At 34.2% G+C, this 56482-nt stretch carries 57 protein-coding genes, 2 tRNA genes and 1 pseudogene; 35 read left to right on the forward strand and 25 right to left on the reverse strand.

All coding sequences use genetic code 11. The annotated features are described in order from the left end of the window. Positions 1-104 (forward strand): annotated as a pseudogene (locus tag PHR76_RS07905) (IS1595 family transposase); the annotation flags it as partial. On the opposite strand, the gene PHR76_RS07910 reads toward PHR76_RS07905, so the two are convergent. Further along, positions 91-663 carry a DUF1543 domain-containing protein gene (locus PHR76_RS07910; protein ID WP_300060659.1) on the reverse strand — a complete coding sequence of 191 codons (573 nt, stop codon included), beginning with the start codon at positions 661-663 and terminating at the stop codon, positions 91-93. The pseudogene PHR76_RS07905 and the gene PHR76_RS07910 sit on opposite strands and share 14 nt — an antisense overlap. 129 nt (positions 664-792) lie before the next feature. Between PHR76_RS07910 and PHR76_RS07915 the strand changes: the two genes are divergently transcribed. The 3 genes from PHR76_RS07915 to PHR76_RS07925 all read left to right on the forward strand — a co-directional run bounded on the left by PHR76_RS07915 (position 793) and on the right by PHR76_RS07925 (position 4678). Continuing rightward, positions 793-1290: a hypothetical protein gene (locus PHR76_RS07915; RefSeq protein WP_300060662.1), complete on the forward strand. Its 498-nt coding sequence runs from the start codon at positions 793-795 to the stop codon at positions 1288-1290. A gap of 87 nt (positions 1291-1377) precedes the next feature. Further along, positions 1378-2313: a calcium/sodium antiporter gene (locus PHR76_RS07920; RefSeq protein ID WP_300060665.1), complete on the forward strand. Its 936-nt coding sequence runs from the start codon at positions 1378-1380 to the stop codon at positions 2311-2313. 175 nt (positions 2314-2488) lie between these two features. Next, complete coding sequence (locus PHR76_RS07925; RefSeq protein ID WP_300060668.1) at positions 2489-4678, forward strand: glutamine synthetase III; 2190 nt, start codon at positions 2489-2491, stop codon at positions 4676-4678. A gap of 108 nt (positions 4679-4786) precedes the next feature. On the opposite strand, the gene PHR76_RS07930 is transcribed toward PHR76_RS07925, so the two are convergent. Continuing rightward, positions 4787-5833 (reverse strand): hypothetical protein, encoded by a 1047-nt coding sequence (locus PHR76_RS07930; RefSeq protein WP_300060671.1) that lies wholly within the window; start codon positions 5831-5833, stop codon positions 4787-4789. A 13-nt stretch (positions 5834-5846) separates the two neighbouring features. Next, entirely contained in the window at positions 5847-6299 is a 453-nt protein-coding gene (locus tag PHR76_RS07935; RefSeq protein ID WP_300060674.1) for a T9SS type A sorting domain-containing protein, read from the reverse strand. Between the two features lie 541 nt (positions 6300-6840). On the opposite strand from PHR76_RS07935, the gene PHR76_RS07940 reads away from it, so the two are divergent. From PHR76_RS07940 to PHR76_RS07955, 4 genes are all read left to right on the forward strand, one after another. Then, a complete protein-coding gene (locus PHR76_RS07940) occupies positions 6841-7728 on the forward strand; it encodes an OmpA family protein (RefSeq protein ID WP_300060677.1) in 888 nt (295 codons plus the stop codon). Continuing rightward, the gene (locus PHR76_RS07945; protein ID WP_300060681.1) at positions 7725-8477 is read left to right on the forward strand and encodes an OmpA family protein; all 753 of its coding nucleotides are present in this window, start codon (positions 7725-7727) and stop codon (positions 8475-8477) included. Before PHR76_RS07940 ends, PHR76_RS07945 begins: the two co-directional genes overlap by 4 nt. 105 nt (positions 8478-8582) lie before the next feature. Next, the gene (locus tag PHR76_RS07950; protein WP_300060841.1) at positions 8583-9764 is read left to right on the forward strand and encodes an AIR synthase related protein; all 1182 of its coding nucleotides are present in this window, start codon (positions 8583-8585) and stop codon (positions 9762-9764) included. Between the two features lie 35 nt (positions 9765-9799). Continuing rightward, positions 9800-10027, forward strand: coding sequence for a hypothetical protein (locus PHR76_RS07955; RefSeq protein ID WP_300060684.1), 228 nt, complete (start codon positions 9800-9802; stop codon positions 10025-10027). A 123-nt stretch (positions 10028-10150) separates the two neighbouring features. On the opposite strand, the gene PHR76_RS07960 is transcribed toward PHR76_RS07955, so the two are convergent. The 4 genes from PHR76_RS07960 to meaB form a co-directional block, all read right to left on the reverse strand. After that, positions 10151-11176 carry a HipA domain-containing protein gene (locus PHR76_RS07960; RefSeq protein ID WP_300060687.1) on the reverse strand — a complete coding sequence of 342 codons (1026 nt, stop codon included), beginning with the start codon at positions 11174-11176 and terminating at the stop codon, positions 10151-10153. Beyond that, the gene (locus tag PHR76_RS07965) at positions 11163-11489 is read right to left on the reverse strand and encodes a HipA N-terminal domain-containing protein (protein ID WP_300060690.1); all 327 of its coding nucleotides are present in this window, start codon (positions 11487-11489) and stop codon (positions 11163-11165) included. Before PHR76_RS07965 ends, PHR76_RS07960 begins: the two co-directional genes overlap by 14 nt. Further along, complete coding sequence (locus PHR76_RS07970) at positions 11482-11715, reverse strand: helix-turn-helix transcriptional regulator (protein WP_300060693.1); 234 nt, start codon at positions 11713-11715, stop codon at positions 11482-11484. The genes PHR76_RS07965 and PHR76_RS07970 overlap by 8 nt, the downstream gene beginning before the upstream one ends. A gap of 151 nt (positions 11716-11866) precedes the next feature. Then, complete coding sequence (gene meaB / locus PHR76_RS07975) at positions 11867-12952, reverse strand: methylmalonyl Co-A mutase-associated GTPase MeaB (protein ID WP_300060696.1); 1086 nt, start codon at positions 12950-12952, stop codon at positions 11867-11869. Between the two features lie 105 nt (positions 12953-13057). On the opposite strand from meaB, the gene PHR76_RS07980 reads away from it, so the two are divergent. From PHR76_RS07980 to PHR76_RS07990, 3 genes are all read left to right on the forward strand, one after another. Continuing rightward, positions 13058-13969, forward strand: a complete 912-nt coding sequence (locus tag PHR76_RS07980) for an AEC family transporter (protein ID WP_300060699.1) — start codon at positions 13058-13060, stop codon at positions 13967-13969. Between the two features lies 1 nt (position 13970). Then, positions 13971-15179 (forward strand): MFS transporter, encoded by a 1209-nt coding sequence (locus PHR76_RS07985; RefSeq protein ID WP_300060702.1) that lies wholly within the window; start codon positions 13971-13973, stop codon positions 15177-15179. A gap of 263 nt (positions 15180-15442) precedes the next feature. Further along, positions 15443-16846 (forward strand): FAD-linked oxidase C-terminal domain-containing protein, encoded by a 1404-nt coding sequence (locus PHR76_RS07990; protein ID WP_300060705.1) that lies wholly within the window; start codon positions 15443-15445, stop codon positions 16844-16846. Between the two features lie 246 nt (positions 16847-17092). On the opposite strand, the gene PHR76_RS07995 is transcribed toward PHR76_RS07990, so the two are convergent. From PHR76_RS07995 to PHR76_RS08035, 9 genes are all read right to left on the reverse strand, one after another. Continuing rightward, positions 17093-17671, reverse strand: a complete 579-nt coding sequence (locus tag PHR76_RS07995; protein ID WP_300060708.1) for a hypothetical protein — start codon at positions 17669-17671, stop codon at positions 17093-17095. 10 nt (positions 17672-17681) lie between these two features. Further along, a complete protein-coding gene (locus PHR76_RS08000; RefSeq protein ID WP_300060710.1) occupies positions 17682-18308 on the reverse strand; it encodes a hypothetical protein in 627 nt (208 codons plus the stop codon). A 103-nt stretch (positions 18309-18411) separates the two neighbouring features. Then, entirely contained in the window at positions 18412-21762 is a 3351-nt protein-coding gene (gene secA / locus PHR76_RS08005; RefSeq protein ID WP_300060713.1) for a preprotein translocase subunit SecA, read from the reverse strand. Positions 21763-21842: 80 nt separating this feature from the next. Continuing rightward, the gene (locus PHR76_RS08010) at positions 21843-22064 is read right to left on the reverse strand and encodes a DUF2795 domain-containing protein (protein WP_002986941.1); all 222 of its coding nucleotides are present in this window, start codon (positions 22062-22064) and stop codon (positions 21843-21845) included. Positions 22065-22250: 186 nt separating this feature from the next. Beyond that, positions 22251-22820 carry a cob(I)yrinic acid a,c-diamide adenosyltransferase gene (locus PHR76_RS08015; RefSeq protein WP_300060717.1) on the reverse strand — a complete coding sequence of 190 codons (570 nt, stop codon included), beginning with the start codon at positions 22818-22820 and terminating at the stop codon, positions 22251-22253. 91 nt (positions 22821-22911) lie between these two features. Further along, positions 22912-23769: a hypothetical protein gene (locus PHR76_RS08020; RefSeq protein WP_300060720.1), complete on the reverse strand. Its 858-nt coding sequence runs from the start codon at positions 23767-23769 to the stop codon at positions 22912-22914. Positions 23770-23941: 172 nt separating this feature from the next. Beyond that, positions 23942-24631 (reverse strand): ABC transporter ATP-binding protein, encoded by a 690-nt coding sequence (locus PHR76_RS08025; RefSeq protein ID WP_300060723.1) that lies wholly within the window; start codon positions 24629-24631, stop codon positions 23942-23944. Between the two features lie 94 nt (positions 24632-24725). Next, a complete protein-coding gene (locus tag PHR76_RS08030; RefSeq protein ID WP_300060727.1) occupies positions 24726-25505 on the reverse strand; it encodes a class I SAM-dependent methyltransferase in 780 nt (259 codons plus the stop codon). 60 nt (positions 25506-25565) lie between these two features. Continuing rightward, positions 25566-27425 (reverse strand): ABC-F family ATP-binding cassette domain-containing protein, encoded by a 1860-nt coding sequence (locus PHR76_RS08035; RefSeq protein ID WP_300060730.1) that lies wholly within the window; start codon positions 27423-27425, stop codon positions 25566-25568. Between the two features lie 265 nt (positions 27426-27690). On the opposite strand from PHR76_RS08035, the gene PHR76_RS08040 reads away from it, so the two are divergent. The 13 genes from PHR76_RS08040 (at position 27691) to PHR76_RS08100 (ending at position 36301) form a co-directional block, all read left to right on the forward strand. After that, entirely contained in the window at positions 27691-27912 is a 222-nt protein-coding gene (locus PHR76_RS08040; RefSeq protein ID WP_300060733.1) for a hypothetical protein, read from the forward strand. Continuing rightward, a complete protein-coding gene (locus tag PHR76_RS08045; protein WP_300060736.1) occupies positions 27909-28061 on the forward strand; it encodes a hypothetical protein in 153 nt (50 codons plus the stop codon). Before PHR76_RS08040 ends, PHR76_RS08045 begins: the two co-directional genes overlap by 4 nt. Positions 28062-28219: 158 nt before the next feature. Next, a complete protein-coding gene (locus PHR76_RS08050; RefSeq protein ID WP_300060739.1) occupies positions 28220-29362 on the forward strand; it encodes a glycosyltransferase family 2 protein in 1143 nt (380 codons plus the stop codon). A 120-nt stretch (positions 29363-29482) separates the two neighbouring features. Further along, positions 29483-30862 (forward strand): dihydrolipoamide acetyltransferase family protein, encoded by a 1380-nt coding sequence (locus PHR76_RS08055; RefSeq protein WP_300060742.1) that lies wholly within the window; start codon positions 29483-29485, stop codon positions 30860-30862. A 163-nt stretch (positions 30863-31025) separates the two neighbouring features. Further along, positions 31026-31796: a 3'-5' exonuclease gene (locus tag PHR76_RS08060; RefSeq protein ID WP_300060745.1), complete on the forward strand. Its 771-nt coding sequence runs from the start codon at positions 31026-31028 to the stop codon at positions 31794-31796. Positions 31797-31886: 90 nt separating this feature from the next. Beyond that, complete coding sequence (locus tag PHR76_RS08065) at positions 31887-32498, forward strand: fumarylacetoacetate hydrolase family protein (RefSeq protein WP_300060747.1); 612 nt, start codon at positions 31887-31889, stop codon at positions 32496-32498. Positions 32499-32502: 4 nt separating this feature from the next. Continuing rightward, complete coding sequence (locus PHR76_RS08070; RefSeq protein ID WP_300060751.1) at positions 32503-32847, forward strand: histidine kinase; 345 nt, start codon at positions 32503-32505, stop codon at positions 32845-32847. Between the two features lie 180 nt (positions 32848-33027). Further along, complete coding sequence (locus tag PHR76_RS08075) at positions 33028-34275, forward strand: CinA family nicotinamide mononucleotide deamidase-related protein (RefSeq protein ID WP_300060754.1); 1248 nt, start codon at positions 33028-33030, stop codon at positions 34273-34275. Positions 34276-34349: 74 nt separating this feature from the next. After that, positions 34350-34586, forward strand: coding sequence for a 50S ribosomal protein L28 (gene rpmB / locus PHR76_RS08080; RefSeq protein WP_300060757.1), 237 nt, complete (start codon positions 34350-34352; stop codon positions 34584-34586). A 25-nt stretch (positions 34587-34611) separates the two neighbouring features. After that, positions 34612-34794, forward strand: a complete 183-nt coding sequence (gene rpmG, locus PHR76_RS08085) for a 50S ribosomal protein L33 (protein ID WP_035654704.1) — start codon at positions 34612-34614, stop codon at positions 34792-34794. A gap of 8 nt (positions 34795-34802) precedes the next feature. Next, complete coding sequence (locus tag PHR76_RS08090) at positions 34803-34955, forward strand: DUF4295 domain-containing protein (protein ID WP_300060763.1); 153 nt, start codon at positions 34803-34805, stop codon at positions 34953-34955. 96 nt (positions 34956-35051) lie between these two features. After that, positions 35052-36005: a signal recognition particle-docking protein FtsY gene (gene ftsY, locus PHR76_RS08095; RefSeq protein WP_300060766.1), complete on the forward strand. Its 954-nt coding sequence runs from the start codon at positions 35052-35054 to the stop codon at positions 36003-36005. Then, the gene (locus PHR76_RS08100) at positions 36005-36301 is read left to right on the forward strand and encodes a hypothetical protein (RefSeq protein ID WP_300060769.1); all 297 of its coding nucleotides are present in this window, start codon (positions 36005-36007) and stop codon (positions 36299-36301) included. The genes ftsY and PHR76_RS08100 overlap by 1 nt, the downstream gene beginning before the upstream one ends. Here PHR76_RS08100 and PHR76_RS08105 read toward each other — a convergent pair. Beyond that, a complete protein-coding gene (locus PHR76_RS08105; protein WP_300060772.1) occupies positions 36298-37365 on the reverse strand; it encodes a serine hydrolase in 1068 nt (355 codons plus the stop codon). The two genes, PHR76_RS08100 and PHR76_RS08105, sit on opposite strands and share 4 nt — an antisense overlap. 104 nt (positions 37366-37469) lie before the next feature. Here PHR76_RS08105 and PHR76_RS08110 point away from each other — a divergent pair, with 104 nt between their 5' ends. Continuing rightward, positions 37470-37889 (forward strand): hypothetical protein, encoded by a 420-nt coding sequence (locus tag PHR76_RS08110; protein WP_300060775.1) that lies wholly within the window; start codon positions 37470-37472, stop codon positions 37887-37889. Positions 37890-37912: 23 nt separating this feature from the next. Then, entirely contained in the window at positions 37913-38209 is a 297-nt protein-coding gene (locus PHR76_RS08115; protein ID WP_300060778.1) for a DUF721 domain-containing protein, read from the forward strand. A gap of 73 nt (positions 38210-38282) precedes the next feature. On the opposite strand, the gene PHR76_RS08120 is transcribed toward PHR76_RS08115, so the two are convergent. Then, entirely contained in the window at positions 38283-38702 is a 420-nt protein-coding gene (locus PHR76_RS08120) for a nucleoside-diphosphate kinase (RefSeq protein ID WP_300060781.1), read from the reverse strand. Between the two features lie 78 nt (positions 38703-38780). Next, positions 38781-40379: a bacillithiol biosynthesis cysteine-adding enzyme BshC gene (gene bshC / locus PHR76_RS08125; protein WP_300060784.1), complete on the reverse strand. Its 1599-nt coding sequence runs from the start codon at positions 40377-40379 to the stop codon at positions 38781-38783. Between the two features lie 114 nt (positions 40380-40493). On the opposite strand from bshC, the gene PHR76_RS08130 reads away from it, so the two are divergent. From PHR76_RS08130 to PHR76_RS08150, 5 genes are all read left to right on the forward strand, one after another. Next, positions 40494-42710 (forward strand): radical SAM protein, encoded by a 2217-nt coding sequence (locus PHR76_RS08130; protein ID WP_300060787.1) that lies wholly within the window; start codon positions 40494-40496, stop codon positions 42708-42710. Positions 42711-42798: 88 nt separating this feature from the next. After that, on the forward strand, positions 42799-43284 hold the full coding sequence (locus PHR76_RS08135; protein WP_300060790.1) for a biotin/lipoyl-containing protein: 486 nt from the start codon (positions 42799-42801) through the stop codon (positions 43282-43284). A gap of 105 nt (positions 43285-43389) precedes the next feature. Continuing rightward, positions 43390-44829, forward strand: a complete 1440-nt coding sequence (gene accC, locus PHR76_RS08140) for an acetyl-CoA carboxylase biotin carboxylase subunit (RefSeq protein ID WP_300060844.1) — start codon at positions 43390-43392, stop codon at positions 44827-44829. Positions 44830-44905: 76 nt separating this feature from the next. Beyond that, positions 44906-46447 carry an acyl-CoA carboxylase subunit beta gene (locus tag PHR76_RS08145; RefSeq protein ID WP_300060793.1) on the forward strand — a complete coding sequence of 514 codons (1542 nt, stop codon included), beginning with the start codon at positions 44906-44908 and terminating at the stop codon, positions 46445-46447. Between the two features lie 79 nt (positions 46448-46526). Continuing rightward, positions 46527-47606: a LysM peptidoglycan-binding domain-containing protein gene (locus PHR76_RS08150; RefSeq protein ID WP_300060796.1), complete on the forward strand. Its 1080-nt coding sequence runs from the start codon at positions 46527-46529 to the stop codon at positions 47604-47606. A gap of 80 nt (positions 47607-47686) precedes the next feature. Here PHR76_RS08150 and PHR76_RS08155 read toward each other — a convergent pair whose 3' ends face one another. From PHR76_RS08155 to PHR76_RS08170, 4 genes are all read right to left on the reverse strand, one after another. Continuing rightward, complete coding sequence (locus tag PHR76_RS08155; RefSeq protein ID WP_300060799.1) at positions 47687-47923, reverse strand: DUF465 domain-containing protein; 237 nt, start codon at positions 47921-47923, stop codon at positions 47687-47689. Between the two features lie 155 nt (positions 47924-48078). Continuing rightward, positions 48079-49380, reverse strand: coding sequence for a 30S ribosomal protein S12 methylthiotransferase RimO (rimO, locus tag PHR76_RS08160; protein WP_300060802.1), 1302 nt, complete (start codon positions 49378-49380; stop codon positions 48079-48081). 106 nt (positions 49381-49486) lie between these two features. Next, positions 49487-50968: a transporter gene (locus PHR76_RS08165; RefSeq protein WP_300060805.1), complete on the reverse strand. Its 1482-nt coding sequence runs from the start codon at positions 50966-50968 to the stop codon at positions 49487-49489. A gap of 37 nt (positions 50969-51005) precedes the next feature. Continuing rightward, positions 51006-52022, reverse strand: a complete 1017-nt coding sequence (locus PHR76_RS08170) for a hypothetical protein (RefSeq protein ID WP_300060807.1) — start codon at positions 52020-52022, stop codon at positions 51006-51008. 100 nt (positions 52023-52122) lie between these two features. On the opposite strand from PHR76_RS08170, the gene proS reads away from it, so the two are divergent. From proS to rpsT, 4 genes are all read left to right on the forward strand, one after another. After that, the gene (proS, locus tag PHR76_RS08175; RefSeq protein ID WP_300060809.1) at positions 52123-53601 is read left to right on the forward strand and encodes a proline--tRNA ligase; all 1479 of its coding nucleotides are present in this window, start codon (positions 52123-52125) and stop codon (positions 53599-53601) included. A gap of 77 nt (positions 53602-53678) precedes the next feature. Then, positions 53679-53750: transfer RNA gene (locus tag PHR76_RS08180), tRNA-Glu, on the forward strand. 46 nt (positions 53751-53796) lie between these two features. Beyond that, positions 53797-53868, forward strand: a tRNA-Glu gene (locus tag PHR76_RS08185). A 34-nt stretch (positions 53869-53902) separates the two neighbouring features. Continuing rightward, positions 53903-54154 carry a 30S ribosomal protein S20 gene (rpsT, locus tag PHR76_RS08190; RefSeq protein WP_300060812.1) on the forward strand — a complete coding sequence of 84 codons (252 nt, stop codon included), beginning with the start codon at positions 53903-53905 and terminating at the stop codon, positions 54152-54154. 51 nt (positions 54155-54205) lie between these two features. On the opposite strand, the gene PHR76_RS08195 is transcribed toward rpsT, so the two are convergent. Next, a complete protein-coding gene (locus PHR76_RS08195) occupies positions 54206-54616 on the reverse strand; it encodes a response regulator (RefSeq protein WP_300060815.1) in 411 nt (136 codons plus the stop codon). Continuing rightward, a complete protein-coding gene (locus PHR76_RS08200; RefSeq protein ID WP_300060818.1) occupies positions 54616-56334 on the reverse strand; it encodes a PAS domain S-box protein in 1719 nt (572 codons plus the stop codon). The genes PHR76_RS08195 and PHR76_RS08200 overlap by 1 nt, the downstream gene beginning before the upstream one ends. Positions 56335-56482: the final 148 nt, after the last annotated feature.

Here is a 56482-nt window from a genome sequence, read left to right on the forward strand (position 1 = left end):
ATCTTCAATTATATCTAAATGAGTTTGTTTACAAGTTAAATAGAAGATATTTTGAAGAAAAACTATTCGATAGATTAGTAATTGCTGGCATTACAGGATTATGACAAAAAACGGACAATCAATATTAAGTTTGTCTATTTTTAAATAACCAATTTCCAATACATCTTCAACTACCGATTTGGTTTCTGTTATCTTTAAACTGAATTTATCTTTGAATACGGAAGCCAAAATATCTTTAATCCTAAAAATATCGTCAACATCAACACCAAATTTATCATCAATGTGCGAGGCTCCAGCAACGCCAAAACCACAATGTTTAAAGAAAGTTGTTTTTTTACTTTTTTTAATGGCTTCAGATTTCGATTTTGCGATGGTTAGAACTTTATAATGGTATTCTTCAAAATCATTCTCTTTATATCCGCCAAGGTTAATGAAAAATAAATGGTTATCTTTAGTTAACTCTTCAGTGCGAGAACTAATTTCAATTGAAAAACCATCAACTTGCGTTATTTTTCGCCAGGCATCAATATGAATTTTACCTTTTGCTTCTGGCCAAAATTGTTTCATACTCGGAACTAAGTGGCGTAAACTTGGTGCAATTCCGAAGAAAACATCGTGCTGTTCAGTCAAACGTCCTTTGGGTCGGCATCCCAAAAGCACCATAAATAAATAATTTTTTTCTTCCATCCTCAAAAGTAATAAAAATAAAATTAGGGCAAATAAAGCAAAAAAGATAACTTTGGCACAAGTATTGGTTTATTTAAAATAATAGGAATCAATAAAAAAATAATTATGAAAAAAATTACCTTAATTTTAGTGCTAATCGGGATGATTACACTGCAAGGATGTACCATCGAAGAAAATAGCGGTTACGATAATGATACGTTTAGTAAAGTATTTGAAGTAACAAGAAGCTTCTCGCCTCAAAATGATTTTAGTAGTTTGATTACTTTTAATCCGCCAATTTTTTCTTCAGACGTGGTTTTAGTTTATATTTTATGGGATGTTCAAAATGATGGGACTCCAGTTTGGCGTTTAATGCCTCAAACCGTGCAATTGTTTGAAGGCGATTTGCAATATAATTATGATTTTACACGATTTGATGTCAATTTATTTATCAGTTCTTTAGATTTTGATGTTGCTTTTATAGACCCTGTTTGGACACAAAATCAAACCTTCAGAATTGTATTGGTTCCGGCTTCGTTTGGTGGAAAAATGGACTATACTAATTACGAAAACGTAATGCAAAAATTAAAGCTATCCGAGAAAGACGTCAAGTCAATAAAGTAAACTAAAAAATATTTTAAAAAGGTCTGTTAAAAGACCTTTTTTTTTGTCTTCTTATTTATAATTTCGCATCCTATATAAAATAGTATTATGGATTTTCTTTTTATCGTTGTCGGATTAGTGTTTTTGGTTTTAGGTGGAGATTGGTTATTAAAATCAGCAGTAGGAATGTCCTTACGATTAAATATTTCTAAAATTATCATTGGGATGACGGTTGTTTCCTTTGCGACATCTGCACCAGAATTGATTGTTAGTGTTAAATCTGCTATGGCTGGATTTCCTGATATTGCTATTGGGAATGTGGTGGGTTCTAATATTGCCAATATTGGGTTGATTTTAGGAGTCGTGATGATTATTAGTAGCATGCGGGTTGATGTTTCTTTTTTTAAAACCGATTGGCCAGCGGTAATGGCTTCTTCCTTATTATTATATGGAATGCTTTTATATGATGGTGAAATTAGCCGAATCGATGGCGTTATCTTATTTTTATTATTAATTGTCTTTGTAGTTTATTTGATTAAATCACAAAAAAGCAGTGTTCCTGAAATAGAGATTCCGTTAGAAGATACTATGAAAATGTATAAAATCATTTGGTTTTTAGTCATTGGTGGAATTGCGTTATATGCGGGTTCTGAGTTATTAATTAAAGGAGCAGTGAATGTAGCGAGTACTTTTGGTGTTTCAGACCGAGTAATTGCTGTTACCGTAGTGGCAATTGGAACCAGTATTCCCGAATTATCGGCTTCTTTAATTGCGGCTATTAAAAAGGAAAGTGCTATTTCTATCGGTAATGTGCTAGGTTCTAATATCTTTAATATTCTTTCAGTTATTGGGCTTTCTGCTATTATTCACCCAATTAAATTTATGGATAGCCGATTACTTTCATTTGATATGCTTTGGATGTTAGGTTTTGCTCTAATTCTTGTTCCTCTTGTTTTAATGCCCAAAAAAGGATTTCTAGATCGCAAAGCAGGTATCATTTTAGTGGCTGGATATGTTCTGTTTGTATTTATGACTTTTAGTTAGGCCTTATTTTTAAGGGGGTTAATTTTATTTTTGTCTGAAAAGTAAGGTATTTTGTCGATTAAATATGTTTTTTACGGGTTAACCCCCTAAAAAAATAGGGATAAATAATTTTTACTTTAATATTTATTTATATTTGCACTGAAAAAAAGTGTAAAATTTAACTAAATAATAGCGTATGTCAACTTTGCGATTCCAAGCTTTAAAAGATGCCTCTAGACGAAAACCATCAAAATTTGTAGAATCCGGAAGAAAGTCGGATCTTTTTGCTTCTAATGTATTTAATGATAAATCAATGAGGCAATTTCTAACTCCTGATGCTTATCAAGGGGTGAAAGATGCGATGCAACACGGCACAAAAATAGATCGGAAACTTGCCGATTACATTGCCATGGGCATGAAAGAATGGTCTTTGTCAAAAGGAGTCACGCATTATACGCATTGGTTTCAACCCTTAACGGGTTCAACTGCAGAAAAGCACGATGCCTTTTTTGAAACTTCTCCTGATGGTTCTGACCCAGTAGAAAAATTTGGTGGCGGACAACTAGTTCAGCAAGAGCCAGATGCTTCTTCATTTCCAAATGGAGGAATTAGAAACACATTTGAAGCTCGTGGTTATACCGCTTGGGATCCTACTTCTCCTGCTTTTATTTTTGGTACCACTTTATGTATTCCTACCGTTTTTATTTCGTACACGGGAGAAGCATTAGATTATAAAACCCCATTATTAAAAGCGTTAAACGCGGTGGATGAAGCTGCAACTGAAGTGTGTAAATACTTTGATAAAAATGTAAAAAAAGTAACTGCCACTTTAGGTTGGGAACAAGAATATTTTTTAATTGATATTTCGTTGGCTAATTCTCGTCCTGATTTAATGTTAACAGGTCGAACTTTATTAGGTCATACTTCCGCAAAAGGGCAACAATTAGACGACCATTATTTTGGCTCAATTCCTTCTCGTGCTTTAAATTATATGAGAGAATTAGAAGAAGAATGTATGTTGCTCGGAATTCCGGTAAAAACACGTCACAATGAAGTGGCTCCAAACCAATTTGAATTAGCTCCCATTTTTGAAGAAACTAATTTAGCAGTTGACCACAACTCCTTATTAATGGATGTAATGTCAAAAGTAGCTGAACGTCATGATTTTAAAGTGCTTTTTCATGAAAAACCATTCAAAGGCGTAAATGGTTCTGGTAAACATAACAATTGGTCATTGGCAACTGATACGGGCGTCAACCTCTTGAGTCCAGGCAAAACACCAATGAGTAATTTACAGTATTTGTCTTTTTTTATTAATACGATTAAAGCGGTTCACGATTATGAAGAATTAATCAGAGCATGTATCGCAACAGCGAGTAACGACCATAGATTGGGTGCTAACGAAGCTCCTCCGGCAATAATTTCGGTATTTATTGGTGAACAATTAACCAAAGTTTTAGCAGAATTAGAAGGTGTTTCTAAAGGAAAACTTTCTCCTGAAGAAAAAACTGATTTAAAATTAAACGTTGTTGGCAAATTACCAGATGTCATGTTAGACAATACGGATAGAAATAGAACGTCACCGTTTGCTTTTACAGGAAATAAATTTGAATTTAGAGCAGTGGGTTCAACCGCTAATTGTGCCAATGCAATGACCACTTTAAATTCTATCGTTGCCAAACAATTAAAAGATTTCAAAAATGAAGTCGATACTTTGATTGATTTGAAAGGTTTGAAAAAAGATGAAGCGATTTTTAATGTGTTGAGAGAATACATCAAATCGACTAAAAATATTCTTTTTGAAGGCGATGGCTATAGTGAAGCATGGGAAAAAGAAGCAGAAAAAAGAGGGTTGAGCAATCATAAATCGACACCTGCTGCTTTAAAAGCAAAAATTTCTAAAAAAGCATTTGATTTGTTTGAAAGTGTTAAAGTGATGAATCATATAGAAGTTGAATCTCGCTATGAAATTGAATTGGAAGAGTATACCAAAAGAATTCAAATAGAAGGGCGTGTTTTAGGAGATATTGCTCGTAACCATATCATTCCAACAGCAATTCGTTATCAAAATACGTTAATCGAAAATGTCCGAGGTTTAAAAGAAATTTTTGGAAAAGATTTTGAAAAAATTGCCAAAGAACAAATTGTACTAATTAAAGAAATTTCAGCACACATCGAAGGAATCAATTCTAATGTTGAAGCCATGATTGAAATGCGTAAGAAAGCCAACGCGTTAACCGATGCTCAATTAATGGCCGAAATGTATTGTGATAAAGTAAAACCCTATTTTGAAATCATCAGAAGTCATTGTGATAAATTAGAATTACTAGTAGATGATGAGGTTTGGCCAATGACAAAATACCGAGAATTGTTGTTTACACGATAATTTTCAATAAACATATATAAAAAAGCCTCTTTCAATTAGTTGAAAGAGGCTTTTGAATTAGTAGTAATTTTAAGCTAAGAAAGCAATCTGTTTTTTCAAAAAAAGTGACTATTGCTGAATTTTTGTATAATTTCCAGAGCCATTAAAATTCAAAAATAAACGATATTGATAGTTTGTTCCTTGATTGCTGATAATTGTTGCTCCATCATATTCAATTGTTCCGTCTGCTAAATTATCGCCATAGTCCAATCCAGCTACTTTAAATTTTATTTCGCCATAATTAGATGTTGCAAAAAAATAATTTTGGGCAGTGTTGTATTGCATCGTTGTGTTAACGGTGTAGTTTTGGTTTAATTCTACATTAATTGAATTAATTTCAAAGTAATTACTTTGGTTTAAAGTTATTTTATAAAAACCAGTTGATGGGATAGTATAAGCGGGACCATTAAGTACTAATTGTCCAAAATTACTATTACTACTTACTCCATAAACAACACTTTCATTTTGAGCTCCTAAAAATTTGAATTGTGTTCCTGCTGTAAAGTATTTATAGCCTAAGAATTCACTAAAAAAATTGCCAAATTGGATGGCAGTTGCAGCATTGTAATTATTAAAAGTACCATACAAATACAGTTGTGTTGGTGTAGTACTTGGATTGTTTGAAGTTGGTAATGATAATTCTCCGTTATTATTTACTGCTACCTGAAAAGGTGTTCCATTTGGAGAAACCAACGTAATTCCTTGCCCAGGCAAAGTAACCAATTGGCTAGCTGTAAATGCGTAAGGCACTGTTAACAATTGTGTCGTACCTACTAAGGCATAGTTGCTTCCACCGTTAATATCAAGTTCCACTTTTAAAAACTTTGCACTATTGCCCCAATTGATTGTATTAAAAACACCGGATACAACTGATCCTTGACCAATAACTAAGTTGTAAAGCCCTTGTGCGTTTGTTGTTTTTGAATGTGTTTCGGCATATAAAACAGCACCTGTAGCCGTCAGGTTTAAAACAGATAAACGGGTTGTAACTGTTGCATTTGCCACTGGATTACCTGAACTATTTAACGCTATGGCTTGATATGAAATTCCTTGTGGAACTTGCGAAAACAAAATGCTTGATAACAGTAGTAAGGTTAGTGTAAAAATATTTTTCATAAAAGGGTATTGTTTAGTTTTTTATAATTTTAAATGAGTTGTAATTCTTGTTTTCAAATTGAAGCAGGTAAGTTCCAACTGTAAGTGTTGATAAATCAATTGAATTGTTTGATTCAATCGTTTGTTGACGAATCATCTTTCCAGACATATCAAAAATTGCGACTTTTTCTCCAAATAAATCGGCCTTGGTAGAAAAATGTAATGTAGAAACAGTTGGATTTGGAAATACGGTAATGCCCTCTGAAACTGCATAGGAATCAACAGTTAGATTTTGATTGACTTGTGAAACAATTGCAAGTATTCCAGTTCCGTTTGCTACTTGATTTTGTGAGGGAATAAAAATTTCGCCAACAGAAATCATACCATTTCCTGCAACAACGCTTCCAGCGTTAATGGTCTTAACGGTACTTTGTCCAAATGAAAAAGAAAAGATGGATAAGGATAATAAAGAGATAATTTTTCTCATATATTTTTAAATTTCTGCAAAAATATTCTTTTTTTGGGATTAACTCATTATATTCTAGAGATTTCACAAAAATGCAAGTTATTATTTTGAATTTACTATGTTAGGTATCCATTGAAATAAGGTTTGCAAATCTTTTAGAATTTAAAAATAGGGTTTACGAGGTTATTTCTACAGTTTGATTTATAGTCCAAAACGCACTTCGTTATAAATTGCAAATAAAATTTAAAATGTTAAAAATTTGTATTCAAAAATTATTTTTATATATTCGTCGTGCTTTAAGACTGTTTTCAATGCCTTTTAGCTTACAATGCCCCCGCATTAAAAAATCTAAAATATAAAACCGTGGAAGTATAGTGGTATTTTACAGTGAGTTTTCTGTGTTCAAAAATACTACATCAAAATCTTTTGATTTTGATCACAAAAAAACTAAGTTTCCAACAAATTAACACTAAAGCGAGTGGGATGACGAAAGTTATCCCACTTTGTTTTTATACAATTGAAATTATTTTGTTGTATTTTCGTTAGTAGTAAAAATGAGTTCATGCAATCAGTTCTAAAAATACTTTTTTTTCTTTTTTTTCTTCAACCGCTTTTGGCCCAAGAAGAAGTGATTTTTTATTTTGATTCTAACAAATCAGAACTCCAAAAAAGCGAATTACAGAAATTAAATGAATGGATGACTACTTTTCCTTCTGTCAAAATTGTTGCCATTAATGGATTTACAGATGAAGATGGAACTTCCGGATTCAATGATACGTTAGCTCAAAAAAGAGTAGATTTTATTTATCGATTAGTAGAAGGAAGAATTAAAATTAGAGAAGATTTTAAAACCCGAAGTTTTGGAGAACTACATCAACATAAAGTCAATAAAGCAGAAAATAGAAAAGTGTCGATTTTTTATATTTTTCCAAAAGATTTAGTTCGTGAAGACGAGATTTTAGGAATTAAAAAAGAAATTCCAATTGAAAAACCTAAACCGGCCCGAATTTTTCCAGAGGTAATTGAAATCCAGAATCCAAACGGAACAAAGTCCGTATTTGAATTGGACACTAACTTTATGAAACAAATTGACGAAGCAAAACCAGGCGAAAAACTCAAGTTGGATAACTTAAATTTTCAAATTAATACCTTTGCGATTGTCAATGAAAGTCGTGGAAAACTGTATGAATTACTCATCGTTTTACAACAAAATCCCGAATTGTCAATTGATATTCAAGGCCATTTGTGTTGTATGGCTGTCGATCGAACTAACCTTTCGAACCAAAGGGCAAAAGCAATTAGCAACTTTCTTCGAATGAACGGAATTGAAAATGCTCGTGTCTCCTACCAAGGCTTTGGAAGTACGAAACCTCTTTATCCCTTGCCAGAAAAAAATGAAGAAGAGCGAGCTGCAAATCGTCGGGTTGAAATTGAAATTATCAAAAATTGAAAATAATCCTATGTTTCCTCCTTTTTTGCACCTCACTTTTTGCTCAAGAAAAGGTGGAACTCTTTTTTGATTTTAATCACAATGAACCAAATTCGCAATCTAAAAGTATAATAAAGCAGTGGATGAAAGAAAATCCAACTGCTGAGGTATATCAAATAGAAGGCTATTGCGATACGGTGGATACTCAAAGCTACAATTTGAAATTAGCCGAACGACGAATTAAAGCTGTTGAATCTATTCTCAATCAAAACAAAATCAAAATTAGCGATTCAATTCGAATCATTCCTTTTGGTGAAGTATTTGATTTTTCATCCAACCAAGCTGAAAATCGAAAAGTTGTTTTTTTCTATCATATCAATTTGAATGAGGTTTCTTTTTCAGATAAAATGAAAAAAGCTACAGTAGGCGAATTACTCAATTTAAAAGGAATGAATTTTTATAATATGAGTGAAGTGATGCTTCCCGAATCATTACCTATTTTAGAGGAATTGCTTCAAATTATGCGTGCAAACCCACAATTAAAGATTGAAATTCAAGGACATATTTGCTGTAATCCGTTAGAAGTGCAAGATATTTCTACCAAAAGAGCCAAAACTGTTTATGATTTCTTAGTCGCAAACGGAATTGACACAGAACGAATGAAGTATAAAGGATTTGCCTCTTCGCGACCCATTTATCCACTTCCGGAAAAAAATGAAGCCGAGCGAATTGCCAATCGACGCGTTGAATTGCGTATTCTTGAAAAATAAATAAGTATGCGGCTATTTAAAATTGCTACATTTTCACATTAATCCTATCTTTGCCACACAACCATTGGCAACTGAATCATGTTCAGTTCAAACAACAACACAACTATGAGTTCTGATACGAGTAAACGCTATGCTCTTCGAGGAGTTTCGGCCGAAAAAGAAGAGGTGCATCAAGCCATTAAAAATATCGATAAAGGTCTTTTTCCCAAAGCATTTTGCAAAATTGTACCCGATTATTTAACGGGAGATGAAGATTATTGTTTGCTTATGCATGCCGATGGAGCTGGAACAAAATCTTCTTTAGCCTATTTGTATTGGAAAGAAACCGGTGATATTTCAGTTTGGAAAGGCATCGCACAAGATGCATTAATCATGAATATTGACGATTTACTTTGTGTTGGTGCAACCGATAATATCATGCTTTCCTCAACCATTGGTCGAAATAAAAACCGCATACCAGGCGAAGTTCTTTCGGCCATCATCAACGGAACAGAAGAATTAATACAAGAATTAAAATCATTTGGTGTCACAATTCATTCTACAGGTGGCGAAACGGCTGATGTAGGCGATTTAGTGCGAACCATTATTGTCGATTCTACGGTAACTGCTCGAATGAAACGAAGTGAGGTAATTGATAATGCCAACATTAAAGCAGGTGATGTGATTGTGGGATTAGCTTCTTTTGGACAAGCCTCGTATGAGAATGAATACAATGGCGGAATGGGAAGCAACGGCTTAACGTCTGCCCGTCACGATGTTTTTGGCAAGTATTTAGCCAATAAATATCCTGAAAGTTTTGATGCGGCTGTTCCTGCTGATTTAGTTTATTCCGGTCAAGTAAAATTAACCGATAAAGTAAAAAACAGTCCGATTGATGCTGGGAAATTAGTGCTTTCGCCCACAAGAACCTATGCTCCAATTATCAAAAAAATACTAGAAAAATTTTCACCTAAAGAAATTCACGGCATGGTACACTGCAGTGGCGGAGCACAAACTAAGATTTTACATTTTATAGATAATTTACATATTATCAAAGATAATTTATTTCCAATTCCGCCCTTATTTCAATTGATTCAAGAGCAATCTAAAACCGATTGGAAAGAAATGTATCAAGTTTTCAATTGTGGTCACCGAATGGAATTATATGTTCCAGCCGCAATTGCTTCGGAAATTATTGAAATTTCAAAATCATTTCATGTTGATGCCCAAATTGTCGGTCGAGTAGAGGCTTCCGAACATAAAAAATTAACCATAACCAGTGAATTTGGTACATTTGAATACAAATAAAAAACGCACAACTCATAACTCATAACTTTTCCCACATGGATTTACCAAAATTTGTTTTAGCCGATAATACCGATTTCCCAGAAGATATTTTTATCATTCATTTAGACTATCCGCGTTTTTTAATTAATTTAAAAGATGACGAAGTTGAATTTTTAGAAGAAATTGAGGAAGAAGATGAAAAAGACCTCGAAACCGAAATGGAAAAATTAATTGAATTGGCAGGAATTTTTTACGACAGAGAAATGGAACGCTATGAGGAGTAAATTATGATATGGTTAAATGTTTTCTAATAGAAAATCAAACGAAAGAATTTAGAATTGTAAAAGAATAAATTTTATAATTGTTTTTTACTAAAAAAGCCGACTCATTTTATTTTGAATCGGCTTTTACATTAAGTTTAATCGTTGATACCGTTGATGGAGTAAGGTTAGGTATTTTTGTTTATACTCATCACTAACAAAACTTTTTTCTAAAACAGTTTCCATTTCGGGTTTACAATAATAAAATAGTTCCAAAGTATTATCCAAAACCTTCTTACTTAAACCACCATTTTCATAGGCCGCTAAAAAGTCTGCATAGTTGAGTCTTCTTTTTTTCGCATTTAAAGTAAGTGCTAATTCTTCGGTGTCTGTTGGATTAACTAAAGTGGTTGGAACCAAATCATAAGCCGGGCATAAACTTAAACCTTGTCCTTCTTTTTCCAAAAGAGAAAAATTCTTTAAATGCATATCCGAGTTTCCGCTGAAAAAACTAAACAACACTTGCTCATAAAAATTACTTACATCCAAAAGTGGCGTACTTGAATATTTCAAGATTAGCTTGGCAACTTGCTCGTGACTTCCTTTGTATTTGTCTTCGGTAAGTCGCTCACTGAGTTGGCACATGTCTTCCATACGAAGTTTGCTTTTTCGGGTTCTGTCAACACGTTTTGTGATGTAGCAAAGTGTTCCATCTTGTAACTTTACTAAACTATGTGGCACGACATTTATTCCGCAAACATATGCCATGTGCATCGTAGCACTTTCCAATTCCGGTAACTGCTCATAATGCTCCGATGGCGGTTTTAATATATAATCACCATAAAGTCCAACGATAGTGAGTTTTTTGGTTAAATTTTTCTCTTCTTTTCTGTATAAACTTAACGAAACTTTTGCCTGAACTCCTGTAACCGCCACCTGACTTTGGATTATTTTTGAAGCTAACTCCTGCAAGTTTCCCAAATTATAATTCAGTAGTGGTGTCTTTAATTGTCCAAAAAAACGTTTGTTACATGCTTCGTGAAAATCGGAACTACTATCGTGAAGAGGTTCATAGCAATACAAACAGCGTCTAGCATAAGAAGTTCTTGGTTCTTGAGCTTCCGCAGTAGATTGTTGCAGTCTTTCTAAGTATTTTTTTTTATAATTCTTCATTTTTTTGAACGCTTACGGCTCCTATACAATCTTTGCAACACGTGAGAAGCAAACCCATTCGGTCTTTATAGTTTATTTTCCAATTTTTTTCTGCGATATCCAATAACCAACCTTCTGGAATTAATCCATCAAAAAAGGCAAAAAGAGTTTTGCTTTCATACGCTTTTTCGCGTAATGGTAGCGTTATGCTTACTGCCTGGGCAGTTTCATTTTTTAAATACGCATTGGTATAGGTAAATTGGTAGCCATTATCAGTTTCACTGACAACGCCACAAAACATATTTTTCATAAATACATTTCCACTTCTATTCATCGTTTAGTAATTTTTCTCTGTCTAATGCTACGGGACCCAGCTCCTCTCCAAAAAGTTTTAAAACATCATTTACTTTATCCATTCGCAAGGTTTTTTTTCCTTGCTCTAAATCACGTACAAATCGCAATCCTACGCCTGCTTTTAAAGCTAGTTCTGGTTGTGTAAGTTGGTTTTGCTTCCTTTTTAATTTAATGTGATAACTTAAATCAGTTTGATTTTCTCGCATAGTTATACCCTTTAAGCTTCAAATATACAAAAATATCGATAATTTATATCAAAAAAGGTACATTTTTAGATATTTTTTATTTTTAATACCCTTTATGGTATAAAAAAACATTTTTTTATTAAATTATATTTGATAGGGTATAAGATTTTATTTATTTGAAGTAAGTCGAGAGCAATTTTAAAGCCGCTACAAAAGGTGAAATTTCATTGTTGTGTATTTCTTTTTTCTTTTGTTCTAATAAAGAAATAATTTCAGGATGTGTATAAAAGTGACTTTTCAATTGTTCATTGATGGTTTCTAGCATCCAATACTGATTCTGGTCTTTTCGTTTTTCTTCAAAAAAACCATTTTCTTTGGTCAATTCCAAATAGTTTGAAATGGTATTCCACACGGCTTCAATTCCTTCTTTTGTATACGAACTACACGTTGAAACAGTGGGCTGCCAACCTGATTGTTTGGCAGGAAATAGATGTAAAGCTCGATTAAATTCGGCCCTGGCAAATTGAGCTTTTTTGATGTTATCGCCATCGGCTTTGTTTATTACGATGGCATCTGCCATTTCCATAATACCGCGTTTAATTCCTTGTAATTCATCTCCCGCTCCTGAAATTTTTAATAACAAAAAAAAGTCAACCATACTATGTACAGCTGTTTCACTTTGGCCGACGCCAACGGTTTCGATAATAATGGTATCAAAACCAGCGGCTTCACATAAAATAATAGTTTCTCTGGTTTTTCGGGCAACGCCGCCCAAAGTATCGCCTGAAGCACTGGGTCGAATATAGGCATTTTCATCTTTTACTAATTCTTCCATTCTTGTTTTATCGCCTAAAATACTTCCACTAGAAATGGTGCTACTTGGGTCAACTGCTAAAACAGCTACTTTTTTTCCTAAATTGGTTAAATGTTTACCAAATGCTTCAATAAATGTGCTTTTCCCAACGCCCGGAACTCCTGTTATACCGATGCGTATGGATTTATTGGCATGTGGTAAGCAATGTTGAATGACTTCATTGGCTTTGTCTAAATGAGACGCATTGGTGCTTTCCACTAATGTTATAGCACGACTCAATGCGGTAATGTTTCCTTTTAAGATTTCGCGAACTAATTCCGCTGCAGTTTGCGTTTTTCTCCTGAATTGTTGAATGACTTTCACCGAATGTAAATTCAGAATATCAGGCGGCGTAATTCCTTCTTTTTCCTGTAAAGCGGATGGTTTTGAATTGGGTTTGGTCACGATGTAAAATTTAAAAAGTAAAGTTACAAAAAAGAAAAAAGCTTCTCTTGCTTTCCTCTATAATTATCAATAGAAAATTGTAATTTTGAGCCCTTATTTCCCTTTATGGATAATCTGTTTTTAGTTTTTCTTTGTCTTGTTTTAGGATTTGGATTGCAATTTTTAAAATCCTTTCCTCAAAATGGATACGTTGCCCTCAATCATTTTGTAATTTATATTTCATTGCCTGCTTTGGCTTTATATTATATTCCGAAAATTGAAGTGAGTTCGGCTTTGTTGTATCCGTTGGGTGTGGCTTGGCTCGGTTTTGCACTATCTTTTATTTTCTTTTATAGTATAGGAAAATGGCTAGGCTGGTCAAAAAAGTTAATAGGATGTTTGATTCTTACTACCGGATTAGGAAACACGTCTTTTGTTGGCTTCCCAATTATTGAGGCTTTGTATGGACAAGAGGGATTGCAAACCGCAATTATCGTAGATCAACCGGGGTCTTTTGTAGTGATGGCTACCTTAGGTATTACAGTGGCTTCTTTTTTTTCAAAAGGAGAAGTGCAAGCTAAAATGATTATCAAAAAAATAGTGTTTTTTCCTCCTTTTATCGCTTTTGTTGTAGCTTGTATTTTGAATTTTACTGCTGTTGATTTTCCTTTGTTTCTACAATCGGTGTTTCAAAAAGTAGGAGGAACGGTTACCACTATCGCTCTAGTCTCTGTTGGTTTACAACTCAAAATTGATAAATACAGCAAACACTGGAATTTTTTAGCCTTTGGTTTATTTTTTAAACTAATGCTCACTCCTTTATTTTTTATTATTTTGTATAAGTTTATTTTAAATGGCGAAGGGCTCGTAGTGGATGTTTCTATTATGGAATCAGCCATGGCTCCCATGATTACAGGAGCAATTTTAGCATCAACTTATGGTTTAAAACCCAAATTAAGTAGTATGATGATTGGTATCGGCATTCCGTTGTCCTTTATAACTCTTGCTTTTTGGTATTGGATTTTACAAATTTTATAAGATGAGTCAAACGACAATAATTAAAAATGAATCGCTCAAAACAGTTTACCCCATCCTGTTTTCTATAGCTTTTGCTCATTTGCTTAATGATTTATTGCAAGCAATTATTCCAGCTTCTTATCCCATTTTAAAAGAGAATTACAACCTTTCGTTTACACAAATCGGACTAATCACTTTTTCTTATCAACTGGCTGCTTCTTTGTTGCAACCGTTGGTGGGATTTTATACTGATAAGCGGCCAAAACCTTATTCTCAATTGGTTGGCATGTCTTTTTCTCTAATCGGAATGGTGGCCTTGGCGTTCGCCAATTCTTTTCCGTTACTAATTCTGTCTGTTGTTTTTGTTGGCATTGGTTCCTCTATTTTTCATCCCGAGGCTTCACGAATTGCTTTCTTGGCTTCTGGCGGAAAAAGAGGTTTAGCTCAGTCTATTTTTCAATTGGGTGGAAATGCCGGAACGGCTATTGGTCCTTTGTTAGTAGCTATGATAGTAGTGCCCAACTCGCAACGCTACATTGTTTGGTTTGTCTTAGTAGCCGTGGTCGCTCTTGTGGTTTTATCCAAAATTGCAAAGTGGTATAAAAATCATCTGATTTTAAGAACGACTAAGAATACGCAAATTAGTTTACCTGATTTATCCAAACGAAAAACCTATCTTTCGGTAGCGGTTTTATTAGTTATCATATTTTCTAAGTTCTTTTATTCGGCTAGTATTTCGAGTTATTTCACGTTTTTCTTGATGGATAAATTCCAACTCTCCATTCGCGATGCCCAATTTCATTTGTTTTTATATTTGGCTGCTTGTGCGGTGGGAACTCTAATCGGCGGCCCGCTAGGTGATAAATTTGGACGAAAATATGTCATTTGGTTTTCCATTTTGGGTGCTGCTCCATTTACCTTACTTTTACCGTTTGTCGATTTATTTTGGACCGGCGTGCTCTCTGTCGTTATCGGAATGATAATGTCCTCTGCTTTTCCAGCTATTTTAGTTTATGCTCAAGAGTTATTGCCTAAAAATCTCGGAATGGTTTCTGGACTTTTTTATGGTTTTGCGTTCGGAATGGGCGGTTTGGGCTCGGCTCTCTTAGGAAATTTAGCTGATCACACGAGCATCGAATATGTTTATCAACTTTGTGCTTTCCTTCCGTTAATTGGTATGATTGCGGTGTTTTTACCCAATTTAAAAAAGAAGAAAAGTAGGGTGGTCTAGAAGCTATTTCCTGCTATCCGTTACAATCTTTTTGGTAAAATGCTTTTTTTACTAAGTCAAAAAAGAGCTTCCTTCGGTCGCTTTTTTTAACTTGTAAAAAATAGCCTTTTCCTAAAAAAGAATTTTCACTACTATCAGGGCTAGTGAAGTTGGTTTTTATAAGGAGTATAGGTTCATAATACTATATTTCTTTTCAATTTAAAACCAAATAATTACTATTTTTGAAATACTATTTTTTACTATATAGCAATTCCTTTTTACAAATGAAAAACGATTCTCTTTCTCCAATTATTATAGCCCAACTCGAACAAATTGTCGGACAAGCTTTTGTGTTTACTGATCAAGATACACGAAAAGAATATGGTCACGATGAAACCGAAGATTATAATTTTCCGCCACATGTGGTTGTTAAACCTAGAACAGCTGCAGAAATTAGTGAAATTTTAAAAATAGCCAATAAACATAAAATCCCTGTTGTTCCAATTGGTGCAAGAACGGGATTAAGCGGCGGAGCTCTTTCTGTACAAGGTGGAATCGGATTAGCAATGGAACGGTTCAATCAAATTTTAGTGCTTGATGAGCAAAATTTACAGGTAATCACTGAGCCAGGCGTTATCACGCAGGTATTACGCCAAACAGTTGCCGAAAAAGGCTTATGTTATCCCGTTGATCCAAGTAGCATGGGAAGTTGTTTCATTGGAGGAAATGTAGCTGAGAATGCGGGGGGAGCGAGAGCTGTAAAATATGGTGTTACGAAAGATTACGTGCTCAATTTAGAAGTCGTTTTGCCAACGGGTGAAATTATTTGGACAGGAGCAAATACTTTAAAAAATTCCACAGGTTATAACTTAACTCAGTTCATGGTGGGAAGCGAAGGGACTTTGGGAATCATTACTAAAATTGTCTTGAAATTAATTCCACAACAAAAACATAATGTGCTCATGCTTGTTCCTTTTTATGAAGCGGATCAAGCCTGTGAAGCGGTTTCTGCTATTTTTAGAGAAGGTATAGTTCCGAGTGCGTTAGAATTTATGGAACGCGATGCGATTGATTGGTCTTTAAAATTTAATGATACTATTCAAATCGAAGTAAAAGAGGCTGTACGAGCACATTTGTTGATTGAAGTGGACGGAAATTATCCTGAAATTTTAATGGCAGAAGCCGAAAAAATAATGGGAGTTGTGGAACAATTTCAAATTGATGATATTCTTTTTGCTGATACTGAAGACGAGAAAAATGCCTTATGGAAAATGCGTCGCAGTGTGGGTGAAGCAGTAAAATCGAATTCTGTCTACAAAGAAGAAGATACGGTTGTGCCGCGTTATGAATTACCAAAATTATTGAAAGGCATCAAAAGTATCGGAAAAAAATATGGTTTTCAATCGGTTTGTTATGGCCATGCGGGCGATGGAAATTTACATGTTAATATCATCAAAGGCGATTTGTCAGAGAGTGATTGGGCTATTCAAGTTCCAAAAGGAATTCGCGAAATTTTTGAACTCACTATAGCCTTAAAAGGAACTTTATCTGGCGAACACGGGATTGGTTATGTGCAAAAGGACTACATGGAAATCGCCTTTTCAAAACCGCATTTAGAATTGATGGAACGCTTAAAATATGTTTTTGACCCGAATGGAATTTTAAATCCTGGGAAGATTTTACCGTAATTATTGAGTTTTTTTTTAAATATAATTTATGGAACAACTATTTCAGAGTTTATCAAAAAATATAAAAACAAAAGGGATTAATTTTTAATCCCTTTTGTTTTTCTTGTCGCGTTTTTCTTCTTTTTTCTCCTTGGCCGTTTTAAGCGGCTCTTTCTTTACGTTTTTCTTAGCGTCTTGACTCTTTGCCATAATTTTAGGTTTGCTATTTGAAGCAATAGAGTAAAGATAGGAATATTTTTTTTGAAATTACAACCCTAATGCATTAATCACATTTTCTCCCAAAATAGTGGTGATTTCCTGCTGCTGACTTTGGTCGTAAAGGATTAACTTCCATGTATTTTGCGTAGAAGTATCAGCAATAGCGATTAAAATTTCGACTCCTTCTATATAAAATGCATTTCTATCTTTTTCAAAACGTACTTTTAAAGAAGGTTTAGAAGCAAGAATAGCTTGTTCAATGACAGTTTTTTCATCTTCTGAAATGGGATTCTCCAAAATCATTCGGACTGTTTGCGGATATTCCACTTTACAAACTTTTTTCCCTTCGATTTCTTTAATTTCCGAAAAGGTAAACGGTACTTGTGGCAAAACTAATCGTATTCTAAATTGTTCATTTTGATACGATTGCTCTAAGACGAAAAGGAGTTCTTCCTTCGTTATCGTTTCAAATACGTTTGGATGCATATACGAAACAATTTTTTCGAAATCCATGTTGTATTGAGCCTCATAAAACAGTTTAACATCCGTTTTTAGTTGGTCTAGCGTTTGAGAAAACCCAAGCGAGGTGACGGTTAAAAAGAATAGGACTAACAATTTCTTTTTCATAACAGTTGGTTTAATTTTCTGCAAAAGTAATGGTAGAATCGACCATTTTTAGTGTGTCGGCTAATTCTTTTGAGTTATTTCCTTCTTCATCTTTAGAATCTTGAAAGGCAATGAAACGTGTTTTATAATCGCCAAGTGGAATTTCAAAAAATTCTAAACTCAACAGTTGACCAATCAAAGAAATATTAATTCTTGTTCCAGAAAGCATTTTTCCGCCCAATTGCATTTGTTTTTTTTCTGTTTTACAATTTTTCTTTCCAAATTGATCAATCATCATGTCGATGTATTCTTGCATTTTGGTGTCGTTGTCAATTTCAAAATAGAGAACCACCACATTATTTCCATCAAAAGACCAATTGGTATAACCGAAATCTTTGTCTGATTCAAAGGCAAAATTAGACGGATAATGAAAGCTAACGGTTCCGCTATCAAATTTTTTATAGTTTAATAATTCAATTTTTACTTTTGAACTTGGCGGATTTAAAATCAATTCGTCACCTTCATAATAGTTAAATACGTTGGTTTCAGTCGTTACTTTAAAAATATTTTTAGGCTCAAGTAAAATGTTGGTTTTATCTTGCGAAAATGAGGATTGAACGTAAAAGAACAAAAACAAAAAAGGAATTATATTTTTCATGTGTATTTTTTTCAAATATAAAAAAATCCTCAATAGTATGAACTAATTGAGGATTATTGTTTTTTAAAGCAGCTTCAAACTGTAAACTGAGACTATAAACTTTTTATACTAAAACCCATTCACCACTAGCAATCATGCTCTCCGCTTTTTTAAACTTCATTGTTTCCGATTTTCCACTCATTACATGTTTGATGGTCACGGTATCATTTCGGTTGATTTTTGGCATTTCGCGTACAATCGTTTCGGTTACGGCTGGTCGTTGACTAGCCATTTCGCCTGCTTGTTTGTTTGCTTGGGCTCCGTCACTTATTTCAGTTGCTGCTTTCGATTCGGTATAGTTTTCTTTAGTTCTAACCTGTTTTGCTTCTTGAATAGCTGCATTCCCTTGATTAGGTAAATCACCTTTAAACAAGAATGAAATCACTTCTTTATTGACTTTATCAAGCATCGTTCTGAACAAATTAAACGCTTCAAATTTGTAAATCAATAAGGGGTCTTTTTGTTCGTGAACCGCTAATTGTACTGATTGTTTCAATTCGTCCATTTTTCGTAAATGCTTTTTCCAAGCTTCATCCACAATAGCAAGCGTAATGTTTTTTTCAAAATCGGCAACCAATTGTTTACCTTCAGAATCATACGCTTTTTTCAAATCAGTAACCACATTCAGTGATTTTTGACCATCGCTAAACGGAACAACAATTCGCTCGTAATGATTAGTAGGATTTTCATATACATTTTTAATAATCGGGAAAGCTTCGCGGGCATCACGAGCATTTTTCTCTTCATAATAGGCTAAAGCAGTTTTATATATTTTTCCGGTAATTTCCATTTCATTAAGCTTATTAAATTCGGCTTCTGAAATTGGAGAGGTAATTGAAAAATAGCGAATTAATTCAAACTCAAAATTTTTGAAGTTTGAACTCATTTTATTTTCATTGACGATATTTTCACACGTATCATACATCATGTTGGCGATGTCAACTTTCAAGCGTTCGCCATGCAACGCATGTTTTCTTCGTTTGTAAATTACTTCACGTTGTGAATTCATGACATCATCATATTCTAACAATCGTTTACGAACACCAAAGTTGTTCTCTTCCACTTTTTTCTGAGCCCGTTCAATCGATTTAGACATCATTGAATGTTGAATCACTTCTCCTTCTTTCAATCCCATTCTGTCCATCACTTTCGCAACGCGTTCAGAACCAAATAATCGCATTAAGTTATCTTCTAACGAAACATAAAATTGCGAGCTTCCTGGATCACCTTGACGACCTGCACGACCTCTTAACTGACGGTCTACGCGACGAGAATCATGACGTTCTGTTCCGACAATTGCTAAACCGCCTGCCGCTTTTACTTCTGGCGACAATTTAATATCGGTACCACGACCAGCCATATTGGTTGCAATCGTTACAATGCCAGCTTTTCCAGCTTCTGCTACAATTTCTGCTTCTTTTTTATGCATTTTAGCATTCAACACATTGTGCGGAATGTTTCGCATTTTCAACATACGACTCAATAATTCAGAAATTTCAACCGAAGTAGTTCCAATCAAGACAGGTCTTCCTTCTAGCGATAATTTAGTAACATCTTCAATGACGGCATTAAATTTTTCGCGTGTAGTTTTATAAATCAAATCTTCTTTGTCTTTTCGAGCCATCGGACGGTTGGTTGGAATTTCAACTACATCCAATTTATAAATCTGCCAAAGTTCACCTGCTTCTGTCACTGCAGTTCCGGTCATACCGCTTAATTTGCTGTACATACGGAAATAGTTTTGCAAGGTAATCGTTGCGAAAGTTTGCGTTGCCGCTTCAATTTTTACATTTTCTTTCGCTTCAATGGCTTGGTGTAAGCCATCTGAATAGCGACGACCATCCATAATACGACCGGTTTGTTCATCGACAATCATGATTTTATCTTCCATGATGACGTATTCTACATCTTTTTCAAAAAGTGAATACGCTTTCAATAATTGCGTTAACGTATGAATTCGTTCCGATTTAATCGAAAAATCTTGAAATAATTTTTCTTTTTCTTCCGCTTCTGCATCTTTTTCCAAATTCATCTTCTCAATACGGGCAATTTCTGTTCCGATATCGGGAAGAACAAAGAATTTTCCATCGGTATCCTGTGATAAATATTGGATTCCGTTATCGGTTAATTCTACTTGGTTGTTTTTTTCTTCAATCACAAAATATAATGCTTCATCCACTTTGGGCATTTCGCGATTATTATCTTGCATATAGTGATTTTCTGTTTTTTGAAGAAGTTGCTTAATGCCTTCTTCACTTAAAAACTTAATCAACGCTTTATTTTTTGGCAAAGCCCGATACGCTCTTAACAACTGAAATCCACCGTCTTTCGTGTTTCCTTCTTTGATTAAACGTTTGGCCTCAGTTAAAAAACCAGTCGCTAAATTACGTTGTAACGAAACGAGGTTTTCTACCTTTGGTTTTAATTCGTTAAATTCATGACGATCGCCTTGTGGTACAGGTCCAGATATAATTAAAGGAGTTCTAGCATCATCAATTAAAACGGAATCGACCTCATCGACAATTGCATAATTATGTTTTCGTTGTACCAAATCGGTTGGCGAATGAGCCATATTATCTCTCAAATAATCAAAACCAAATTCGTTATTTGTACCGTAAGTAATATCCGCTTCATAGGCTTTTCGTCTTGCATCGGTATTCGGTTGATGATTGTCAATACAATCGACCATCATGCCATGGAATTCAAATAAGGGAGCTTTCCAAGTACTATCTCGTTTTGCCAAATAATCATTGACAGTTACTAAATGTACGCCATTCCCAGTTAATGCGTTAAGATAAAGAGGAAGAGTAGCCACTAAGGTTTTTCCTTCGCCCGTTTGCATTTCGGCAATTTTACCTTGATGTAAAACCACACCACCAATCAACTGTACATCGTAGTGAATCATGTCCCAGGTGATTTCTTTTCCCGCTGCATTCCATGAATTAGCCCAAACAGCATAATCATCCTCGAGTGAAACATAGGGTTTAGCGGCAGAGAATTCGATATCTTTTGGTGTAGCTTTTACCTTGATTTCGGTGTTATCTTTGAATCGTTTCGCTGTTTCTTTTACCTCAGCAAACGCTTCTGGAAGAATGTCCATTAATACTTTTTCAGTAATTTCGTACGCTTCTTTTTCTAATGCATCTATAGCTAAGTATAAATCTTCTCGTTTGTCAATATCAAGAATTTGTTCTACTTCTGTTTTTAAACTAGCAATTTTGCTGTCTTTATCTGCACGAGCTTGACGAATAGTTTCCTTAAAGAACGTTGTTTTTGCCCTCAATTCATCATGAGAAAGAGCCGCTAGACTACTTTCAAAAGTCTTGATTTTTGCAATTAAGGGTTGTATTGCTTTTACATCTTTCTCGGATTTATCTCCAACAAAGGCTTTGAGAATACTATTGATAAAACTCATAATAGTTTGTTTTTTTAAGTGTGCAAATTTATACAAAAAAAAAGCCTCTAGTGAGACTTTTTCGTTAGTTTTTTATTTTTTTAATATTCATCCTCATTCCAAAGATAATCTTCGTCTGTAGGATAATCTGGCCAAATTTCTTCCATCGATTCGTAGATTTCTCCTTCGTCTTCAATAGACTGAAGGTTTTCCACGACTTCGAGAGGTGCACCAGTTCTAATTGCATAGTCAATAAGCTCGTCTTTGGTGGCTGGCCACGGGGCATCACTTAAGTAGGATGCTAATTCTAATGTCCAATACATCTTCTTCTGATTTTAATTTTATGCAAAAATAAATTTATTACTGATATAGTCAAGTAAAAATCACTTTATTTTACTTTAAATTTATGAACGTTTTTTTTAGTTGCAGTTTTCGGTCGTAGTTTTCGGTAAATATCCTTCATAAATTGTTTAACTTATGAGCTGTTTACTGTCACTGAATACTGTAAACTACTTCCTCGGAATCCATTGTACTTCTTCCGCTTGGAGGTCAAATGTCAACTTTCGTGCCAATACAAACAGATAGTCAGAAAGACGGTTTAGGTATTTTAAGACCTGCTCATTTGTCGGTTCAAGCTCATGAAGATGCGTCGCTAAACGTTCTGTCCGACGACAAACGCAGCGAGCAATATGACAAAATGACACAGTAGTATGGCCGCCCGGTAAGACAAAATGCGTCATTTGAGGAAGTGATTTCTCCATAGTATCAATTTCATTTTCTAGAAATTCAATGTCAGTTTGAACTAAACCTAAATTTTGAAGTCGCGGCTGACCGTTTTTCAACGTTTCTTTATCAGGCGGGGTTGCTAAAATAGCTCCAACAGTAAATAATCGGTCTTGAATTTCAGCCAAAACGGTTTTGTAATGTGGGTCTATTTCTTGGTCGCGAATTAATCCGATATGCGAATTTAATTCGTCAACCGTTCCATAACTTTCAATTCGAATGTGGTGTTTGGGCACTCTTGTTCCACCAAAAAGTGCTGTGGTTCCGCCATCTCCAGTTTTAGTATATATTTTCATGTAATTGAGTTGCTTAGTTAACAAGATGCTAAGTTACTGAGATTTTTTTGGGTTTCATTGTGTGTTAACTATATTTTAAACGTTTAATTGGTTACTTAATTCTATCCAAAAAAGCATTTACAAAACGTTCGCGAGTTCCATCGGCTAAATCAAAATATAAGTCCGGTTCAATAAGTTCTACTTCCATTAGATGCAATTGATCTTTAATTATAATTCCATCCACGCGAGCATATACTAATTTTTCTGGAAAATGAGTCAGAATAGTTGCTGCTTGCTGAATTAAATCAGTAGTGGGCTCGACTACTTTATATTTTCCACCATATTGAAATTGGACTCGGAAATCATTTTCAATCGGTTTTTTTGTAACTGCATGCGAAAACTGACCGTTAAAAAAAATAAACGAAGTTTCACCGCTGCTTTTAATTTCAGGAAAATAGTCTTGTATTAAAAAATCTTTCGTTTTAAAATGCTCTGCAAATTCAGTTTCTAAATCGCCAAGTGCTTCTTTGTCTACTAATTTCGTCAAATAACTTCCAGCCGAAAAAGCAGGCTTAATAACTACTTTTTGCCAATGTTGCGGTATTAATTCTATAAGTGGTTTCGAAGTGTTTTTTTCTAAAAAAATTGTAGGCAAAATCTGCACTCCAAGCGATTGTAACGTTCTTAGATAAAATTTATGTTTATTTTTTTGAATGGTTTCAATCGAATTAAACGTTGGAATTTCTAAAGCTGTAATTTTCAGTAACCATTGATTAAAAACGGCTTCTTTTTCATAATAGTCCCACGTATTTCTGAAAATCAAAAAATCAAAAGAAGACCAATCAACGGAAGGGTTGTCCCAAATAACTGCTTCAACTTCAAAGTGATGAGCAGCAAAAAGCGGAATTAATTTTTGATCAGAGACTAATAAATCGGGTAATTGTTCGCAAGTTAAAATGCCAAGTTTCATGGTATTATTTTTTCTTTTTAGAATAATAATTCGTTTTAAAACTGCGGTTTCTTCGAATTCCTCTTTGTTTATTTGCAATTCTTCCAAAAATAATTACAGCTATAAATAAAAAAACTAAAGCGAAGAGTACAGTTTTCATGGCTATAACTTGAAGGATTATATCGTGAATTTTTTATTTTATTTTTTCATCTTTTTCCACCATTCCATCTCGCAAACGGATGATTCGATGAGCATAAGCGGCAATATCTTCTTCATGGGTAACCAAAATCACAGTGTTTCCATTGGCATGAATATCATTAAATAAGTTCATGATTTCAACCGAAGTTTTACTATCTAAATTTCCTGTTGGCTCATCGGCTAAAATAATTGAAGGTCTGTTTACTAATGCTCTCGCGATAGCAACACGTTGCCTTTGTCCACCCGAAAGTTCGTTAGATTTATGATCCATTCGGTCAGCCAAACCCACTTGGGATAACACTTCGGTGGCACGAACATTTCGGTCAGTTTTTGAATATCCAGCATAAACCATCGGGAGGGCTACATTGTCTAACGCACTTGTTCTAGGCATCAAATTAAATGTTTGAAAGACAAAACCAATTTCTTTGTTTCGAATATCCGCCAATTCATCATCTAGCATTTTACTGACATCTTTATTGTTTAAAATGTAATCACCAGAAGTTGGCGTGTCTAAACAACCTAAAATATTCATCAAGGTAGATTTTCCGGAACCCGAAGGCCCCATTAACGCTACATATTCGCCTTTGTTGATTTCTAAATCAATACCTTTAAGAACATAAATCGTTTCATTTCCTAGTTCAAAATTGCGTTTGATGTTGGTTATTTTGATAAGTGGTTCTGCCATGATTTTCTAGCTTGTAGATTACTATTTTGGTTGATTCCAAATTTAATCAATTAGTAGAATAAAGTATGAAATTGTTACAGTTTTATTGAAAATATTAGATGCGGATAGTGAAATGTTCTTTTTCTTGTTCTGCTCTAAAGAATACAAATCCCCATTGAAAAGTATCGATTGTTACTTTTACTTTTGGATGATTTTTTATGATTCCCCAGGCTTCTTCCATCTCTTTTGACCAATGAATATCGTCAAAAATCCAAACGGAATCATTTGTTATGGTTGGAAGTAACCTTTCAAAATAGTCTAAAGTAGCTTTTTTGGAATGATTGCCGTCGAAGTAGATTAGGTCGTAGGGTGTAGGGTGTAGGTCGTTGGCTGAAAGGTAATCTTCAAATTTTGTGGTTATAAAGTTAAGGTTTGATAATTTTTGAGATTGACACTGATTTTTTGCGATTTCTTGAGTTTTTGGGCAGCCTTCTAACGAAATTATTTTTGCAGTTTTATTTCCAAGTGATAGGGCAGCAGTGGCTAATCCTAACGAAGTTCCAATTTCTAATATGGTTTTCGGTTGAAAATAATTGACAACACGAAATAATAGTTCTGCTCTTTTAACAGAAATTCCTGCTGTTTTTGCAATTTTTGCAATTTCTCTTTTGTTGGTTTTGAAAACTCTGGAGCCAGCACCAAAATCGGTGACTTCAATAAAGTTTTTATTTTCTAAAAGCGAAATTCTATATTTTTTTAAAACTGTATATTCTTGATATATTTTCTTGTCATAAAAACAGTTGGTGACCAAATCAAACACAAATGGCGAATGCACTCCGTGTTGGTTTTTGGAGTTCCAGATGAATTTTAGATATGATTTTATAATTTGTATCATTTCTCGCAAAGTCGCAAAGACGCAGTTTTTCTTGGCGACTCTGCGTCTTTGCGAGCTAAATTACTCAATTTTCGAAGAAAGTTCAAACCAACGTTCTTCCTTTTCTTCCAATTTCTTTATTATCACTTGCAACTCATTCGCTTTTTTCTCAATAGCATCATCAGTTACTTTACCATCAGCAAACAATTGTTCGATTTGCTTTTTCTCAAACTCCAAATCTTTGATTTCACGTTCTATTTTTTGAAATTCTTTCTGTTCATTAAACGATAAATTTCCGACCGGATTATTTTGCTTCCATGCTTTTTTATCGGCTTTGTTTTCTTCTTTTAACGCCACATCAGCACTGTCTTCATACGCTCTAAAATCGGAATAATTACCAGGAAAATCTTCAATTTCACCTTCGCCTCTAAACACAAATAAGTGATCTACAATTTTATCCATAAAATAACGATCGTGCGAAACCACTAGCAAACATCCAGGAAAATCTAATAAAAAACTTTCCAAAACATTCAACGTTACAATGTCTAAATCATTCGTTGGCTCATCCAAAATCAAAAAGTTCGGATTCTGAATCAAAACCGTACACAAATACAAGCGTTTCAATTCGCCACCACTTAATTTTTCTACAAAATCATATTGCTTTTTCGCATCAAAAAGAAAACGTTCCAACAATTGCGAAGCCGAAATAATTTTTCCTTTTGTAAGCGGAATATATTCACCGTACTCCTTAATAATATCAATTACTTTCTGACCCGGTTTTGGGTTGATGCCACTTTGCGTATAATAACCAACTTTAATCGTTTCACCAATCACCACTTTTCCGGCATCGGGCAACATCGTTTTGGTTAAAATATTCAAAAAAGTCGATTTTCCGGTTCCGTTTTTTCCGATAATTCCAATGCGTTCACCACGCTGAAAATCATACGAAAAATTATCAAGAATCACTCGGTCTTTGAATTTTTTATACAATTTATGAAGCTCAATAATCTTGCTTCCCATTCGTTCCATATTGATTTCAAGCTCCACCACATTTTCTTTTCTGCGACTCTCGGCTTTTTCTTTAATCACATAAAAATCGTCCTGACGCGATTTCGATTTGGTCGTTCTCGCTTTTGGTTGGCGACGCATCCACGCTAATTCTTTCACAAAAAGATTCTGAGCTTTGTCGATACTCGCATTTTCAGAAGTAATTCGTTCTTCCTTTTTTTGCAAATAATACGAGTAATTTCCTTTGTATTGGTATAGTTTTCCGTTGTCCAATTCGATAATTTCATTGCAAACACGTTCCAAAAAAAAACGGTCGTGCGTTACCATAAACAACGTGATATTTTCTTTGGCAAAATAACTTTCCAACCATTCAATCATCTCCAAATCCAAGTGGTTCGTAGGCTCATCCAAAATCAATAAATCCGGACGGTTAATCAAAATTATCGCTAACGAAAGCCTTTTTTTCTGTCCACCCGAAAGACTTTTGACTTTCAATTTAAAATCTTCCAACTTCAATTTAAACAAAATTTGCTTGAATTGCGTTTCAAAATCCCACGCATTATGTTGGTCCATCAAATCAAAAGCTCTTTGATACGCTTCTTCATTTTCAGGGTTTTCCAACGCTTTTTCATATTGCTCAATCACTTTCAACGTTTCATTATCACTTGCAAAAATGCTTTCCTCAATTGTCAATTCATCTTGCAATTCATTTTTTTGCGATAAAAACGCCATTCGGATATTTTTTCGAACCACCACTTGACCCGTATCCGGTTCATCAAAACCATTAATAATGTTCATAATGGTCGTTTTTCCCGAACCATTTTTGGCAATAAAAGCAATTTTTTGGTCTTTGTTAATACCAAACGAAATGTTGTCAAACAACACGCGTTCGCCGAAGGATTTAGATATATTTTCTACTGAAAGATAGTTCATTTTTTAAATTTAGAATTCTGAAATTAGAATTTAGAAGTGCAAAAGTAATGCTTTATTCTTTCTGAAACGAATGGCTTGGGCATTATCAGTAATCCGTGTTCCCGCTTTCCATTACAATCTGTCATTGCGAGGGACGAAGCAATCTCCGAAACAAAATTTGCGGTCGCAATGACAGGATTTTCATTGCAATCGGGGTTAGGAGGGAAATGTAGTTGGGTTTTTCAATTGAAATAAAATCCATATATTTATACTTTAATGTTTTTTTATGAGCAAAAAGGATCCAAGCCACGAAAAAAAACACATCAACAAAGTTGAAGAGTCAATCACTGATTATAATGTAGAAAAAAAAGCTACTCAAGAAGAAGAATTACATCCGGTTTCAGTGAAACTAATAGAAAAATCTAAAAAAAATCATAAAGAAGGAAATGTTATTTCACACGAAGAAGCAATGAATAGAATCAAAGAAAGATATCCTTTTTTAAAATGAGTTTTCACATCGATTGGACTTTTTCTGCACTAAATTCTTATTATGAAGAAATCGAGTTCATTTACTTCAAATGGAATCAAAAAGAAGTTTTGAAATTTGAGAAATTAGTAGAAAATGAATTAGAAAGACTTTTCAAAATCCATCGTTAGAAAAAATGAAATTTAAAAATAATTACTCATTTATAATTTCAAAGCAAACAACTTTATTTTATAGAATTAATGATAAAGCTTAATCAATCGAACTTCTTTTATTTTGGAACAATCAAAAAAATCCAGAAGAATTAAATAAGTTGCTTTAAATTTGCCCCATGCAACTATCCGTCATCATCCTCAATTATAACGTTCGCTACTTTTTAGAGCTTTGCGTGAGCAGTGTTCAAAAAGCAATCGAAGGTTTGGATGCTGAAATTATTGTAGTCGACAACAACTCGACTGATGAGAGTTGCCAGATGATGAAAGAACGTTTTCCACAAGTCAAACTCATCGAAAACAAAGAAAATACTGGTTTCCCTAAAGGAAATAATATCGGTGTCGCTCAAGCAAAAGGCGAATATATTTGTATTTTAAATCCAGATACGGTCGTTGCCGAAGATACATTTTTAAAAATTTTAAACTCCAAACTCCAAACTCCAAACTCCAAACTTGGCATCATTGGTTGTAAATTAATTGATGGTACCGGAAAATTTCTTCCAGAATCTAAACGAGGTGTTCCAACGCCTTGGGTTGCTTTTACTAAAATTTTTGGATTATATAAAATCTTCCCGAAGTGGAAAGTGATGAATCAATATTATGCACAACAGCTCGCAGTCAATCAATCTGGAAAAGTGGCTATATTGGTTGGAGCCTTTATGGTGATGAAGCGAGAATTATATACCGATTTAGGCGGTTTTGATGAAAATTGTTTTATGTATTCCGATGATATCGATCTGAGCTATATGGCTTTGAAAAAAGGAAAATCGAATTTTTATTTTCATGAAACTACGGTGATTCATTTTAAAGGCGAAAGTACCATTCGTGATGGTTTATACATGAAACGTTTTCGAGAAGCGATGCAATTCTTTTATAAAAAACATTTTAATCAATCGTTTATTTTTGACGTCATGATGAAAATTGGAGCAGCTTTCTTTTCCGTACTTAAAATGTTTCAAGGAAGAACTGTTTCAAAAACGAAACCAGCAAATTTTATTTTTGTAACTGAAAAAAAAGAAAATAGAGCATTGTTAAAAAACTTCAACGTTCAGGAAGTGTTTTCCACAATAGATTTTTCGAAAAACGCAGAACGAACAGAATTTATTATTGATTTAAATTCAGTTAGTTACAAAAAAGCTATACAGTTAATGGAGGCAAATAAAAATACTCAGTACACTTTTAAATTCTTATTGCCTCACGCTAATTTCCTTATCGGGAGCAATAGTAGTAATGAAAGAGGCGAAGTTGTTTTTTTAGAATAATTATTTTTTTGTCCGTTAAAAGTTCTCATTCATCGAATAATTATTGAAAACACATTAAAGTAGATATAATTTTATTAATTTCGCAAACAGAAAATAATAGCACACCTTTAGGTTAAAAATATGGCAAAATTTGAATTGAAATTGCCCAAAATGGGAGAAAGTGTTGCAGAAGCAACCATTACCAATTGGCTTAAAAAAGTTGGAGAGAAAATTGAAGCAGATGAAGCTGTTTTAGAAATCGCAACAGATAAAGTAGATAGCGAAGTTCCTTCTGAAGTAGCAGGAACCTTGGTTGAAATTTTATTTAACGTTGACGATGTGGTAAAAGTAGGCCAGACAATTGGTATTATTGATACAGAAGGCGGAAGCGTCGTTCCAGAAGCACCGAAAGCTGCAGAAACAGCAACAGTTTCAGCTGCCGAAGTATCCAAAGAGCAAACGGTTGAAGTCGCTCATGTTCCGCACCAACCGGTAGCAGTAAAACCAGTTGATTTTTCCGAATCAGAAAAATTCTTTTCCCCGTTGGTAAAAAACATTGCTAAGGAAGAAGGCGTTTCTATTGCCGAATTAGAACAAATTGCTGGAACAGGAAAAGACAATCGCGTGACCAAAGACGATATCCTTTCTTATGTTAAAAATAGAAGTGCTCAACCCGTAGCAGTTGCTCCAAAAGCGGAAACAGTAACAGTGGAAGCTCCAAAAGCAGAAAGTGTTGCAGAAGCTCCAAAAACTATTGAGGCCCCAAAAGTTGCTGCTACTCCCGAAAAGAAAATCCCAGTTTCCGTCAACGGACAAGATGAGATTATTGAAATGGATCGCATGCGAAAACTGATTTCGGGCTACATGGTTTCGTCTTTACAAACTTCGGCTCACGTGCAATCCTTTATTGAAGTGGATGTGACAAATATGGTAAACTGGCGAAATAAAGTGAAAGCTGCTTTTGAGAAAAGAGAAGGAGAAAAGCTTACTTTTACTCCGATTTTTATGGAAGCCGTTGCCAAAGCCATTAAAGATTTTCCAATGATAAATATTTCAGTGGAAGGTGATTATATTATTAAAAAGAAAAACATCAACCTCGGAATGGCCGCTGCGTTACCAAATGGTAATTTAATTGTGCCGGTAATAAAAAATGCGGATATGTTGAATCTAGTAGGACTAACCAAAACCGTAAATGATTTGGCTAATCGGGCAAGAAACAACCAATTGAAACCAGACGAAATTCAAGGAGGAACGTATACCGTGACTAATGTGGGGACTTTTGGAAGTGTTTTCGGAACTCCAATTATCAACCAACCACAAGTGGCTATTTTAGCTTTAGGAGCAATCCGAAAAGTACCAGCGGTAATCGAAGCTCCGTCGGGAGATTATATTGGAATTCGTCACAAAATGTTCTTGTCACACAGTTATGACCATCGGGTGGTAGATGGCTCGTTAGGCGGACAATTTGTGAAAAGAGTCGCTGATTATTTAGAAGGATTTAATGAAAACAGAGAGTTTTAAATTCTAGAAATTATATTTTTTAAACCCTGTTCGCAATTCATCGCTAACAGGGTTTTTTAATTCAATAGATTTCGAAACGATACAATCTAAAAAGCACTAAAAACCCAAAACTTTCAGGATAGGTCATTTCAATCACTTATCTTTGTAATCCTAAAATTTCAAAATGGAACTTAAATTAAACAGACCTATTTGCTTTTTTGACCTTGAAACAACTGGTGTTGAAGTGGCAAAAGACAGAATTGTCGAAATTTCAATTTTTAAAGTGTATCCCAACGGTAACAAAGAGAGCAAAACCTGGCTGGTTAATCCAGAAATGCCGATTCCTTTTGTGGTTTCTCAAATTCATGGAATCACAGATGAAAAAGTTGCCAATGAGCCTACGTTCAAAGAATTATCAGGACAAGTTTATAACATGATAAAAGATTCTGATTTAGCAGGTTTTAACTCCGATCGATTTGATATTCCATTATTGGCAGAAGAATTGTTGCGTGCAGGCGTCGACTTCGATATGAAAAACAGAGTCTCTGTAGACATACAAACTATTTTCCATAAAATGGAAGAACGTACCCTTAGTGCTGGCTATAAATTTTACTGCGGAAAAAACCTTGATAATGCTCATTCAGCAGAAGCCGATACCATGGCAACCTATGAAATTTTACTAGCTCAACTTGAACGTTATCCAGAATTAGAAAACGATATAAAAACCTTATCTGAATTTACAACCAGAAAGAAATCTGTCGATTTTGCCGGTTTTATTGCCTTGAACGATAAAGGACAAGAAATATTCAGTTTCGGAAAACACAAAGGCGTTTTGGTTGAAAAAGTACTAGAAGAAGAACCCGGTTATTTTGGGTGGATTCAAAATGCTGATTTTCCTCTATATACAAAAAAAGTATTGACTGCAATAAAATTGAGAAAGTTAAACACGAAATAGGCCTTAGGTGGTAGGTCATAGGTGGTAGGAGAATAGTATAGTTTTTTTTCACAACCCACAACCTACCGCCAAAAATCTCCCACTTTATTTATGAAAATAATCTGCATCGGAAGAAATTATGTCAAACACATTGAGGAGCTTCAAAATGAGCGTCCCGATGAACCCGTGGTTTTTTTAAAACCCGACAGTGCGGTTTTGCTCAAACAACATCCGTTTGTAATTCCAGCTTTTAGTGATGATATTCACCATGAAGTAGAATTGTTAGTTCGAATCAATAAAGTAGGCAAATATATTGAGCCTAAATTCGCCGCTAATTATTATGACGAAATCGGATTGGGAATCGACTTTACGGCTCGTGATTTACAAGCACAATTAAAAGCGAAAGGATTACCATGGGAAAAAGCCAAAGCTTTTGACGGTTCAGCGGTTATTGGTAGCTTTTTATCGAAAAAAGATTTCAAATCCACAGAAAGTATTAATTTTGAATTAAAATCGAATGGAATCACCGTTCAAAAAGGAAATTCAAGCCATATGTTGTGGAAAATTGACGAATTGATTGCTCATGTTTCTCACTATTTTACCCTCAAAATTGGCGATATCCTTTTTACCGGAACACCAGAAGGAGTGGCAAAAGTGAAACCAAACGATATCCTTGAAGGATATATTGAAGAAAAAAAACTATTTCGAATACAAGTAAAATAAAAAAATGGCATTAAACTACAACTTATCCAAAGTGTATGCACTTTCTGATAACGATCCTGAGTTCGTTCTACAAATTATTACCCTTTTTGTAAGCGAAATCCCAGAAGATTTAAAGTTTGTCAAACAAGGTATCGAAGAGAAGAACCACAAGTTAGCCTATAGCTACGCTCATAAAATAAAGCCTACACTTGATTTATTGGGAATGAATGTTGCTTACGAAGAAATTCTTCAGGTAGAAGAGTGGACCCGACGCGAGGGCAAACGCAAAGAAATCAAAGAGATTTTTAAAAGCATCGAAAATCAAGTCGAAAAGGCTGTAAAAGAAATTCACAAAGATTTCGAATTATAAGAAGCTAATCCGGCTATTCGTTACAAGTCCTCGCTAAAAACCTTTTTTTATAAGTCAAAAAAAGAAGCTTCTTTGCAGTCGCTTTTTTTTTTGCCAATAAAAAATAGGCTTTCAAGCTCCGGGCTTTTCTCTACTATCCGGGCTAGTGAAAGCAACTCAGAATCTCAGCAACTCAAAAAAATGAAAGCAACCATCATCACCATTGGCGACGAAATTCTCATTGGTCAAATCACCGATACAAACTCGGGATTTATAGCCAAAGCTTTTGAAAAAATCGGAGTTCAAATCCATGAAATGATCTCCATAAGTGATAACCAAGAGCACATCCTTTCTACGTTTGCCAAGGTGCAAAACCAAGTAGATTTTGTTATTATTACCGGTGGATTAGGTCCAACAAAAGACGATATTACCAAAATAACACTTTGCACTTATTTTCAAGACGTTTTAGTACGCAACAGCGAGGTAGAGGAACACATCGTGAATTTATTTACTAAAATGAATTATGCGATAACACAAGTCAATCGCGACCAAGCCATGGTGCCCTCTAAAGCTATTGTTTTACAAAACAGTCACGGAACAGCACCCGGAATGTGGATGCAAAAAGATGAAACCGTTTTCGTTTCTTTACCAGGTGTTCCTTATGAAATGAGAGCTATCGTAACGAATGAACTCATTCCTAAAATTGTAAAAACCTATAAACGTCCGTATATCATCCATAAAACCATTCTAACGTATGGTCAAGGAGAAAGCATTGTAGCAGCACGAATTGAGGATTGGGAAGATAGTTTGCCAAGCTTTGTCAAGCTCGCTTATTTGCCTAGTCCAGGCCGTGTTCGCTTGCGATTAACGGCAAGAGGAACGGAGGAAAAGCTTTTACAGAAAACTATTGCCGAATTAGTAATCAAACTCACTGAACTAATTAATGATATTATTGTTGGTTTTGAAGAAGAGGACAACATCGAAGTGGTTTTAGGAAAGTATTTGACACAAAAAGAATATACCTTAAGTACAGCCGAAAGTTGTACGGGAGGAATGATTTCCGAAATTATTACTAGTGTAGCAGGTTCCTCAAACTATTTTCGCGGGAGTATCGTTTCTTATGCAACCGATGTTAAAACAAGTTTGTTAAAAGTGCCGCCGGCTACCATTAAAGAGTTTTCGGTTGTGAGCAAAGAAGTAGCAGAAGCAATGGCGTTAGGCGTTCAGAAGCTAATGCAAACCGATTTTGCCATTGCGACTACGGGAAATGCTGGGCCAGCAAAAGGAGACTCAGAAGTTGATTTAGGGGTAGTTTGTGTCGCAGTTGCTACGCCAAATGGAGTGTTTTCAGAGGAATTTAACTTTGGGCAACCACGTCAAAAAGTAATTGACAGGGCAGTAAATAAAGGCCTCGAAATGCTGCTAAAAGAAATTTTAAAAAACTACTAAAATTTGTTTGTGTAATAGATTACTTTTTTGTTTCTTTGCACCCTGATTTTGAATAACGATAAAAGATAAGCATAATGTCAAGAGTTTGTGACCTTACAGGTAAAAGAGCGATGGTAGGAAACAATGTTTCTCACGCGATGAACAAAACTAAGAGAAAGTTTTCTGTAAACTTAGTTAAAAAACGTTTCTATCTAGCTGAAGAAGACAGATGGATTTCGCTTAGAGTAGCAGCGTCTACAATTAAAACAATTAATAAAAAAGGGTTGTCTGCTGTATTGAAAGATGCAAAAGCAAAAGGATTTATTTCTTAATTCAACGCTTAAATAATATATCACCATGGCAAAAAAAGGCAATAGAATTCAGGTAATTTTAGAGTGTACAGAGCACAAAACGTCAGGAGTTCCTGGAACGTCACGTTATATCACGACTAAAAACAAAAAAAATACACCAGATAGATTAGAGATTAAAAAATTTAATCCAATCTTGAAGAAAGTAACTATTCACAAAGAAATTAAATAAGATAAGAAATGGCAAAGAAAACCGTAGCAACGTTACAAACAGCGTCAAAAAGATTAACTAAAGCCATTAAAATGGTAAAGTCTCCAAAATCTGGAGCTTATACTTTTGTTGAATCTGTAATGGCTCCAGAGCTTGTTGATAATTTTTTACAAAAAAAATAATCAGCATTACTATAATATACTAAAGCTACTTTCCTTGAAAGTAGCTTTTTATTTTTATATTTGTTATCAGATTAAAAATTACTAAACCAATTGAATATGAGTTTTTTCAAACGAATATTTTCTTCCGAAAAAAAAGAAACCTTAGATAAAGGATTAGAACAATCGAAAACTTCTTTTTTTGCTAAATTAACCAAAGCCGTGGCCGGAAAATCCTCGGTTGATGAAGATGTATTGGATAATTTAGAAGAAGTACTCATTTCTTCGGATGTAGGTGTAAAAACCACTCTAAAAATCATCGACCGCATTGAAGCTCGGGTTGCTCGTGACAAATATATGGGTACCGATGAGCTAAATAAAATCCTCCGGGAAGAAATAGCAGGTTTATTATCTGAAACTAATTCTGGCGAAGCTACCCAATTTGATATTCCAGCTAACAAAAAACCGTATGTCATTATGGTTGTGGGTGTAAATGGTGTTGGAAAAACAACTACTATCGGAAAATTAGCCTTTCAACTTAAAAAAGCAGGATATAAAGTAGTGCTTGGAGCAGCGGACACATTTAGAGCCGCCGCAATTGACCAATTACAAATCTGGGCCGATCGAGTTGGTATTCCAATTGTGAAGCAACAAATGGGAAGCGACCCTGCTTCTGTTGCTTTTGATACCCTACAAAGTGCCGTAACACAAAATGCTGATGTCGTAATTATTGATACAGCTGGACGTTTGCATAATAAAGTTAACTTAATGAATGAGTTGACTAAAGTAAAACGGGTGATGCAAAAAGTAGTAGGTGATGCTCCACATGATGTATTGTTAGTATTAGATGGTTCCACTGGACAAAATGCTTTTGAACAAGCAAAAGAATTTACTGCAGCAACCGAAGTAACGTGCTTGGCGGTAACAAAATTAGATGGAACAGCAAAAGGCGGCGTTGTGATTGGTATCTCAGACCAATTTCAAATTCCAGTAAAATATATTGGTGTAGGCGAAGGGATTGAAGATTTACAAGTCTTTAATAAATATGAATTTGTAGATTCTTTTTTTAAATAATGGAGGCAGAACCGTTAGTTTTTAATAAATATTTAGTTTCCTTTACTAAAATCGTTTCGGTATATGCTTTCTTTTTTGTGCTACTCAAATCGATTGCAATTCTTAGAGGTGCTTGGCTAATTCCAAATTTAATAATTGCTCTTCCTTTTGTTTTAATGGGAATTTTGACGGCTTATACGGTAGTAGCTAAAAAATATTCTTGGGTGTTGACTATTCTAACCCTAGTATTAATTTTAGTCACCCGTTATTATGAACAAGAATGGGTTTATTGGCTTCAATCCAATTACGGCAATTAATTCATAATTGCATTAATTTTTACCCACAAGTCATTGTCAAAACCACTCAATCCAAAGGTTGGATTTTCAGGATTTGCTACTTGTCCTAATCGGATAACCACCATTTTCTTACTCGGAATGATATATATTTTTTGATCATTTTTACCTAAGGCACAAATCATATCGATTGGTGCATTTGGAATTAAACTACCTTGAAAATGAAATTGTGTTTGCGGTAATTTAAAACTATCTTTTCCGTTTAACCACCACAAATAACCATAAGCTTTGTTTATTTCTTGCGAAGTGGTCATCGCATTTGTTAAATAAGATTCGGGAACAATCACGTTCGTTTCCCATTTCCCTTTGTTTAACATTAACAATCCAAAACGAGCCATGCTTCTAGTGTTGCTATAAAATACACTTAATCCGTCATTCGCAATCCAGGTTCCAGTCATTCCAATTCGGTCACGTAAACGTGAATTGAAATACGCTGACCAAGTCTGTCCCGTGGCTTGTGCAACTACCTCTTGCAATTTTACGTAAACATTATGATAGGCCCAACGAGTTCCTGCATCGGCAACAAATTGAAGATTTGCTGGAGAAACATCATTTCCCAACGTTTCATTTAAGCCAGAGGTCATCGTTAAAAGATGTCGATTGGTAATTAAATTTTCTTTAGAAAGTGGTGCGGCGGTCCAACCATTCCCCAAATAATCGGAAACTTTTGCATGACTATTTAAAAGACCCTCTTTTTCTGCAATACCGACCATAGTTGAGGTTAACGTTTTTCCTGCACTCGCCCAATACCATGAAGAAGAGGCATCGTGGCCATTAAAATAATTTTCTAACACGATTTTTCCATTCACTAAAATGATAAAACCTTTGGTGTTTTTATTTTCTAAATAATTCAATAAGTCGGGCACAGCACTTTGATTCCAACCCAAACTTTCAACAGATTTTGTTTCCCATAAATTGGAGTTTAACGGCGGAAAATACATGGGTTCTACAGATACATTCGTGTCATCATCAGAAGCACAGTTCAAAAATAAAAGGAATAACATTAGGAAATAAAGACTTGTTTTCATGCTGCTATTATTTCAATTAAGACACTAAAGAACGAAAAAGGTTTAATTAAAATTACTTTTTATTTGAACGAAATTAATTGTAATTTTAGATTTTATTTGATGTAATGAAAAAAATATATTTTGTAGCTGTTTTTATCGTCGTTCTTTTTTCTTGTCAGCACACGGTCAAACGGGATGATTTAACCAAAATAAATGGTTATTGGGAAATTCAAAAAGTTGCTTTTCCAGATGGGCAAGAAAAGCAGTACACCATCAATGAAACAATTGATTTTTTTGAATGGAAGGACGAAAAAGGATTTCGAAAAAAGTTAAAACCTCAATTCGATGGTACTTTCGTGGTCAATAATGAACAAGAACAGATTGAAATTAAAGATAGTGCAGGTGTCATGTATATCTACTATACCACCAAATTTGACGCATGGAAAGAAGAACTTAATTTGCTGTCAGATAGTATTTTAATATTAAAGAACAAAGATAATTTAACCTATCATTACAAACGATTTATTCCTTTTTCAATTAAATAATACTGAAATAAATTCAGCATAAAATGGCAAAACGATTAAGTAACGAAAGTTCAATTTCAGAAGTTCTCCAAACGTTTATTGAAAAAAATAAGCTTCAAAACGGCATGGACAAAATTGATGTCGAGAAAGCCTGGAAAGAGTTGATGGGAGTTGGCGTTAACAACTATACCCAAGAAGTTATTTTAAAAGGAAGTACACTTCATGTCACCTTAACTTCTGCAGTTTTGAGAGAAGAATTATCCTATGGTAAACATAAAATAATCGCCATGATTAATGAAGAACTTCGTAAAGATATTGTGAAAGAATTGAATTTGCGTTGATGTTTTTAGGAATTGACAAAAAAATCTCGTTTCAATTTGAAACGAGATTTTATATTTTTAATCAAAATGCTGACTAAAACATTTCTCTTCCAGCAAAATGGAAAGCACCTTCAATTGCTGCATTCTCATCTGAATCTGAACCGTGAACGGCATTTTCTCCCATTGAAGTTGCATATTTTTTACGAATAGTTCCTTCAGCAGCATTAGCAGGGTTTGTAGCACCAATTAATGTTCTGAAATCTTCTACTGCATTATCTTTTTCTAAAATAGCAGCCACAATCGGGCCACGTGTCATAAATTCAACTAACTCGCCATAAAATGGTCTTTCAGCGTGAACAGCATAAAATTCTTTTGCGTCAGCGATAGTTAATTGTGTTAATTTCATTGCTACAATTCTGAAACCACCTTCAGTAATCATATTTAAAATTCCTCCAATGTGTCCATTTTCAACACCATCGGGCTTAATCATTGTAAAAGTTCTATTCGTTGCCATAACGTTTTTTTTGTTTTTTTATTCGGGTGCAAAGATAGTGTTTTAGTTTGAAATTTCAAGTCTAAGGTTTCAAGTTTTTTACAAAACCAGTACTTTAAACTCATCCTCCAAAGGTTTCAAATCTTCAAATAATTTATCGATTAATTCCTTTCCAAATTCTAAATAGTATTCAGAAAAATTTGCTTTTCGCTCTTGTAAACTTTGGTTTGGGAATAATTCGTTTTGCAAAGAAGTAATTCGTTCTAATTTGTCGGCTAAAACTCTTTTTTCAGCTTTTAACAATCGTTTTTCTAAGTTTTCTAGCCCTTTTATTTGCTTGATTTCTTGTGCTTTTACCGCTCCAATAAATGATTTGTCCGTTCTAATCGCTATTTCATGTAAATCTTCAAATTGCTTTTTGAGATATGCTTTTTGAACAGAAAAATCTATTTCTAGATTGGATAAGGTTTTTGTTTTATTTGTCAGTAATTCACCTTGTTTACTAAATAAATCTCCCCATGTTAATTCTAATTTATCCGCTTTTTGAACTTGTTTTTCTGTTGCAATTAAAACGGAATTGCGTAATAAAAGCATTGGAAAAGCCACCTTATTCGCTTCAAAATTGGATTTTAATTCTAACCAATAAGCCAATTCTCCACCACCACCAATATAACATAAATTAGGCAAAATCACTTCTTGATACAACGGGCGTAAAATTACATTCGGACTGAATTTTTCAGGATTATTTTCTAATTCTACTAGGATTTCACTTTCAGAAAAGGAATAATTTGTATTTAAAACACTGTATTTATTATTTTCAAAAACGATTCTTTCTCTCAAATTGTCTTCAATATAAAACAAATTAATTTCTCGCGGATTGACTTGAACTTTGTATTCTGACAAAAGTTCATTCGTCTTCAAAACCTCATTACTCGAAGTCTGATTCACTAATTCTTCTTTAGCATATGGTATGAATACTCTTTTTAAATTTGCGTCATCACCATCTAAAATTACTAAGCCTTTTTCTTTAAAAAGCTCATTGGCTATAAATCGCGTGGCATCAGCTAAATTTGAATATTCTACATATCCTTTTTGGAATAAATTTTTTAAAAAAGCAGTATTTTCACCTAAACCTAATTTGGAAGAAAATTGTTCAAAAACGGTTTCTAAACCTTCCGTTGATAATCTTCCAACTGGACCAAGGCTTTCTTTCTGCCAAGAAACTTTTTTCCCTTTAAACCAAAAATGATTAATTTCTTCAAAATCATGATCTTCGGTTGCCATCCAATAAATTGGAACAAAATTTTGATTGGGATAGGCGGTTTTCAACTGTTCACAAAGGTTGATAGTTGAAATGATTTTATATAAAAAATATAATGGACCCGTAAACAAATTCAACTGATGACCAGTTGTAACCGTAAAGGTGTTTGAATGGTTTAAAAGTTTAATGTTGTTTAAAGTAGCTGGAGAAGCTTCAATGGATTTGTATTGTTTTTGAAGTGTAGCAACTAGAATTTGTCTTTTTTGATTGCTATTGTCATTGAAATTGATTTTTTTTTCCTCAATTTGAGATTTAAAATTTTCCAACTTTGGAAACCGATTGTATAAAACTTTAAGTTCAGTTTTTTCCTCTAAATAATCAATCATTAATTTAGAAAAATAACCTGATTTTTGATAGCTGATACAGTCGTTGGGCATAGATTTGAAATTTTCGTAAAAATACAGAAAATAAAAGTAGTTAAAATAGGTTTAACAAATGGTTAGGAAATGATAATTAAAAATTTCAACTTACTTTTGTTTAAAATTTAATTGTTGAAAAACCTTCTTCTCATCACGCCACCTTTTACCCAACTGAATACACCGTATCCGGCAACGGCTTATATTAAAGGTTTTCTAAATACTAAAAACATTGAAGCCTTTCAAATGGATTTAGGGATTGAAGTGATTTTAGAATTGTTTTCAAAAGAAGGATTAACCTCCATGTTTCAATCCTACAACCTACAACCCATAACCCAAAATGGCCAACGTATTTTTGCTCTTCAAAACGAGTATGTCAGCACCATTGATAGCGTAATTTCTTTTCTGCAAGGAAAACAGCCCACCTTAGCTCGGCAAATTTGTGCCGGAAATTTCTTGCCCGAAGCTTCACGTTTTGAGCAGTTAGATGAAATGGATTATGCTTTTGGAATTATGGGATTGCAAGATAAAGCCAAGCATTTGGCAACTTTATATTTAGAAGATTTATCCGATTTTATAGTAGAATGTATCGATGAAAACTTCGGTTTTAGTCGTTATGCTGAACGATTGGGTAGAAGTGCCAATTCGTTTGATGAATTATATAACGAATTACAGCTAGAAACTACTTTTATTGATAAAATTACACTCCAAATTTTAAAAAACAGCATTGAAAAAATGCAACCCAAATTAATCTGTTTTTCGGTTCCTTTTCCAGGAAATTTATACAGTGCTTTTCGATGTGCTCAATTTATTAAAGCCAATTTTCCAGCAATTAAAATTGCCATGGGTGGTGGTTTTCCAAATACGGAATTAAGGGAGTTGAAAGACAAACGTGTGTTTGAGTTTTTCGATTTTATTTCGTTAGATGATGGAGAATTACCTTTACAATTGTTAATTGATTATTGTTTAAATTCCCCTCCTCTGGAGGGGTGCCTGAAAGTCGGGGTGGGTTCAGAAGTGCCTTTCAAACGAACATTTCTCCTAGAAAACAACGAAGTAGTTTACAAAAACAACTCCACAAAACCCGATTATAAGCAAAGCGAGGTTGGTACTCCCGATTATTCCGATTTACTGCTAGATAAATATATTTCCGTTATCGAAATTGCCAATCCAATGCACAGTCTTTGGTCTGATGGGCGTTGGAATAAACTCACGATGGCTCATGGATGCTATTGGGGAAAATGTACGTTTTGCGATATTTCTTTAGATTATATCAAATTATATGAACCCATCGCTGCCAAAATTTTGGTTGACAGAATGGAACAACTTATTGCTCAAACAGGCGAAAATGGTTTTCATTTTGTAGACGAAGCCGCACCACCTGCTTTAATGCGAGAAGTGGCCTTAGAAATTTTACGTAGAAACCTTTCAGTCACGTGGTGGACGAATATTCGATTTGAGAAAAGCTTTACTTCCGATTTGTGTTATTTGCTAAAAGCTTCCGGATGTATTGCCGTTTCTGGTGGATTAGAAGTGGCTTCGGACCGTTTGTTGAAGTTGATTAAAAAAGGAGTAACGGTAGAACAGGTAGCACAAGTTACCAAACATTTTACGGAATCTGGAATTATGGTGCATTCCTATTTAATGTATGGTTTTCCAACTCAAACAATTCAAGAAACTATTGATAGTTTGGAAATGGTACGGCAATTATTTGAAATAGGCGTGTTGCAATCCGGGTTTTGGCATCAGTTTGCTATGACTGCTCATTCGCCGGTAGGGATGTTTTCAGAAGAATTTGGTGTAATTCCGCATCAAAATGAAATTACTTTTGCTAATAATGATATTTCCTTTACAGATAAAACCGGAATTAATCACGAACAATTTAGTTTCGGTTTAAAAAAGTCACTTTTTAATTTTATGCATGGCATTGGATTTGATTTTCCATTACAAGAATGGTTTGATTTTAAAATTCCAAAAACACAAATCCCAGCAGATTATATTTTTAACAGTTTAGAAACAACAGCTTCTTTTCAAACTAAACCCACTTCAAAAATTATTTGGATTGGAGGAAAGCCACTACTTTCGTTTTATACCAAATCAAAGAAAAAGCAGACGTATGAAATGGCGAAACTGACTTTTCATGCTAAAACAAGAATTTCTGAAATTTCATTGGAAAGAGAAAAGGGAATTTGGTTAGTTGAGTTATTACAAAAAATCTCAATTGACCAACCTTTATCACTGACTTTCGCTCAAGTGAAAGCTGATTTTGAAACTCAATTTGAAGATTTCGAATTATTTTGGTATTCAAAATCGATAAATTCTTTAAAAGAAATTGGTTTGTTAGTCTTATAACAATATCAAATCACCAATTTTTTATTTATTTTAAATTACGAAAACGTTTTCTTTTTGTAGTTTTACAATTCTATTAAAAGACAATTTCATGCATACAACTTATAAACTTTCTGTAAATCAAGAAAATACATTTGATTTAAATGAGAGCGATTTACTTCTATTAGACGAGATTCAATTATCCAAAAATAACTTTCACGTTTTAAAAGACAACAAGCCATATTCGGTTGAGGTTGTTTCTTCTGATTTTTCATCCAAAAAATATAAGGTTAAAGTTAATGATTCGGTTTATGAAGTGGCTATTGCTAATGAATTAGACCAATTAATTACAGCCATGGGAATTGAAAAAGGAAGAGTTAAAGTCGTGAATGCTATCAAAGCACCAATGCCAGGTTTAATTCTTGAAATTAATGTTTCAGTTGGTCAAGAAGTCAAAATAAATGATCCCTTATTGATTTTAGAAGCCATGAAAATGGAAAACAGTTTTCTTTCACCAAGAGATGGAATTATAAAATCAATCGCTGTCGAAAAAGGAAATGCGGTTGAAAAAGGACAATTGTTAATTGAGTTTGAATAATTAGTGTTCAGTTTATAGTGTTCAGTAGAATGCGAAAGATTGAAACATTATACAATTAAATTAATTTGCGAATTTGCGGTCAAAAAAAATATAATGATAAAAAAAATTAAAAAAATACTAATTGCCAACCGTGGTGAAATTGCCATTAGAGTAATGAAAACTGCTCAAAAAATGGGCATCAAAACAGTTGCAGTTTATTCTACCGTTGATAGAAATGCGTTGCATGTAAAATTTGCTGATGAAGCTGTTTGCATTGGAGAAGCACCTTCGAGTCAATCGTACCTAAGAGGAGATAAAATTATTGAAGTGGCGAAAGAATTGGGAGCAGATGCCATTCATCCAGGGTATGGATTTTTAAGCGAAAATGCCCAATTTGCTGAACTTTGCGAAAAAAATAACATCATTTTCATTGGGCCAAAATCCAAAGCAATTGAAATGATGGGTAATAAATTAGCAGCCAAAGAAGCCGTGAAAGAATACGATATTCCCATGGTTCCTGGAACTGAAGAAGCAATTACCGACATTGAAGAAGCTAAAAAGATTGCCACTCAAATCGGCTTTCCAATTTTGATAAAAGCAGCAGCTGGTGGTGGTGGAAAAGGAATGCGAATTGTAGAAAAAGAAGCTGATTTTACCTCACAAATGGACAGAGCTATTTCAGAAGCCGTAAATGCTTTTGGAGACGGCTCCGTTTTTATTGAAAAATATGTAACGAAACCAAGACATATCGAAATCCAAGTGATGGCTGATTGTCATGGAAATATCATTTACATTTTCGAACGCGAATGTAGCATTCAACGAAGACATCAAAAAGTAGTGGAAGAAGCTCCTTCATGCGTTTTAACACCAGAATTACGTAAAAAAATGGGTGAAGCTGCTGTAAAAGTAGCGAAAGCTTGCGATTATCTTGGTGCAGGAACAGTTGAGTTTTTATTGGATGATAAACACAATTTCTATTTTCTTGAAATGAATACGCGTTTGCAAGTTGAACATCCCGTTTCAGAAATTATTGCAGGTTTAGATTTAGTCGAATTGCAAATTAAAGTCGCACAAGGCGAGGTTTTACCATTCAAACAAGAAGATTTAAAAATTAGCGGTCATGCGATAGAACTTCGGGTTTATGCCGAAGATCCTTTGAATGATTTCTTGCCTAATGTTGGTTTTTTAAGCCAATATGTTCTACCTGAAGGCGAGGGAATTCGTGTTGATAATGGAATTGAACAAGGAATGGATGTTCCTATTTATTATGACCCAATGCTTTCAAAATTAATTACATATGGTAAAAATAGGGAAGAAGCCATTGCTTTGATGACTAAAGCTATCGATAATTATCATATTGAAGGTGTGGCCACTACGTTAGGATTCGGGAAATTTGTTATGCAACATGAAGCCTTTCGTTCAGGTGAATTTGACACTGGTTTTGTTAAGAAATATTACGATGCTGAAAAACTAAAAGCCCAACATAAATTGGAAGCTGAAATTGCAGCTAAAATTGCTTTGAAGCAGTATTTGAATGATTTGAAATTGGTAAGGTTGCCTAATTAAAAAAGAAGACAGTTAGATAAAAGACTTTCTAAAATATCTATCATCTATTAGTCTATCATCTATTATCTCAAAATATATGGAAAATAAAATAAAAATATTAAACGATAAAATTGCTTTAGCTAAACAAGGTGGTGGCGAAAAGCGTATTGCCAAACATCACAAAAGCAAAAAATTAACCGCTAGAGAACGGGTTGAATATCTATTAGACGACGGTTCTTTTGAAGAAATAGGAATGTTGGTTACTCATCGTACAACCGACTTCGGAATGGAAAAGGAAATCTATTATGGAGATGGGGTTGTGACGGGCTACGGAACAATCAATGACCGATTAGTTTATATTTTTGCACAAGATTTTACCGTTTTTGGCGGTTCATTATCCGAAACACACGCAGAAAAAATCTGTAAAGTAATGGATATGGCTCTCAAAAATGGTGCTCCCATGATTGGATTAAACGATTCTGGCGGAGCTCGAATTCAAGAAGGCGTCCGGTCACTTGGGGGTTATGCTGATATTTTTCACAGAAATGTAAAATCGAGTGGTATCATCCCACAAATTTCTGCTATTTTGGGGCCGTGTGCTGGTGGAGCAGTTTATTCTCCTGCGATGACTGATTTTACGATGATGGTAGAAGGCACAAGCTATATGTTTGTAACGGGGCCAAATGTGGTTAAAACAGTCACTAATGAGGAAGTCACATCAGAAGAATTGGGTGGAGCTCATACCCATGCAAGCAAATCGGGTGTAGCTCATATCACTTCTCCAAATGGTGTAGAATGTTTGGAGGATATTAAGCGACTGTTGAGTTATTTGCCTCAAAATAATAAAGAAACAGCTCCAAAGTTGCCTTATACGCTAAATGACGAGATTAGAGAAAAATTAAATACGATTCTACCAGACAATGCTAACAAACCGTATGATATGCATGAGGTAATTGGAACTATCATTGACGAAGATAGTTTTTATGAAATTCATGCTGCTTTTGCTGAAAATATTATTGTAGGATTCGCCCGTTTAGGAGGAAGAAGTATTGGAATAGTAGCGAATCAACCAATGGTTTTGGCTGGTGTTTTAGATGTTGATAGTTCCACTAAAGCAGCTCGTTTTGTTCGTTTTTGCGATGCTTTTAACATACCGTTATTGGTTTTAGAAGATGTGCCAGGATTTTTACCCGGAACCGATCAAGAATGGAATGCGATTATTGTAAACGGAGCTAAATTATTATATGCTTTTAGCGAAGCGACCGTGCCAAGAATTACGGTAATTACAAGAAAAGCATACGGTGGTGCCTATGATGTGATGAATTCTAAACACATTGGAGCCGATTTGAATTTTGCATGGCCAAGTGCCGAAATTGCCGTGATGGGAGCAAAGGGGGCTTCGGAAATTATCTTTAAGAATGAAATTGCTGCTGCTTCTAATCCGGATGAAAAATTAAAACAAAAAGAATCAGAATATGCAGAATTATTTGCAAATCCATATACTGCAGCACAAAGAGGTTTTGTAGATGAAGTCATTGAACCAAAATTTACGAGAAGAAAATTAATCAAGGCTTTTAAGACATTAGAGAATAAAGAAGTAGAATTTCCAAAACGAAAACACGGAAATATTCCTTTATAAAATCATAAACCAGCTAGAAAGCTGGTTTTGTTTTTTTATCTTGCAAACTTTATTTTAGAAATAATTTTAAAGGTTAATAATGAATAGGATATATTTTATTTCTTTGTTTTTGTTGATGCTCCTACACCCTGTTTTTGCCCAAGCACAAACAGAACATAAAGTTGTAAAAGGAGAATCAATTTATTCTATTGCAAAAAAATATGGTATTACTGAAAATGATATTTATGAATTAAACCCTACTACTAAAGGTGGTTTATTGCAATTAAAAACGATATTATTAATTTCAAAAAAGAATACCAAGAAAAAAACGGTTGATTTTCATGTTGTTAATGGCGGTGACACTTTTTTTAGTATCTCAAAAAAATATGGGATTAGTATTTCAGATTTAAGAAAATTTAATCCTTCGGTTTCGGAGAGAAATTTAAAATTAGGAGAAAAAATCTATCTTAAAAAACAGAAAAACAGTAATCCTCAATTTGATTCAGAACAAGTTATTGTTTTAGATGATTTAGAGGAAGAAAGTGATGATTCAGGTGAAGTGACGCATGTTATTACCAAAGGGGAAACCTTATTTTCAATTTCAAAAAAATACCAACTTAGTGTTAGTCAAATCGAACAACTCAATCCAAGATTATCCGACAAACTTAAAATCGGATATAAATTAATAATCAAAAAAGGAAGCAGTAGCACAACAAATGTTCTTGCCAATTCCGACAATACAAATATTGAAGGCGATGAAGTTGATGAAGAGGTGCCCTATACCAATGAAAGTGGATCAAAAGCTAATCAATTGATTCAAATTGCATCAGAACAGATTGGAACACGTTATCGAAGTGGCGGAACATCAGGTGGTGGTTTTGATTGTTCAGGGTTAATGTGTTATACTTTTAATCAATTGGATTTGAAATTACCCCGTTCTTCCAATAATCAATCACAAATTGGAAAAAAAGTATCAAAAAAGAAAGCTCAAAAAGGTGACTTAATCTTTTTTTCTACTAATGGACGTGGCACCATTAACCATGTTGGCATGATTACCGAAGTATATGATGATGAAATTTTATTTATTCATGCTTCTGTACAAAGCGGTGTAATTGTTTCATCAACAAACGAAGCTTATTATTCCAAACGTTTTAAATCTATTAAAAGAGTTCTTCTTTAACAATTAAATAGTTCAAAATAAAGTAAGTCATACCAACACTGGTCGTTAGTTAAAAAAAATGGTATTCCCTAGACTTTAGATTATTCTTTGTTTAAATAATTGTATATCTCATCTTTCAGAAATACACGATCTTTTCGTTTGTGAGTCAAGACATCATCATCTAATGGGATTTCTCCTTTTTCAATCTCATAGATTTCTTGATCAAGGCTGTGATAGGTGGTTAAAAGTACTTGAAACTCTTCATTGTGATGATACAAATCCTGAATCTTGTCTAAAAATTCTGGGAATTCTTTAACGATGGGATGGGTAGTAATCATGGTATAAAGTTTTAATTAATAATGGTCTAATTTGATTTAACTAAGTTAGCTATTCTAAACCATCAACGATATGATAAATATCAGTATTGCGTTTAAAAAACGAAATCCCTTGAAGTTTTCAAGGGATTAAAATAAAAAAATAATCATATCGTTTTTTAAACGGGTTCGCCGTATAAATCAAATTCGGTGGCATCAATAATTTTTATTTGAGCAAAATCGCCCACTTTCACATAAAATTTTGCGGCATCAATTAATACTTCATTGTCCACATCGGGACTATCAAATTCAGTTCTTCCAATAAAATGCATACCTTCTTTTCTATCAATAATACAACGAAAGGTTTGTCCGATTTTTTCTTGGTTCAAATCCCATGAAATTTGCGATTGAATATCCATGATTTCAGCCACACGTTGTTGTTTTACTTCTGCTGGAACATCATCCTCAAGTTGATAGGCGTGCGTGTTTTCTTCATGCGAATAGGCAAAACATCCCAATCGTTCAAAACGCATCGCTTCCACCCAGTCTTTTAATATTTGAAAATCTGCTTCCGTTTCGCCAGGATATCCAACAATTAAAGTGGTTCGAATAGCCATGCCTGGAACTGCTTTTCTGAATTCAGCTAATAAAGCAGTTGTTTTTGCTTGTGTTGTTCCTCTTCGCATCGATTTTAAAACCGAATCGGAAATATGTTGCAACGGAATATCGATATAATTACAAATTTTAGGCTCTCGTTTCATCAATTCTAACACATCCATCGGAAAACCAGTTGGAAAAGCATAGTGCAATCGAATCCACTCAATTCCTTCTACACTTGCTAAGTTTTCTAATAACTCGGCAAGATTTCTTTTTTTATAAATATCTAAGCCGTAATAGGTTAGGTCCTGTGCAATTAAAATTAATTCTTTAACCCCGTTTTTAGCCAATAATTCAGTTTCACGGACTAATTTTTCTATAGGCTGAGAAACGTGTTGCCCTCTCATTAAAGGGATGGCACAAAAGCTACACGGACGGTCGCAGCCTTCGGCAATTTTTAAATAAGCATAGTTTTTCGGAGTAGTAGTTAATCGCTCACCTAGTAATTCATGCTTGTAATCGGCTCCTAAAACTTTTAATAATTGAGGTAAATCGGAAGTCCCAAAATACTGGTCAACATTTGGAATTTCTTTTTCTAAATCAGGCTTATAGCGTTCAGACAAACAGCCGGTTACAAAAACTTTATCGACAAGTCCTTGCTGTTTTTTTTCAACATATTCTAAAATGGTATTGACCGATTCTGCTTTTGCATTGTCGATAAATCCACAGGTATTAATCACAATTATGTTGCCTTCTTGTTCATGAACAACCTCTTTGCCACTGGCTTTTAGCTGACCCATCAACACTTCACTGTCATATACATTTTTAGAGCAACCTAAGGTAACTACGTTAATTTTATTCTTCTTGATTGATTTCGTTCTCATATTTTTTTCTAACGGACTGCAAAATTAGCTATTTATATCGAGAAAATGATAAAATAAAAAAACCACCCAAGGTTTGAGTGGTTTTATAGGATAGATTTTCTATCGATTATAATTTAAAAGATAAGGTTAAGGTATACATATTGGTGTCCATTTTAGTCAATGAAGGAGAAGTTAAACCAGTATTAAAGAAGCCCTCTTCTGTATTTCGTTGAGCATGGCTATAAGCAAAATCTAAATTAGTGTTCCCAAAATCATATCCTAAACCAGCAGAATATCCCGTTAAGTCACCCATTGTTTTTCCGTTTTTATACGGACTTTCTTCAAAACGATAACCGCCTCGAAGACTAAATTCTTTAATTTTATATTCCGCTCCAACTCTAAATTCATTTGCATTATTTAGCGTATTAGCCATTTGCGTATTCAAATTTCTGAAGTCAGAATTGCTTGTAGGTTTAAATTTAATATTACTATAATTCTTTAAGGTATAATCAAAGCTGATTAAACCTGATTTTCCAAATATATAAGCTGCACTAGCCGACCATTTTTCTGGTGTTTGAATTTTATAAGTCGGATATAAATTTAAAATTCGTGGGTCTACCACATCGTTAAATGTTTCTCCACTCACGCGATTAGTAACAAATAATCGTTGCGAAAACTCGTCGTTTAATGTGTACCAAGTTGGCGACTCATAAGAAGCCCCTAAACGCAAGCCGTCAGTCGCTTTAATGATTGTCCCTACTTGCATCGAAAACCCTGAACCATAAGTGTATAGGTAGTTTTCAAAAACTATATTTTGAACTCCGTTTTCTAGGTTATTAGTGTTTTTTTCATAAAAACTACTCGCTTGATTATAGTCTACAAAATGAGCGTTTAAATTAATTCCAATACTTAAAAAATCATCATACTGAGCAGCCAAATTAAATGCTAGTTTACCATTAAAACCTTTGCTTTCTACATAATTTTCTTGGTAATAATTGCCTCCTTCTGGCACTTCAGAAATGTACAGTGTATTGTTTACGTTTTCAATAACCGGACTTATGATATAGCCGTTATACCCAAAAAAGGCTTGCTGTTCATTATAATTCAAGTTGTAAAGATTTCCTTGTAAGGAACCAAGTGGAATTCCGTTAGCATAATTTAAAAAATAACGATCGATAGAAGTTGTTGGGTTTGTACCAGCTGAAAAAACGGTACTGTTAAATCGGTTTTCGTTGTCATAATTGAATGCAAACGCAAGTTTGTTCCATTTTGAACTCGTATTACGAAAAACAAAAACACTACCAAATTGATTCATATCAAAGCTTGTGTTACATTCTTCTGCTTGTGTTCCAAAATAAGTAGACTTATTGTTTCTGTTGGCTAATGAAAAGGTAAATCCAATTTGGTTACTGCTAAAAATAACGGAACCGGCAGGGTTTAAGCTAATAGCAGATAAATCTCCACCCAATGCTCCAAAAGCACCACTCATCGCTCTAAAACGAGCAGTTCCTGTCATGTCATCTATGCTGTATCGTACAGCATCTTTAATCTCTTGCGATTGTAGCGATAAAGTTGTTAAGACTACAATAAAAAATAATATCTTTTTCATAAAAATTTTTATAATAATATATTACAAGGTTGATAAATTAACCTCTTCCTCTACCACCACCTCCGCTGCTACCTCCAGATCGGCCACCTCCGGAAGATCCACTTCCAGAAGATCCACGCGTGCCGCCTGAGTAAGTGCCACCATTGTTGCTTCCGCTGCTACTGCTTCTTGGAGTAGGTGTATAGGTGCTATTGCTTTTAGTAGAAGTATTGTTTCGAGTTGTATTATACTGATTGTTTCTAGTGCCTGAATTTACCGGGTTGGTGGTTGTGCTTCTAGTGCTTCGAGCAGCATTATTTATACGGTTTCTCGATGTGGCCGAATTTTGAGTTCCAAATTGACTACGGTAAGTTGAATTTGCTCTGCTTCCTGTGGCATATCGACTTGAATAGGCTGAATTACCTCTACTTCCATTGGAGTAGCGATTTGAGTAAGCAGAACTTCCTCTATTGCCATTGGTATAATAACCGCCACCACGAATTCCTTGGTTGTAAGCATAACCATTGTAGTAACCATTATAATAGCCGTTTCCATATCCCCAACCATAGTTTGGATATCCCCAGCCGTAATACGGATTTCCCCAACCATAATAAGGATTTCCCCAACCCCAACCTACACTCCAATAAGGACCATACCAAGTACTATATCCCCAATAAGGGGTATACCAGTTGTTCCAATAATTAATTCCCCAGTCAGAGCTATAAACATTAACAGTAACCGACGTTGGGTTTGAACCCCAACTTCCATTATTGCTAGCTGCTTGTTTAGTTTCGGTTGAATCATTGACAGAAGTGTATTCTTCTACATCAATAAATATTTCATCCTCTGCGGCTAATTGTTTAGATTTAAAATAATTTTGATAAGCGGCATTGGTGTTATCCTCTGCAACTTGTGAGGTAGAATTAGTGTTAGATTTTTGTGAATTCGCATATATTCCATCATTGTCATTGTAGGATGAGTTTTGATACGAACCACAAGAAACAAGAATTCCTCCTATGGCTAAGAGCAATAGAAAAGGAATTTTTGGTGACGATAAGAGATATTTTGTTTTCATAATCAAAGCATTTTTATTGTTCTTTATACAAAAATAACTAGTTTTGCTGAACTTTACTGTTAATATTTATTAAAACAATTTTTATGCCAAACAATTCAAAATGAGTAAAAATTTAACCAAAAGAGCCGAAGACTATTCAAAATGGTATAACGAATTGGTCGTAAAAGCCGATTTAGCAGAAAATTCTGCCGTGAGAGGTTGTATGGTCATTAAACCGTATGGCTATGCCATTTGGGAAAAAATGCAAGCTGAATTAGATAAAAAGTTTAAAGAAACAGGTCATTCTAATGCTTATTTTCCTTTGTTTGTGCCTAAAAGTATGTTTGAGGCCGAAGAGAAAAATGCAGAAGGTTTTGCAAAAGAATGTGCGATTGTTACCCATTATCGTTTAAAGAATGATCCCGACCGAAAAGGAAAATTAATGGTTGACCCTAATGCCAAATTAGAAGAAGAATTAATCGTTCGACCAACAAGTGAAGCCATAATTTGGAGTACTTATAAAAATTGGATTCAATCGTATCGCGATTTACCTTTGTTAATTAATCAGTGGGCCAACGTAGTTCGATGGGAAATGCGAACGCGTTTGTTTTTACGTACGGCCGAGTTTTTATGGCAAGAAGGACATACTGCTCATGCTACAGAAGCAGAAGCAATTGCAGAATCTGTACAAATGATGAATGTGTATGCCGATTTTGCAGAGAACTTTATGGCAATTCCGGTGGTAAAAGGAATCAAATCGGAATCGGAACGTTTTGCAGGTGCTGTAGAAACGTATTGTATTGAAGCCTTGATGCAAGATGGTAAAGCCTTGCAAGCAGGAACTTCTCACTTTTTAGGACAGAATTTTGCTAAAGCTTTTGATGTAAAATTTGCCAATGCCGAAGGAACTCAAGATTATGTTTGGGGAACCTCATGGGGGGTGTCTACCCGCTTAATGGGAGCTTTGGTAATGACACATTCCGATGACAATGGTTTAGTTCTCCCTCCAAATTTAGCTCCGATTCAAGTAGTGATTGTTCCTATTTATAAATCTGAAGAACAATTTGAGGCAATAACCAAAGAAGTAGATCAATTAGTGTTAGCCTTACGAAAATTAAATATTTCGGTTAAATTTGATAATAGAACCACTCACAAGCCAGGTTTTAAGTTTAATGAGTATGAGCTCAAAGGAGTTCCTGTTCGTATCGCTATCGGCCCAAATGACCTAGAAAACGGAACCTATGAAGTGGCTCGACGTGATACATTAACCAAAGAAGTCGTTTCTAAAGAAGGAATTGAGATTTATATTCAAAATTTATTGGAGACCATTCAAGAAAGTATGTTTAGCAAAGCATTGAATTATCGAAATGAGCACATCACCAAAGTAGATAGTTTTGATGAATTTAAAAATTTATTAGATTCAAAGGGTGGCTTTTTTGCTGCTCATTGGGATGGAACAGCCGAAACAGAAGATAAAATTAAAGAATTGACAAAAGCAACCATTCGATGTATTCCATTAGATAGTGAAAAAGAGCAGGGTTATTGCATGTTTTCTGGAAAACCATCGGCTGGAAGAGTGCTTTTTGCCAAAGCTTATTAAAAAAAAGCAAAAAATAATTTGGTAACTATTGCGAGTATCAAAAATAGTTGTATTTTTGCACTCGCAATTAGATAATAGGCCCGTTCGTCTATCGGTTAGGACGCCAGGTTTTCATCCTGGTAAGGGGGGTTCGATTCCCCCACGGGCTACAAGTTCAAGATGAGATTGAAAAAAACTTAACTAGAGGAAAACAATGGTCCGTTCGTCTAGGGGTTAGGACGCCAGGTTTTCATCCTGGTAACAGGGGTTCGATTCCCCTACGGACTACAAATTTTTATTAAAATATTTATTTACAAAAAAAATGGCAAATCATAAGTCAGCTCTAAAGAGAATTAGAAGTAACGAAAAGAGAAGAGTATTAAACAAATACCAACACAAAACCACTCGTAATGCGATTAAAGCGTTAAGATTGTCAACTGATAAATCAGAGGCTTCTAGCAAATTAACTGCTATTATCTCTATGGTAGATAAATTAGCTAAGAAAAATATCATTCATGATAACAAAGCAGCAAACTTAAAATCGAAGTTAACCAAAATGGTTTCGAAATTATAGTTTGAATAAATATAGATGTATAAAAAAGCTTTCCTTTTCGGAAAGCTTTTTTTATGAATATAAAGGTTTTAAGTTTTCTAACATTTCTACCGTTATAGGTTTGGATAAAAAATGAGATATCATTTCATATCCTTTTGCTTTTTGATAATCGGAAGGGTCAATGGTAGAAGAAAGAATAATAACCTTTGTTTCATTAAAATCTTCTACAAGACTTTCTTGAAATAAGTCTAGAAATTCCCACCCATTCATCACCGGCATGTTTAAATCTAAAAAGATAAGTTGAGGAGATTGAAAGGACTTGTCTTCTTTTTTTTGTACGGCCATTGATTGAAATAACTCAAAGGCTTCTTGACCGTTATTAGCAAACATAATTTCCTCACTAAAAGCGGCTTTTACAATTACTTTTTTACAAAGCATTAGTGTAATCGGATCATCATCAACACAGAGTATCGTTTTCAACATTATTCTTTTTTAAAGGTTAAAGTAAATTGAGTTCCAACATTTACATGGCTTTCCACTTCTATCGTTCCACCCATCGCTTCTACTTGTGATTTTACTAGGTATAATCCCAGTCCTTTGCTGTCTGGATAGTTGTGAAAGCGTTGGTATAGTCCAAATATTTTATCGCTATTTTTATTTAAATCGATTCCAATTCCGTTATCTTTAACCGTTAAGGTAATCAGGTTGTTTTTTTCAAATGCTTTGATACTCACTTTTGGAGTCTTAGACAACGAACGATATTTTAAAGCGTTTGATAGTAAATTTAAGACTATGCTTTCTAAATATGCTTTATTAATAGTGATGCGGAGCCCTTCTTCTATATTAATCTTAATGTTGGGTTTAAGTAATGTTATTTGATTATTTAACTGAAAAAAAACATTTTCAAAAATTTCTTCTACCAATACGGCTTCTTTTTGAATAGAAGGATTGTCTTTAATAATAACCACTTTTACTAAATCATCGATGGTTTCATTTAATAAATGGGTTGAGCGTTTAAAACCATTCAGAATTTCTTGTAATTCTTCATTTTCAATTGGTACGTCATCCAAAAGGTTTAATAAGCCCGTTAAATTTGATAAAGGAGCTCTGAAATTATGAGACGTAATATAAGAGAATTGTTTTAAATCCTTATTATTTCGTGTCAATTCCTGAATTAATTGTTCTCGTTCTCGTTCCTGATTTTTTTCTGTGGTTACATCTCGTTGAATTGAAATCCAGTGTGAATGTTCTCCTTCTTTGTTAGTTACTGGAATCATAGAGAAATTGACCCAATATTCTTCCCCATTTTTCTTATAACTAATGGTTTCAATAAAACACTCTTTATATTTTTTGATGGCTTCTGCTAATCGAATAAATTCCGTGGTGTCCGATTTTGGTCCCGCAAACATTGCTGGTGATTTTCCAACGACTTCATTTCGTTCATATCCTGTCATTTTTGTAAAAGCTTCATTGACAAAAATAATATTGGGAATGGAGTTTGTAGAAATATCTGTATCTGTAATTACAACTGCATCTTTGGTTTGTGTAATTACCGTTTCTAACAATTTTAAGCGTTGTTCTTCTTCTTTCTGTTTGGTTACATCTTGAATAGCTCCAATCATCCGAACTGCTTTTCCTTCACTGTCTTTCAGTAAAAAACCTCTATCGAATACATATTTATAAGTGCCATCTGCACATTTAAATCGGTATTCATCTTGCCATCGCTCTGTTTTTTGTTCTAAAAAGGAATATAATTTGATGGACATTTTAACACTGTCTTCTGGGTGAATTCTGTCAAACCACCAATTTGATGTGTTTCCTACGTCCGATTTTTTATAACCAAAAACACCATAAATTCCTTTATTCCATACAAATTCGTCTGTTTGAATCTTCCAATCCCAAATCGTATCACTGGTTGCTTTGGCAACAATATCATACCGTTCATTAGAATCTTTAATTTCTGTATTAATAGTTTGAAGTTGCTTTAAAATATTAATGTTACGTTTGTCATTTCGTGCAATTACAAACCGAATTAATAAGCCTGCACCTAAAATAAGAAATACATCTAATAGAAAATGCAAAGAATTAAAATTCTCAAAATCATTTCCATAATTTCTTTTTATGGCTAAATGAAACATCACAGCGAGAAATAATGCCGTAATAATAAAAACAAATGAAATAATATTGGATTTACTTTTCATTATCCAAATATAAATAAATTATTGAATTGGTCACTTTGTTTTAGACAACTTGTTTTATTATTACACATAAATTTTGTAGATAGTTGTTTTAATTTCAGTATGAATTCAAAATTACGGACTTTTATTTAAATTTTTAAAAAGTTTTTTT

The organism is Flavobacterium sp. (assembly GCF_028689845.1).
In the GTDB taxonomy this organism is placed as follows: Bacteria; Bacteroidota; Bacteroidia; order Flavobacteriales; family Flavobacteriaceae; genus Flavobacterium.

What these genes read in the sequence shown, in the direction of transcription:
- PHR76_RS07910 (WP_300060659.1), bottom strand. Translation starts at nt 663, where the DNA reads ATGGTGCTTTTGGGATGCCGACCCAAAGGACGTTTGACTGAACAGCAC.
- PHR76_RS07915 (WP_300060662.1), top strand. Translation starts at nt 793, where the DNA reads ATGAAAAAAATTACCTTAATTTTAGTGCTAATCGGGATGATTACACTG.
- PHR76_RS07920 (WP_300060665.1), top strand. Translation starts at nt 1,378, where the DNA reads ATGGATTTTCTTTTTATCGTTGTCGGATTAGTGTTTTTGGTTTTAGGT.
- PHR76_RS07925 (WP_300060668.1), top strand. Translation starts at nt 2,489, where the DNA reads ATGTCAACTTTGCGATTCCAAGCTTTAAAAGATGCCTCTAGACGAAAA.
- PHR76_RS07930 (WP_300060671.1), bottom strand. Translation starts at nt 5,833, where the DNA reads ATGAAAAATATTTTTACACTAACCTTACTACTGTTATCAAGCATTTTG.
- PHR76_RS07935 (WP_300060674.1), bottom strand. Translation starts at nt 6,299, where the DNA reads ATGAGAAAAATTATCTCTTTATTATCCTTATCCATCTTTTCTTTTTCA.
- PHR76_RS07940 (WP_300060677.1), top strand. Translation starts at nt 6,841, where the DNA reads ATGCAATCAGTTCTAAAAATACTTTTTTTTCTTTTTTTTCTTCAACCG.
- PHR76_RS07950 (WP_300060841.1), top strand. Translation starts at nt 8,583, where the DNA reads ATGAGTTCTGATACGAGTAAACGCTATGCTCTTCGAGGAGTTTCGGCC.
- PHR76_RS07955 (WP_300060684.1), top strand. Translation starts at nt 9,800, where the DNA reads ATGGATTTACCAAAATTTGTTTTAGCCGATAATACCGATTTCCCAGAA.
- PHR76_RS07960 (WP_300060687.1), bottom strand. Translation starts at nt 11,176, where the DNA reads ATGAAGAATTATAAAAAAAAATACTTAGAAAGACTGCAACAATCTACT.
- PHR76_RS07965 (WP_300060690.1), bottom strand. Translation starts at nt 11,489, where the DNA reads ATGAATAGAAGTGGAAATGTATTTATGAAAAATATGTTTTGTGGCGTT.
- PHR76_RS07970 (WP_300060693.1), bottom strand. Translation starts at nt 11,715, where the DNA reads ATGCGAGAAAATCAAACTGATTTAAGTTATCACATTAAATTAAAAAGG.
- PHR76_RS07980 (WP_300060699.1), top strand. Translation starts at nt 13,058, where the DNA reads ATGGATAATCTGTTTTTAGTTTTTCTTTGTCTTGTTTTAGGATTTGGA.
- PHR76_RS07985 (WP_300060702.1), top strand. Translation starts at nt 13,971, where the DNA reads ATGAGTCAAACGACAATAATTAAAAATGAATCGCTCAAAACAGTTTAC.
- PHR76_RS07990 (WP_300060705.1), top strand. Translation starts at nt 15,443, where the DNA reads ATGAAAAACGATTCTCTTTCTCCAATTATTATAGCCCAACTCGAACAA.
- PHR76_RS07995 (WP_300060708.1), bottom strand. Translation starts at nt 17,671, where the DNA reads ATGAAAAAGAAATTGTTAGTCCTATTCTTTTTAACCGTCACCTCGCTT.
- PHR76_RS08000 (WP_300060710.1), bottom strand. Translation starts at nt 18,308, where the DNA reads ATGAAAAATATAATTCCTTTTTTGTTTTTGTTCTTTTACGTTCAATCC.
- secA (WP_300060713.1), bottom strand. Translation starts at nt 21,762, where the DNA reads ATGAGTTTTATCAATAGTATTCTCAAAGCCTTTGTTGGAGATAAATCC.
- PHR76_RS08010 (WP_002986941.1), bottom strand. Translation starts at nt 22,064, where the DNA reads ATGTATTGGACATTAGAATTAGCATCCTACTTAAGTGATGCCCCGTGG.
- PHR76_RS08015 (WP_300060717.1), bottom strand. Translation starts at nt 22,820, where the DNA reads ATGAAAATATATACTAAAACTGGAGATGGCGGAACCACAGCACTTTTT.
- PHR76_RS08020 (WP_300060720.1), bottom strand. Translation starts at nt 23,769, where the DNA reads ATGAAACTTGGCATTTTAACTTGCGAACAATTACCCGATTTATTAGTC.
- PHR76_RS08025 (WP_300060723.1), bottom strand. Translation starts at nt 24,631, where the DNA reads ATGGCAGAACCACTTATCAAAATAACCAACATCAAACGCAATTTTGAA.
- PHR76_RS08030 (WP_300060727.1), bottom strand. Translation starts at nt 25,505, where the DNA reads ATGATACAAATTATAAAATCATATCTAAAATTCATCTGGAACTCCAAA.
- PHR76_RS08035 (WP_300060730.1), bottom strand. Translation starts at nt 27,425, where the DNA reads ATGAACTATCTTTCAGTAGAAAATATATCTAAATCCTTCGGCGAACGC.
- PHR76_RS08040 (WP_300060733.1), top strand. Translation starts at nt 27,691, where the DNA reads ATGAGCAAAAAGGATCCAAGCCACGAAAAAAAACACATCAACAAAGTT.
- PHR76_RS08045 (WP_300060736.1), top strand. Translation starts at nt 27,909, where the DNA reads ATGAGTTTTCACATCGATTGGACTTTTTCTGCACTAAATTCTTATTAT.
- PHR76_RS08050 (WP_300060739.1), top strand. Translation starts at nt 28,220, where the DNA reads ATGCAACTATCCGTCATCATCCTCAATTATAACGTTCGCTACTTTTTA.
- PHR76_RS08055 (WP_300060742.1), top strand. Translation starts at nt 29,483, where the DNA reads ATGGCAAAATTTGAATTGAAATTGCCCAAAATGGGAGAAAGTGTTGCA.
- PHR76_RS08060 (WP_300060745.1), top strand. Translation starts at nt 31,026, where the DNA reads ATGGAACTTAAATTAAACAGACCTATTTGCTTTTTTGACCTTGAAACA.
- PHR76_RS08065 (WP_300060747.1), top strand. Translation starts at nt 31,887, where the DNA reads ATGAAAATAATCTGCATCGGAAGAAATTATGTCAAACACATTGAGGAG.
- PHR76_RS08070 (WP_300060751.1), top strand. Translation starts at nt 32,503, where the DNA reads ATGGCATTAAACTACAACTTATCCAAAGTGTATGCACTTTCTGATAAC.
- PHR76_RS08075 (WP_300060754.1), top strand. Translation starts at nt 33,028, where the DNA reads ATGAAAGCAACCATCATCACCATTGGCGACGAAATTCTCATTGGTCAA.
- rpmB (WP_300060757.1), top strand. Translation starts at nt 34,350, where the DNA reads ATGTCAAGAGTTTGTGACCTTACAGGTAAAAGAGCGATGGTAGGAAAC.
- rpmG (WP_035654704.1), top strand. Translation starts at nt 34,612, where the DNA reads ATGGCAAAAAAAGGCAATAGAATTCAGGTAATTTTAGAGTGTACAGAG.
- PHR76_RS08090 (WP_300060763.1), top strand. Translation starts at nt 34,803, where the DNA reads ATGGCAAAGAAAACCGTAGCAACGTTACAAACAGCGTCAAAAAGATTA.
- ftsY (WP_300060766.1), top strand. Translation starts at nt 35,052, where the DNA reads ATGAGTTTTTTCAAACGAATATTTTCTTCCGAAAAAAAAGAAACCTTA.
- PHR76_RS08100 (WP_300060769.1), top strand. Translation starts at nt 36,005, where the DNA reads ATGGAGGCAGAACCGTTAGTTTTTAATAAATATTTAGTTTCCTTTACT.
- PHR76_RS08105 (WP_300060772.1), bottom strand. Translation starts at nt 37,365, where the DNA reads ATGAAAACAAGTCTTTATTTCCTAATGTTATTCCTTTTATTTTTGAAC.
- PHR76_RS08110 (WP_300060775.1), top strand. Translation starts at nt 37,470, where the DNA reads ATGAAAAAAATATATTTTGTAGCTGTTTTTATCGTCGTTCTTTTTTCT.
- PHR76_RS08115 (WP_300060778.1), top strand. Translation starts at nt 37,913, where the DNA reads ATGGCAAAACGATTAAGTAACGAAAGTTCAATTTCAGAAGTTCTCCAA.
- PHR76_RS08120 (WP_300060781.1), bottom strand. Translation starts at nt 38,702, where the DNA reads ATGGCAACGAATAGAACTTTTACAATGATTAAGCCCGATGGTGTTGAA.
- bshC (WP_300060784.1), bottom strand. Translation starts at nt 40,379, where the DNA reads ATGCCCAACGACTGTATCAGCTATCAAAAATCAGGTTATTTTTCTAAA.
- PHR76_RS08135 (WP_300060790.1), top strand. Translation starts at nt 42,799, where the DNA reads ATGCATACAACTTATAAACTTTCTGTAAATCAAGAAAATACATTTGAT.
- PHR76_RS08145 (WP_300060793.1), top strand. Translation starts at nt 44,906, where the DNA reads ATGGAAAATAAAATAAAAATATTAAACGATAAAATTGCTTTAGCTAAA.
- PHR76_RS08150 (WP_300060796.1), top strand. Translation starts at nt 46,527, where the DNA reads ATGAATAGGATATATTTTATTTCTTTGTTTTTGTTGATGCTCCTACAC.
- PHR76_RS08155 (WP_300060799.1), bottom strand. Translation starts at nt 47,923, where the DNA reads ATGATTACTACCCATCCCATCGTTAAAGAATTCCCAGAATTTTTAGAC.
- rimO (WP_300060802.1), bottom strand. Translation starts at nt 49,380, where the DNA reads ATGAGAACGAAATCAATCAAGAAGAATAAAATTAACGTAGTTACCTTA.
- PHR76_RS08165 (WP_300060805.1), bottom strand. Translation starts at nt 50,968, where the DNA reads ATGAAAAAGATATTATTTTTTATTGTAGTCTTAACAACTTTATCGCTA.
- PHR76_RS08170 (WP_300060807.1), bottom strand. Translation starts at nt 52,022, where the DNA reads ATGAAAACAAAATATCTCTTATCGTCACCAAAAATTCCTTTTCTATTG.
- proS (WP_300060809.1), top strand. Translation starts at nt 52,123, where the DNA reads ATGAGTAAAAATTTAACCAAAAGAGCCGAAGACTATTCAAAATGGTAT.
- rpsT (WP_300060812.1), top strand. Translation starts at nt 53,903, where the DNA reads ATGGCAAATCATAAGTCAGCTCTAAAGAGAATTAGAAGTAACGAAAAG.
- PHR76_RS08195 (WP_300060815.1), bottom strand. Translation starts at nt 54,616, where the DNA reads ATGTTGAAAACGATACTCTGTGTTGATGATGATCCGATTACACTAATG.
- PHR76_RS08200 (WP_300060818.1), bottom strand. Translation starts at nt 56,334, where the DNA reads ATGAAAAGTAAATCCAATATTATTTCATTTGTTTTTATTATTACGGCA.